Source organism: Luteibacter sp. UNCMF331Sha3.1 (genome assembly GCF_900109915.1).
Lineage (GTDB): Bacteria > Pseudomonadota > Gammaproteobacteria > Xanthomonadales > Rhodanobacteraceae > Luteibacter.
The window spans coordinates 403601-450954 of the sequence record NZ_FOBU01000002.1; the positions used below are offsets into that span (position 1 = coordinate 403601).

Here is a 47354-nt window from a genome sequence, read left to right on the forward strand (position 1 = left end):
CACCCATCGCGGCCGAGGCCGCTCCCACAGACAGGCGGCCGAAGGCATCGCGCCTCGTGGCGAGCGCCCATCGCCAGCAGGCTGGCTCCCACCCGAAGGTCGAGGCCTTATCGCGAGCACCTTCGCCCGTTAGCGGGCGTTCCTCACGGGCAGGCTTGCTGTCCGGCGACGCTCAAAACACGGTGCCGCGGAAGTCGGCAGAGCCGACGGCCCTTCGCGGCACGCGCAAGCAAACGCGATGGCGAAGCCGAGCCGGAGGAGAACCGCGCGCCCCGCAAGACAATTGCCACCACGCAGCCAGGCCCGAAAGATTTGCTACCCTCGAATCCGTATAGCCGTACGGACGTCCACAGGGGAATCATGAAGGCCGGATCTGCGAACACCACCGCGCCGCGTCGCTTCGGCGGCGGGGACCTCAACGGCGTGCTCGGCCTCGTCGTCGACAATCTCTCCCTGCTCGCCTTCATGGCGACCGCGCTGATCGGCATCTTCGGCATGCCGGCTGACCTCGTGTTCCGCCGTATGTTCCCGGGCACCGCGCTCGGCGTGCTGCTGGGTAACCTCGCGTATACGTGGATGGCGCGCCGGCTCGCCGCGCGCAGCGGCCGCACGGACGTCACCGCGATGCCGCTCGGCATCGATGCGCCCACCAGCATCGGCATGGCGCTGCTCGTCCTCGGTCCCGCGTTCGCCGGCTATCGCCAGGCCGGCCTCGACGACATCGCGGCGGGGGAGGCCACGTGGCGCCTCGGCATGGCTTCGCTCGTGGTCATGGGCCTGCTCAAGTTCGTGCTGTCGTTCTTCGGCGCGTGGGTGCAACGTTCGGTGCCGCGCGCGGGTCTTCTTGGGTCGATCGCCGGTATCGCCCTGGTGCTGATGGGGTTCCTGCCGCTGGTCGAGATCATGCGCGTGCCGGTGGTCGGTTTCGCGGGGCTGGGTATCGTCCTCTACGGCCTGATCGCGAAGCGGCGGCTGCCTTTCGGGATCCCCGGGGTGCTCGCTGCCTTCATCGTGGGCGTGGCGCTCTACTACGGCCTGGGGCCGATGGGGCTGCTGGGTACCGGCTACCACGCGCCCGGCACCTGGCAATGGCGTCTCGGCTTCCCGTGGCCGAACCTCGGCTTCGTCGACGGTCTGCCCGCGACCGTGCCGTATCTCCCGCTGATCCTGCCGTTCGGGCTGCTCATGGTCGTCGGCGGCATCAACGTAACGGAGAGCGCACGGGCGGCGGGCGACGACTACGCCACACGCGACATCCTGCTCGTGGAAGCGCTCGCGACGCTCGTCGCGGGCGTCTGTGGCGGCGTGGCGCAGACCACGCCATACATCGGGCAGCCGGCGTACAAGGCGATGGGCGCGCGCACCGGTTACACGCTCGCGACGGGGTTGATCATCGGTCTCGGTGGCGTGTTCGGTTATCTGTCGAACCTGGTCGAGCTGCTGCCCGTCGCCGTGCTGGCACCCATCCTCGTGTTCGTTTCGATCGGCATCACGACGCAGGCCTTCGAAGCGACGCCGCTGCGCTATGCGGGCGCGGTGGTGTTCAGCTTCTTTCCCGCGATCGCCCGCATGCTGGCGATCAAGCTCGGCGATCCGGGTATCGTGGACCCGGCGCATTTCGCGGCGCTCTACGGCGACACCAGCCACGGCCTGTCCGCCATGGCGGTGATCGTGATCCTCGGCAACGGCTTCATCATCACGTCGATGGTCTGGGCGAGCTTCGTCGTGGCCATGATCGACGGCCATGTGCGCAAGGCGGCGGGCATCGTGGCCCTCGGCGGCGTCCTGACCGCCTTCGGGCTCATTCATTCGGTGCAGCCCATCGGCTCGGTGTACCTGCCATGGCTGCTCGACGCCCCGGCGCAGTCGCTGGTGTGGTCCTTCGTGTCGGCCTATGGCGCGCTCGCGGCCGTATTGCTGGCGCTGTCGTTTTCCCCGTCGCGCCCCGCGGCTTGAATTGGGAGCGGGGCGCAGCCACCCTTGGAGACTGACCCCAGGAATCGCCCCCATGCCCCTTTCCGACCTGACGTCGTTGCCCGGCGTCACCGCGACGCCCGACGCAGCGACCCATGGCTTCGTCTTCAACCACACGATGATCCGCGTGCGCGATCTCGACGTGTCGCTCGACTTCTACACGCGCGTGCTGGGCTTCACCCCGGTGTACCGCCACGTGTTCGCGGAGGCCGCGTTCACCATCGTCTACCTCGTGCTGCTGACGGATCGCAGCGCGATCCCCGATGACGACGAGGCGCGCAAGGCTTGGGTGCTGCGTCAGCCGGGCGTGCTCGAGCTGACGCACAACCACGGCACCGAAAAAGAGGCCGCCACGCCGTATCACAACGGCAACAGCGAGCCGCGCGGGTTCGGCCACCTCTGCGTCAGCGTTCCGGATGTGGTCGCCGCGTGCGAGCGCTTCGAGGCGCTTGGCGTCAAGTTTCAGAAAAAACTGAGTGACGGACGGATGCGCCACATCGCCTTCATCCGCGATCCGGACGACTACTGGATCGAAATCCTGCAGCCGACGTCGCTGTTCACCTGACCCATGCCGACGAACCTGCCGCCGGTCACCCGGAACCTGCTGATCGCGAACGTGCTCGTGTTCGCGTTGCAGTACCTCCTGCATGACGAAACGACGCTGGCGCTCACGCGCTGGTTCGCCCTCTGGCCGTTCGGCCACGATCTCGCCGTGGACCTGGGGGGCGGCGACATCGCCGGCATCGGTTTCCGTCCGTGGCAGCTCGTGACTTACGGCTTCATGCATGGCGGCATCATGCACATCCTGCTGAACATGTACGCGCTGTACATGTTCGGCGGTCTGATCGAGCGCGTGATGGGCACGCGCCGCTTCGTCATCTACTACTTCGTCTGCCTGATCGCCGCGGCCGTGGCGCAGCTGGCAGTGCAGCACTTCTTCGAGCCGGATCGCATGTATCCGACGGTGGGCGCATCGGGCGCGGTCTTCGGGCTGCTCGGCGCGTTCGCGATGCTGTTCCCCCGCGAGAAGCTGATGATGATCCCGATTCCCGTCGGGATCCCCGCGTGGCTGTTCGTCACGCTGTACGGTGCCGCCGAGCTCTTCTTCGGCGTCACCGGCACACTGTCCGGCGTGGCGCATTTCGCCCACCTGGGTGGGCTCGCGGCAGGGCTGGCGTTGCTCTGGGCGTGGGGCGTCAGGCTGCCGCCACGCCACGGGTTCTGATCAGCGCAGCGCGAGGAAATCCGGGCTGACGACGAAGCGCACGGCGTCGAGGCGCAGGCGCGCCTCGGGAATCGCCGCAAGCAGGGCGTCGCGCTCGGCGGCGATGGCGTCCACTTCGTCGTCGGAGATCGACGGATTGACGGCGTGCAGCGCCACCAGTCGAGCGTGCTCGGCGTCGAGTTCGCGGCGCGCGGCGTCGAGTGCCTCCAGCTTCAGCACCTCGGCACGGGCTTCGATGAGGTCCTGCGCGCGCTCGAGCATCGGGGGCACGAGCTTGGACAGGAACTTGCGATAGCGCGGCACTTCGATGTTGCGATCGGCGGCCCGACGCAGGGCCACGTCGCTCGGGCGGAACGCGGCCCGCTCGGTCAGCTTCGTGTCCACGGTGAGCGTGAGCGGCGTGGCGGGCAGGAAGCGACCGGCGTCGAGCTTGCGATCCGCGACGACCTCCAGCACGAACACCGTCTGCAGCAGCGCGGTGCGCACCGGTAGCGCATCGTCGACGAGGAAGGCGGCATTGCCGTCTTCACCCGACACGAGCAGGTCGACCGCGGCACCGACCATGGGATGGTCGAGGCGCAGCAGCGGGAGATCTTCTCGGGCGAGGGCGATGTCGCGCGAGAACGTGACCGACGTCGGGCCATCGGCGAAACCGGGCAGCCCATCCGTCGAGAGGTATTGCGGATCCAGCAGCACGATGCCGCGCGCCAGTTCCTCGGCGTGCACGCCGTAGGTCTCGAACAGGCGCTGGATGAAGAGGTCGCGTGCCGGGTCGTCGTCTTCGGCGGCGAAGCTTCCGGCGAGATCGTCGGCGTGCGGGTCGCGGCTCGCCGCCAGCTCCAGCAGGTGGTCGCGACCGGCGTGGATCAGTGCGGAGAGTTCTTCGTGCGCGCCGCGCGTTTCGGCGATGAGCGCGTCGAGCTCCTGATCGCGGTCGTCGTCCTCGCGGGCGTGCTCGTCGGCGAGCGTCGAGAGCAGCGTGCCGAAGCGACGGAGCAGCTCGCGGCCGTCGGCCGGGCTGCTGCGGAACGCGTCGAGACCCTCGTCGTACCAGCGGGCGAGCACGTGTTGCGCGCTCTGTCCGACGACGGGCACGTGGATGACGATGTCCTTCTTCTGGCCGATGCGGTCGAGGCGGCCGATGCGCTGTTCCAGCAGGTCCGGATCCAGCGGCAGGTCCCACATCACCAGGCGGTGTGCGAACTGGAAGTTACGGCCTTCCGAGCCGATCTCGGAGCACAGCAGCAGGCGCGCACCGTCGGGCTGCGCGAAGAACGCCGCGTTACGGTCGCGCTGCACGATGCCGAGGCCTTCGTGGAAACGCGCGACGCCGACGCCGCTCTTCGTGCGCAGCGCATCTTCGATCGCCATGACCTTCGCCTGGCTGCGGCACAGCAGCAGGAACTTGTCGTCCGGGTGCGCGTCGAGCAGGGCGATCAGCGCGGCGAGGCGCGGATCGTTGGCATAGTCGAATTCGAGGGCGGCGGGCGGCTGCTGGATGTCGGAGCGGAACTCCGCCAGCAAGGCATCGCGCCGGCCCGGCTCGAGCGTATCGGCATCGATGGCGATCACGTCGGGCACGCGGTGAGGGAAGCCGCCGATACCGGCACGGCGATTGCGGAACATGGCACGCCCGGTGCCGTGGCGGTCGATCAGCGCGGCGAGCAGCTCGGCACTGGTGTCGTCGCGGGCGAGCAGGGCGGCCAGTTCGCGATCGCCCTTGAACCGTCCGGCGAGCGTGGCCTTCTGCGTGGCGTCCAGCGGCGTGCCGGCGGCCAGCGTGTTGGCGATGTCGGATAGTTCGGCATAGCCGGACGATTCCGCGAGATAGGCGTCGAGGCTGGCGTAGCGCTGCGGATCGAGCAGGCGCAGTCGCGCGAAGTGGCCCGCGCGGCCGAGCTGCTCCGGCGTGGCCGTGAGCAGGATCACGCCCGGCGTCGCCGCGGCGAGTTCCTCGACCAGACGATAGCGCGGGCTGGCGCCCTCGGGCGTCCACTCGAGATGGTGCGCTTCGTCGACGACGATCAGGTCCCAGCCGGCCTCGGCCAGCTGCGCGGCGCGTTTGGGCGAGGATTCGAGAAACGCGAAATCCGCGATGACGAGTTGTTCGTCTTCGAACGGATTACGGCCATCGCTGGCCTGCTCGATGGCCTCGCAGCGTTCCTCGTCGAAAATGGAGAACGAGAGGTTGAAGCGGCGCAGCAGTTCCACGAACCACTGGTAGACGAGCGTCTCCGGCAGCAGCACGAGCACGCGTCCCGCACGGCCGGTGGCCAGCTGGCGGGCCAGGATCATGCCGGCCTCGATGGTCTTGCCCAGGCCGACCTCGTCGGCGAGCAGCACGCGTGGCGGACGGCGGGCGGCGGCGATACCGGCGACACGCAGCTGGTGCGGGACCAGGCCGATGCGGGCCGATTCCAGGCCCCACGCCGCGGAACGGCGCGCGTCGGCGCGGCGGCGCAGGGCGTCCACGCGCAGGTCGAAGCGGTCGTTCGAATCGGTGCGGCCGCCGATCAGGCGATCGTCGGCCTGCGAGAGCGCCTGCTCGTCGTCGAGCTGGCCTTCTTCCAGTTCACGGCCCTCGCCACGGTAGACGAACAGGCCTTCGCGTTCTTCGATGCGCTCGACGAGGAACGCGATGCCCTTGCCGGAGACGCGCTGCCCAGCGCGGAACTCCGCGCGGATCAGGGGCGCGCTGTCGCTGGCATAGGGGCGCAGGACGCCCGCCTTCGCGAACAGGACCTGCACGCTGCGCCCTTCGACGCGGAGAATGGTGCCGAGACCGAGCTCGGGCTCGGCGGTGGAGATCCAGCGTTGACCGGGTTGGAACATGCTTGGGGAAGCCAGACATCAGGGGGCGCCAATTATCCGCTCACAAGGGCGCCCGTGCCTACCTCGGGATGGGGCCGCGTGCCTCAGGTCTCCGCCCAGCGCCTCAGCAGGTTGTGGTAAACGCCCGTCAGCTGGAGGATCGAACCCTGATCGGCGCCGCTGGCGGAAAGGTTGCGGATGGCCGTGTCCATCTCGAGCAGCAGGCGCCGCTCGCCGTCGTCGCGGACGAGGCTCTGGATCCAGAAGAACGAGGCGACCCGCGCGCCGCGGGTGACCGGCGTCACCCGGTGCAGGCTGGAGGACGGGTAGACGATGGCGTCGCCGGCCGGCAGCTTCACCTCGTGCTCGCCGTAGGTGTCGCTGACGATCAGTTCGCCGCCGTCGTATTCGTCGGGCTCGCTGAGGAAGAGGGTGCACGACACGTCGCTGCGGACGTGCGTATCGCCGGTGCCCGAATGCATCACCGCACCGTCGATGTGGAACCCGTACTCGCCGCCGCCTTCGTAGCGGTTGAACCGCGGCGACAGCGTGCGCAGGGGCAGCACGGCCGAATGAAACAGCGGATGCCGCTGCAACGCTGCCACCACCCTGTCGCCCAACTCCTTGCGCAGGGGTGAGGCGTCGGGCAGCTGCAGGTTGCGCTTTACCTTCGCACCTTGCGGACCGACGGTCTCGCGACCGTCGGTCCAGTCGGCGCCATCCAGCGCCGCGCGCATCCCGATCACCTGATCTTTGCTCAGGACGTCTGGGATGTGCATCAGCATGGCGGCGGTTCCTCGATGGATCAGAAGCGGATGTTGGCCTGGAGCATCGCCGATCGCGGTGTGGCCGGGGTGTAACGGTAACCGCTCTTGTTGATGGCCGCGACGTATTCCTTGTCGAACAGGTTGTATACGTTGAGCTGGATGTCGACGTGACGGTTGACCGGGTAGCTGGCGATCGCGTCGAAGACCCAGTAGCTCTGCGTGTACGCCGGCGTGCCGACCGCGCCGTCGGTGCCGCGCTGCAGGCCGCCCTGGTAGCGGGCACCGCCGCCGACCGTGAGGTTGAACGGCAGGTGGTAGGTGGTCCAGGCGGTGAAGGAGCGCTTCGGCGTATAGGCGAGGTCGCCGGACCCGTTGGCCGTCACACCCGCACCCTTTTCGACCGTCGCGTCCTGCGTGGAGAAGCCGGCGGTGATGGCCCAGTTCTCCGTGATCTTGCCGATCGCGGTCAGCTCGAAGCCCTGCACGCGCTTCTTGCCGATCTGGTAGTAGAGCAGGTCGGTCGGATCCTGCACGAGTTCGTTGGTCACGGTGGTGCGATAGACCGCCGCGGTCACCAGCAGCTTCGACTCCATCAGGTCCCACTTCGTGCCGACTTCCGCCGTGCGGGCCTTCTGGGCGTCGAAGTTCGGGTTGTCGGCGCTGTTCGCCGACGACGACAGGGTCAGCGTGTTGCCGCCCGGGGGCTGCTGCGACTGCGCGAAGTTGACGTAGATGCTGCCGTTGGCCGCCGGCTTGTAGAGCACGCCGACCTTGTAGTTGAAGAGGTTGTCGCTCTTCTTCGCGTCCACGCCCGGCACGATGCTGCCGGCGCGCAACGGGCCACACACCGGGCCGCCACGCGCTCCGCAGACCACGAGGCTGCTGAAGTCGGTCTTGTAGTGGTCGATGCGCACGCCGCCGTTGACCTGCCAGCTGTCGCCGAACTTCAGCGTGTCGAAGAAGTACGCCGCGGCGGTGTTCGTCTTGCCGTCGCTGTGCGCACCGGTTTCGCCGTAACGCAGGCCGCCGACGTGCGAGTACGGCTTGTAGAGGTTGGCCGCCGGCCAGGTGCTGCCGGTGAGCGGTGCGATGCCGATCGTGCGCGCCTTTTCCTGCGTCAGCTCGATGCCCGCGCTGATGTCCTGCGTCACCGCGCCGGATTCGATCGTGGCCGTGAGGTTGGTCTGGTTGGTGGCGATGCGGTTCGACTGGTGCTTGAACGTGGGCGAACTGCGCGCGATGGTCCAGGTCGACGGATCGGCCGGCTTCGGCGTGAGCAGGTTCGCGGTCGAACCCATGAACGAGGTCAGCAGGTAATCCTGCGTCGTGCGGCCGATACGCGAGAGGTTGTGCAGCGCGACGTTCTCGTCGAAGTCGTGTTCGACGATGACCGTGAACAGGTCCTGCGTGACGTGGTCCTTGTCCTGGGTCGTGCCGTAATAGTTGTCCTGATCGACCTTCGGCGCATCGTTGAGGAACGCGCGGCCGTCCGGGCTGCTGTACCCGGGCAAGCCGATGGTGGGGATGCCGCCGTCGGGCACGTTGTTCTGCTTCACGTGCAGGTAGTCGAGGTACACGCGCGTCGGCGTGCCGAGGCCGAAGGCCAGCGACGGGGCGATACCCCACCGGTTGTTCTCGATCTGGTCGCGGCCGTAGACACCGCTCTCCTGGCCGAGCACGTTGAGGCGGAACGCGCCGGTCTCGCCCATCTGGCGGTTGAGGTCGGCGGTCGCGCGGCGGCGCTGGCCACTGCCGACCTGCACCGTGCCCGATATGCCGTTGCCGAGCACCGGCTGTTTGGTCACGAGGTTGATCGCGCCGGTCGGCGCGGTACGGCCATACTCGGTGCCGTCCGGCCCCTTGGTGACTTCGACCTGCTCGATGTTGAACATGTCGCGCGAGACGGTGCCGAGGTCGCGCGCGCCGTCGACGAAGATGCTGCCCGACGTGTCGAAGCCGCGCATGTAGATCGCGTCGCCGGTGTTCGTCTGGCCGTTCTCGCCCACGTAAAACGTGCCCACGCCGGGGCTGTTGCGCAGCGCCTCGGTCAGCGTGGTGGCGCCCTGCTGCTGGATCAGTTCCTTGTTGATGACCTGGATCGACTGCGTCGTGTCGAGCAGCGACTGCGTGAACTTCGGCGACGAGACCTTCTCGACGCGGTAATCGCTGGAGCGATCCGCTTCCACCTGCATGCCCGGCAGCGCCTGCGCGTCGTTGACCTTCGCCTGCTGCGGCGGCGCGACGACATCGCCGGCGACGGCGCCGTGGGCGAGAGAGAGCAGGACGGCGGCACCGACGGTGCGCACGGCCGGAGCGGCATGCTTGCGGCTCTTGATGAAGGCCATTGGTGGATTCCCTTTTTGCGGCTGGACGAAAGATGAAACGGCCTTCGTGCGCACGCGCATCCGTCGCGGGTCGCCTTCCGACGAGCCGCGGGGCAGGGGTGGATGGGTCCCTGAAATGCACGTACGGGCCACGGGACCCGTCTGACGCTTATCGTAATCTTAATGAGAACGAGTTGCAATTAGGTCGGGGCATGCTTGACGGAAGGATGCGGGCCCCTCAAGTCCGCAAAGCGAACGAGTGCTTCACCCATCGGGCATCGCGTCAAAGTTCCCGTTGCAAATGCTCCGCACGGCGGTTGGACGAGCACGTCGTCCTATCATTCCGCAGCACTAAGGCAAACAGGCCATGCCCTTGCCGAGTGCGCCTGAGGATCTACACATAGGCGGGAAAGCGCTGGAGCGGTGCATGGCCAGTGCTGCGAAATTACCGGGATTCTAAAGTTCACTATTACTTTGCCGACCTACTTAGGCTGCTCGCCAAAAATTGCCTAGGAGAGGCGCTGTGCCGTACGCCATCGAAGATCTGCTTCTTGCTTATCGCAAAGCCAAGGTCGACATATATTACTCATCTAATGCACCGCTGTTGGACATCGCAGCTTACGAAGAAAGTCTAGAAAACCGGCTTGAGAATCTCGCAGCTAAGTTAGCTGACGCAGACGAGAGCTGGTGTGCAACATCCGAGTTCCTTGGCGACTGGACACTAGCGCCGAAGTCCCTTGACATGACAAGTACCGACGATCCGGCCACCACAGTATTTGCGGCACCTGCGGATCGCTGGAAGCAACTCACGAAACTGCGCGAATCGCACCAAGAAGCACACGCAATTCCGTATGCGTCGCGTCCGAAGGCTGAGTTGCGACTGATGGCGGACTGCTCGATGGACTTCCATGTGGTGTCCACGCTTTGGATGATGAAGGTTGGAAGCAAGTATGACGAACGCTTATCTGACAGCTCGTACGGCAACAGGCTTCGACGCGACAAAAATGGGGAAATCAATCCACTGTCTGTCGGTACGTTCAAACAGTACTTAAGGCCATTCAGAGCTTGGCGAGACGGGGGTATTCGCGCGATGCGCGGTGCCCTTTCGGAGGGGAAGAAGGTCGCGGCGCTCACTGCCGACGTGAGTAGCTTCTATCATGAACTCCAGCCAGACTTCTTGCTCGATAAGTCGTTCAATGAACTACTTGGTGTGTCGCTCGATGCCGCCGAGTCAAAACTGCATCGTATATTCGTAAGTGCGTTGCGGCAGTGGGGAGCCAAGACGCCGTTGAAGCGAGGACTTCCAGTCGGTTTGCCCGCATCCGCCCTGGTAGCAAACACAGCGTTGATTGAATTCGATCGCATCATCGAGAAAGAGGTTGTGCCTCTATATTATGGCCGATACGTCGACGACATCATCTTGGTCTTGGAGAACGGCGGGAGTTTAACCAGCACGTCAAGTCTGTGGTCCTGGCTGTTCGAGCGATTCAATGGGCGACTGGGGTGGGTGGGCGACGCAACCCGAGCGGTGCAATTTACGCCCGCCTACTTGCAAAGTAGTCGAATAGTCTTCGAGAGCAACAAGAATAAAGCATTCATTCTCCAGGGTGCTACCGGGGAGACATTTCTCGATTCATTAGTGCATCACATCAACAAACGAGCAAGCGAGTGGCGGGCGCTGCCAAACCTTCCAACGTCGGCGAAGCATGTAGGAACCGATCTGATAGCTGCTACGCAGCGCGACGGGGAAGTTGCAGACAATCTTCGAAAGACAGATTCGGTTGCAATGAGGCGAGCCGGATTCGCAATAAAACTCCGTGACTTCGAGGCGTATGAGCGTGACCTCGAGCCGAGCGCTTGGGTGGCGCATCGCCACGCATTTTTTGATGCGTTCATCAGTCACGTCCTGGTGCTGCCAGAGTTCTTCGATTTGGCCATATACATGCCTCGCGTGGTTCGCCTTGCGACGGCGTGCGCCGACTTTTCTCATCTGAAGCGGATAATCAATGGTGTTCTGAAGGTATGTAATGAGGTTGAAGTTCATTGTGAAACGGTGATCAAGTCGTGTTCTCCGGACTCGCATCCGCCGAAATACGAGATGGACTTCTTTCTTAAACGGTATCTGCTGAGACAGGTATCTGACGCGGTCATCGCATCATTTCCGACAGTTACGAGCGAGCAAAGAGCCGCATGGGTCGCTGATGTTGACGCGCTTTGGCGCGAGCTGCGCGAACTCATAGGAGATGACGCCGGGAGCTACGACACCATAGCCTCTATACGAATGGGGCACCGAACGCTCTTTGTGCATGATCTAGCGCACATGCCATTTCGCTTTGTTGGCTTGTCTAAACAGCTTATTTCCCAGCGAGGCTTGCGTCGTGGAGCGCTCGAAGGGCTTGACGAGGACCGGATCGCGTTGTCGCTGCCGGCACCTTTACTTGTGGGTGCCAAAACGCTCGCTAAGTGGATCGGTAAGGGCTCTAAGCTGCCATCTGCTTTCGTTTTTCCAACGCGTCCGTTTCAGATTCCTGAACTTTACCTCTTGGTATCGGACCCATTTGATCCAGCTAGGCAAGCGCAACTGCGGAACATCGTATTGGCAATCCGTGGCTTCTCGCTCGGGGATGATCTTCCTAGGTTCCAAGGTCGAGCCCTGCACGTCTCGGATGCTGGTGAGCGAAGTAAGCCTGTCGTATCCGTTTCGAGCTGGCGCACAGATATTGCGAGCTGGACCGCGTCAGTTATGCAGATGATGGATCCGGATATTGGTCGGTATGGACGTCTGACGCACCTAATAAACAGTGTGATGTCGTCGTTCGCGGATACCAGATATTTAGTGCTTCCCGAACTTGCAATGCCTGCTCACTGGTTCTTGCGCTTCTCGCAGAAGTTGCAGGCTCGGGGGATTTCGCTGATCACGGGCATTCAGTACCTTCACACGGGGCACCGCGTTGTCCATAACCAAGTTTGGGCCGGGCTGACAAACAACTCGCTGGGATTTCCCTCCCTTCTTGTTTACCGCCAAGACAAGCAGCGGCCAGCGCTCCGCGAAGAACAGGAGCTGTTTGCACATGCAGGCCTTCGCGTCGAGCCCAGTAGGCCTTGGAAGCTTCCCCCCATTATTGATCATGCCGGCTTCCGCTTTTCACTTCTTGTGTGTAGCGAGCTAACAAATATCAAGTACCGGGCGTCGCTCAGAGGAAGGGTCGACGCAGTATTCGTTCCGGAATGGAATCAGGACACGGAGACGTTCCATTCGCTCGTCGAGTCAGCAGCCCAAGATGTTCACGCATTTGTTGTCCAATGCAATGATCGCGAGTACGGAGATAGCCGAATCAGGTCGCCGTACAAAGATTCATGGCGTAGAGACGTCCTAAGGGTGAAAGGGGGGCTTGATGACTACTTTGTATCAGGTGTAATTGATGTGGCCGGCCTTCGTGCGTTTCAGTCAACTCATCGCTCCGGCAGTAAACCGTTCAAGCCAGTTCCCGATGGATTTGTATTAGACCCTGCACGGCGAGTTCTGCCAGGGTCGAGCTAATTTCACGCTCTCAGCCCCCGCGAGGAGCGGAGCGGCATCGGCTGAGCAAGCCGACAGGATAGGCGTCGGATACGTTGCGAGCTACTTGGAGATGGGCGTGTACTAGCATTCGGAAGCGTGGCCAAGTCGCGGTACCGGCTACGTTTTTCCTGCGCGCGGTGACGTCATGCTTGGGCGACGAGGACGACAGAAAAAAGGCGCCGCACTCGCGTGCGGCGCCTCGTCGTCATCGACGATGACGTACAGCGATTACCAGATCTTCACCTGCTTGTCGCCGGCGCGGACCATCTTCGCGTCGGGCTTGCACTGGAACGCCGTGGCGAACGATTCCATGTTCGACGGGGCGCCGATCGCGCGGAGCGAGGCCGGTGCGTGCGGGTCGGTGTTGAGGTACAGCATCGCCTGCTTCTCGCGCACGCTGCCACGCCACACGCGGGCCCAGTTGAGGAAGAAGCGCTGGTCCTGGGTGTAGCCGTCGATCTTCTCGGCGGCTTCTTTCGGGTTCTTCTTCAGGGCTTCCTGCAGGGCGTCGTAGGCGACGTTCAGGCCGCCGAGATCGGCGATGTTCTCGCCGAGGGTCAGCTTGCCGTTGACGTGCAGGTCCGGCTTGTCCTTGATCGGCGTGTAGTCGTTGAACTGCGAGACCAGGCGGCCGGCGCGTTCGTCGAACTTGGCGCGGTCTTCCTTGGTCCACCAGTTCTTGTTGTTGCCGTCGCCGTCGAACTGGCTGCCTTCGTCGTCGAAGCCATGGCTGGCTTCGTGACCGATCACGGCACCGATGCCGCCGTAGTTGATCGCGTCGTCGCCGTTGGCGTCGAAGAACGGGGGCTGCAGGATCGCGGCCGGGAAGTTGATCGTGTTGTCGGTCGGGTTGTAGTAAGCGTTGACCGTCTGCGGCGTCATGCCCCACTCGAGGCGGTCGGTCGGCTTGCCGATCTTGGCGATGTCGTAGTGGTAGTTGAACTTGCTCGCGGCTTCCACGTTGCCGAAGTAGTTCTCACCGTTGACGTCGAGGCCCGACCAGTCGCGCCACTTGTCCGGATAGCCGATCTTCGGCAGGAAGGTGTTCCACTTCTGGATCGCCTTTTCCTTGGTCTCGGCGCTCATCCAGTCGAGGTTCTCGATGCGCGTCTTGAGCGCGTTGCGCACGTTGTCGACGAGCTCGTTGGCGCGCTGCTTCGCTTCCGGCTTGAACACCTTCGCGACGTAGAGCTGGCCGAGGGCTTCGCCCATCGAGCTGTTGACCGTGGCAAGCACGCGCTTCCAGCGCGGCTTCTGCTGCGGCTGGCCGGCGAGGGTCTTGCCGTAGAAATCGAACTTGTTGTCCTGGAAGGTCTTCGACAGGTACGGCGACGCGCTGTCGATGGCGTGGAAGCGCAGGTAGGCCTGCCACGTCGACACCGGCGTGGACGCCAGCATCTTGTCGAACTCCTTGAAGAACTTCGGCTGCGACAGCGAGAAGCCCTTGTCGACCGTCACGCCCTGGGCGGCGAAGAACTTCTCCCAATTGAAGTGCGGCGTGATCTTGTCGGCTTCGGCGACCGACACGAAGTGGTACTGGTTCTCCGGTGCGCGCAGCTCGACCGGAGCGAGCGACGCGGCGGCCAGCTGCGTCTCGAACTTCATGACGTCGTCGGCCTGCTTCTTCGCGTCGGCGTCGGACACGCCGGCGAGGGTCAGCGTCTTCACGATGTAGTCGACGTACGCTTTGCGGTTCTCGGCCTGCTTCGGATCGGTGTAGTAATCCTTGGTCGGCAGACCGAGGCCATCCTGCTGGGCGTAGCCGATCTGCGTCTTCGCATTCTGGAAGTCGGCGCCCGCGCCGAAGCCGAACACGTAGCTGTTGCCGTCGTTGAAGCTGGCGTCGAGGAAGTCGACGATGTCCTGCGGGGTCTTCAGCGCGTCGATCTTCGCCAGTTCCGGCTTGAGCGGTTCGACGCCGGCCTTTTCGATGGCGGCTTCGTCCATGCCCGAGCGATAGAGCAGGCCGATCTTCTGTTCGATCGTGCCGGCCTTGGCGTTGGCGGCGCCCTTGTCCATCGCGTCGACGATGTCGTGCTGCGTGTTCAGGCTGTTTTCGGCGAGCTGGTCGAACGCGCCCCAGCGGGTGCGGTCTTCGGGAATCGGGTTGGCGGCCACCCACTTCGCATTGACGAAGCCGTTGAAGTCGCCGCACGCGTCGATGGTGCTGTCCAGCTCGGCGACGTTGAACGACGGGCCGGCCGGGGCCGCGGCGGTGGTGCCGGCGGCGGCGGGTGCCGTGGTCGACGGGGCCGGCGTGGCCGCGGGCGCGCTGTCGGCATCCTCGTGCTTGCTGCAGGCGGTGCCGGCGAGTGCGACGCCGAGCGCCAGCGCGAGCGGCTTCAGGTACTGCTTGGTCATGGGTGTCCCTCGTGACTTGGTGGAAACGGTGCCCCCGGCACCGGTGGGGTCCGAGCATAGCCCCTGGGGCCACCGTCGCGGGCCAACTGTGACGAAAGTCATGGTTGCCGCAACTCCGCAAGAACTCGCGACGAATGTCCCCGAAGCGTCATATGGGCTTCCTACGCTGACCCGACCGCATGACAGGGGATGCGGGCTTCCCGACAGCCAGCCAGCCACTCCAAGGAGCTTTCGTCATGCGCAAACTACTGGCCGCAGGCATCGCCTGCGTGCTCACCCTTTCCGCCGTGTCCATCGCGGCACAGCAGGCGTCCGGCGACGCGCCGGCCGGCACGACTCGCCTGCTCGGGTTCGGTCACGGCGGCCACGGCGCGGGTCCGCGCACGGCGACGCCGATCCGCCACCTCGTGGTGATCTTCCAGGAAAACGTCTCCTTCGATCATTACTTCGGTACCTACCCGTACGCCGCCAATCCGCATGGCGAACCGGCCTTCTACGCACGTCCGTTCACGCCGCCGGTCAACGGTCTCGACCATCGCCTGCTGACGAAGAACCCCAACGCGAAGAACGCGGCCAACGGCGACGGTGCGATCAATCCGTTCCGCCTCGCCCGTGCGCAGGCGGCCACGGCCGACCAGGACCACGGCTACACCTCGGAACAGCGCGCCTTCAACGGCGGCCGCATGGATCTCTTTCCGCTCTACACCGGTCGCGGCGAGACCTTGCCCGGCGGCGACGCGTCGGAAGAAGGCCAGGGGCAGGTGATGGGTTACTACGACGGCAACACCGTCACGGCGCTGTGGAACTACGCGCAGCACTATGCGATGAGCGACGCGAGCTACGGCACCACGTTCGGCCCGTCGACGCCGGGTGCGGTCAACATGATCGCCGGACAGACCGCGGGCGTCATCGACACGCTCAACGGCACCGGCGGCACCACGGACGACGGCAACGGCGGCCTGACGATGATCGGCGATCCCGATCCCATCGGTGACGTGTGCTCGTCGCCCACGGCCACGCAGGTGACGATGGGTGGGCGCAACATCGGCGACCTGCTCAACGATCGCGGCGTGACCTGGGGCTGGTTCCAGGGCGGTTTCGACCTCGGCCGCACCAACGCGGACGGTAGCAGCGGCTGCTCGCGCCGCACGCTGTCGAAGGTGACCAACGCCACGTCGAACGATTACAGCCCGCACCACCAGCCGTTCCAGTACTACCCGTCGACGGCCAATCCCACGCACGCGCGCCCGGCCTCGGTCGCGGCCATCGGGCACAGCGGCGACGCCGCGAACCACCAGTACGACATCGAGGACTTCTACGACGCGCTCGACGCGGGCAACCTGCCGGCGGTGAGCTTCGTGAAGGCGCCTTCGTACCAGGACGGCCACGCGGGCTATTCCGATCCGCTCGACGAGCAGGCGTTCGTGGTGCACGTGATGAACGCGTTGCAGCAGAGCGACGAATGGCGCGACACGGCAGTGATCGTCGCCTACGACGATTCCGATGGCTGGTACGACCACCAGGAACCGCCGCGCATGAACGCGTCGGTGGGCAGCACGGATGCGCTCGACGGTCCGGGCAGCTGCAAGGGCCACGGCACGTTGCCGGGCCTCGACGGTCGCACACCGGCGCAGGGACGTTGCGGCTTCGGTCCGCGCCTGCCGTTGCTCGTCGTCTCACCGTGGGCCCGCGAGAACATGGTCGACCACGCCGTGACGGACCAGAGCTCGATCACGCGCTTCATCGAAGACAACTGGCTCGATGGCAAGCGCATCGGTGGCGGCTCCAGCGACGCGCATGCGGGCAGCATCGACAACATGTTCGACTTCTTCCTGCCGCGCCTCTTCGATCGCCGTCTGATCCTCGACGAATCGACCGGGCAGCCGAAGCGCACGGGTGGCTGGCCGGGCTGGCCGCTCGGGAACGGTGGGCATGGTTGATCGCCGTCGTTTCCTGAAGACGGCAGGGTGGGCGGCCGCGGCGGGATGGATCCCGTCGCGGCTGTTCGCGCACGACATGCACGCGATGCAGGCCGCCGCGGGGGGCAAGGTCGGCAACCACCTGTGCATGCATGCGATGGGCGACGTCACGCGCCTGCCGGGGCTGCTCGATCCGGCACACCTGACGCCGTTCGTCGATCGCCTGCCGATACCCACCGTCCTCACGCCGGATACCGGCAAGCCGTTGCACATCCGCATGGCGCAGACCACGCAGAAACTGCATCGCGACGTGCCGGAAACCACGCTCTGGACGTACGGCGGCGCCTGGCCGGGACCGACGATCGAGGCGCGGCAGGGCCACGCCGTCGACGTGGTCTGGGAAAACGCGCTGCCGAAGAAGCACTTCCTGCCGGTCGATCATGCGATCTGCGGCGCGGAGGCCGACAAGCCGGAAGTGCGTGCCATCGTGCACCTCCACGGTGCGCGCGTGCCGCGCGCGGACGACGGCTACCCGGAAGACTGGTACGTGCCCGGCACTTCGCGGCGTCACCGCTACCCCAATACGCAGGATGCCGCGACGCTCTGGTATCACGACCACGCGATGGGCATCAACCGGCTGAACATGTATGCCGGGCTGATGGGCCTGTATCTGTTGCGCGACGAGCACGAGTCGTCGCTCGGCCTCCCGTCGGGCGAGCACGAAGTGCCCCTGGTGATCGCCGATCGCCTGCTGCGCACGGATGGCAGCCTCTATTACCCGGATTCGGGCGACGCGGCGGCACCGTGGGTGCCGGAGGTGTTCGGCAACCTCACGCTGGTGAACGGTGCGATCCTGCCGCGCGCGGACGTGGAGCCGCGCCGTTATCGGCTGCGCGTGCTCAATGCGTCGAACGGTCGTTTCTATCATCTTCGATTCCGCGATGGCCGGCCGTTCCAGGCGATCGGTTCGGACCAGGGGCTGCTCGCCGCACCCGTCACCCTGCGGTCGATCTTTCTCGCTCCCGGCGAACGTGCCGACCTCGTCGTCGATTTCGCCGCGTCGCGCGGCGGTGCGATCGAGCTGATGAACGACGCGCTGCCGCTGATGCGGTTCGCGGTGGGGCAGGGCAGCGTGCGCGACGACAGCCGCGTGCCCGACGTGCTGCGCGACATCCCGCGATTCACCGACGCCAGCGTGTCGCGCACCCGCGAACTGACGCTCGACGAGTACAGCGACTGCGTCGCGACACCGATGCTCATGCTGCTCGGCGGCAAGCGCTGGCACGATCCGGTGACGGAAACGGTGAAGCTGGGCAGCACCGAGGCGTGGAGCCTGGTGAACCTCACCGAGGACACGCATCCGATCCACCTGCACCTCGTGCGGTTCCAGATCCTCGACCGGCGGCCTTACGACGTGGACGAGTACACGTCGTCGAAGACGCTGCGCTTCACCGGGCCGGCACAGGAGCCGCCGCCGCACGAACGGGGCTGGAAGGACGTGGTGCAGGCGTACCCGGGCATGGTGACGCGCATCGCCGCCACGTTCGACGGTTACAAGGGGCGATATGCCTGGCACTGCCACCTCGCCGAACACGAGGCGAACGAGATGATGCGGCCGTTCGAAGTGGTATGACCGGTGGGAGCCAGCAGGCTGGCTCCCACCGGTGGCGACCTCACCGCGTGCTCACGGATCGCAGGGCCGCCGCATCCAGCCGCAGCACCGGATACGCGCCGACCTCCTGCGCCGTGTACCAGGGGCTGCGCTCGAAGAAGAACGACAGTCGGGCGCGGGCGTTCGACGCGAACGCGGGATCGCTGCGGAGCTTCTCGTCGAACGCGGTCTTCAGCGCGGGATCCTTCGCGATCATGTCGCGTGCGAGCGCTTCCTGCACGCGGGGCTCGCCGTATTCCTTCGGCTCGAAGATCGCGTCGAGGTAGCCCCAGCGCAGCAGCGAATCGGGGGCGCGCGGGTCGAGCAGGTTCAGCGCGAGCACCGCGTCGGTGGTGTCCGCGCGCACGATCACCGTGCCCGCCGGCAGCTCGACGGTCTCGGGTGTCGGGGCGATCGTCACGTCGCGCAGCAGGTGATGGCCTTCGAAGGGTTTTTCCGCCCACTTCGGCTGAGTCAGACGATCGCGCGACGCCGGCACGCGGACGCTGGTCGTCGTGCGCGTGTACGGGATGCCATGCGCATCGAGCCGATCGATCAGCACCGTCCACTGTGCCGGGATGGTCCAGGCGGCCGGCAGCGGCGCGGACACGTCGGGGAGCAGGCCGTTCCAGCTCTGGATGGCGTATGTCTTCTTCTTCGTCGGATCGTAACGAACCCACGTGTCGCCGGAAATGTCGCTTGGCGTCTGCGAGAACGCGAAGCCCTTCAGCGTGAACGGCTTCGGTATCGGATCCTGCTTGAACGTGACCGGCACGGTCGCATCGGGCGCGGCGGCGAGCGACGCGGCCCAGGCATCGGCCTGCTTCGATGCCGCGACGAGCGCGGCGGGGTTCGCGTCGATCGTTTCGAAGACGCTGCGCACCACGTCGTACGTCGCGCGCACGCGAACCTCGTACGACTTCAGCATGTGGGTTTCGATCAGCAGGCCGGCACGGTTGCGGATGGCCGCGTAGCCCGTCGAAAAACGCGGTCCGGAGCCGAAGTTTTCGATGCCCTTCGTGATGTCGCGCCCGTCGCGGAACTCCAGGTAGGGCGAAGCGAGGTGGCCGCGCTTTTCGTAACGGGGCATCACCTGGCCGGCGTAGGTCGTGTCCTGCCACGCCGCGATCGAGGGTGGCAGCTTGTGCGCGTCTTCGGCATACCACGTGAGGTCGTACTGGTAGTCCGCGCCATCGGTGGTATGGATGTCGATGAGCAGATCCGGACGCCACGTGTTCCACAATGCCAGCCACGCGCGTGTTTCGGGCGCCTCGGCCTTCACGTAATCCCGGTTGAGGTTCAGGTATTGCGACTGTCCACGGAATCCCATTTCCTCCGGGCCGTTCTGGTTGATCCGGAAGTACGGGCCGGAGTGTTCATGGCCGTCCACGCTGTAGACGGGGATGAACACGAGCACGGCGTGGTCGAGCAGGTGCGGCAGGCGACCGGTCACCGCGATGTCGCGGAGGAGCATCAGCCCCGCGTCCTTGCCTTCGATCTCGCCGGGATGGATACCGGCCTGCACCAGCACGATGGGCTTGCCGGCGGCACGGGCGCGCTCCGGAGTGAGGTCGCCGTCCTTCGCGGCGACGACGACCGTCATCGGTCGTCCTTCGGGCGAGGTGCCGAACGTGGCGAGGCGGAGGGTGCCGGGCGCGGCGTCGGCAAGGCGACGCAGATAGTCGAGGGTCTGCGCGTACGACGGCGTCGTGCGGAAGGCCGATGCCTCGGCAGGCGTGATCCACGGGTCCTTCGCGAGCGCGGCAAGCGGCGCGGCGGCGATCAGGGCGAGGAAGAGGCGTGCGGTGAGCGTCGCAGGCATGGAACCATCCGTCCGGAGAATCCTCCATTGTGCCGGAGGCCGCGGCGACGCGGCATGCCGTGCGACGATGGGTGGAAATCGGGGGTGCCGGGCGCTCATGATGTCGTCGTAAGCGGGAGCTAAGCGACGTGCTCCGATAATCCGCCCTATCCCCGACACCAGGACGCCTCGGTGCACATCATCCTCATCGAAGACGACTTGCAGCTCGGCGACGCGATCCGCCGGGCGCTGGAGCGGCTGACGTATACGATCAGCTGGTTCCGCGATGGCCGGGAGGCACTGATCGCGCTGCGCGAGCACGATGCCGATCTCGTCCTGCTGGACCTCGGCCTGCCGGGCAAGGACGGGCTCGACGTGCTGACCGAAGCCCGCCGCGTGAGCGTCACCACCCCGGTGATCGTCATGTCGGCGCGCGACGCCATCGATTCGCGTATCCGGGTGCTGGATGCCGGCGCCGACGATTACCTCGTCAAGCCGTTCCACCTCGACGAGCTGGCGGCGCGCATCCGCTCGCTGACCCGGCGCGTCCGCGGCGCGGCGGTGAACCGCCTGGAAGCCGGCGCGCTCAGCCTCGACCTCGGCACGTACGACTGCCTCTGGCACGGCCAGCGCGTGGAGCTGACGCGACGCGAGTTCTCGCTGCTGCAGGTGCTGATGGAGCGCGCGGGCCGCATCGTGCGTCGCGAGTCGCTCGAGACGTCGCTCTACGGCCCCGACAGCGCCATGAGCACGAGCGCCCTGGAGGTGCTCGTGCATTCGCTGCGTCGCAAGCTCAGCCACGGCGCCATCCAGACGGTGCGCGGTTTCGGTTACATGGTGCCGCGGGAACCCCAGTGAACCTGCCGAGCCTTCGCGCACGCCTGCTCGTCTTGATCGTCATCGTCCTGGCCGCGGTGCTTCTGCCGCTGGGATTCCTCAGCGCGAAGCACACGCTCGAGGAAGTACAGGAATTGTCCGACGGCCGGCTCGCGCAGGCGGCGCGCACGCTGGAGGTGCTGGTGGGCCGCATCGGCGTGGACCAGCTGCGCGGGCAGCGGTCTGCACGGTTGCTGGTGCCGAGCGTCTCCAACCATCCGCAGGAACTGACGGTGCAGGGCCGCACGTTCGAGTCGGAGGTCGGGTTCCAGGTCTTCGACCGCGATGGCACGTTGCTCCTCGCCACCGAGAACCTCGCCGCCGTGCCGGATGTGCCATCGGCGGACGGCGCGTTCCGCGACATCCAGAACGGCCGGTATCAGTGGCGGGTGTTCACGCTGATCATGGAGGACGAGGGCATCGTCATCCGCGCCGGCGAGCGTTACGACAGCCGCAACGAGATCACCCGCGCACTGTGGATCGAACACGGCACGCCCATGCTGCTCGGCCTGCCGCTCATGGCGTTCCTCGTCGGGTGGGCCATCCGGCGCGGCCTCGCGCCGCTCGATACGCTGGCGCGCGCGCTCAGCCTGCGCGAGCCGGGCAGCCGCGCGCCCGTTCACCTCGACGATGCCCCGGCGGAACTGCGGCCGGTGCTCAACGCGTTGAACGACCAGATCGACCGCCTGGAAGGCGCCCTCGATCGCGAGCGTCGCTTCAGTGCCGACGTCGCGCACGAACTGCGCACGCCACTGGCGTCGACCATGATCAACCTCGAAGACGCGATGGCGTCCGCGCAGCCCGACGAGGCCGAGGCGGCGCTCGCGGCCGCCCGCGAGTGCCTCGTATCGCTGGCCCGCCGTACCGAGCAACTGCTGGCGCTGGCGCGGCTGGAATCCGGCGCCGCCTCCGGGCCGCGCAGCCGGGTGGACCTCGGCGAGCTGGCGCTGGAAGTGATCGACGAGATGTCGCCGCTGATCGGCACGGGCGACATCGAACTCGCGGTCGACGTGCCCGCCGACCTCGTCGTCGAAGGCTACCCGGCCGCGCTGGGCGCCCTGATGCGGAACCTGCTGGAGAACGCGTTCCGGCATGCGCCGTCCGGCGGCCACGTCGAGCTGTCGATTCAGCGCCGCGAGGGCCTCGCCGTGATCGACGTGGCGGACGATGGCCCCGGCATTCCGGCGTCGCAGCGCAGCGCGATGTTCACCCGCTTCCAGCGCGGGTCCGACAGCCATCAGGGAGGCTACGGACTGGGGCTCTCCATCGTCCAGCGCGCCGTGGAGTTGCACGGGGCGTCGATCCGGCTGTCCGACGCGGGAGAGGGCGGTGGCCTCAGGGTGGTCGTGGAGCTGCCGCTGGCCTGAGCGTGAGCGATTCATTCAAGCATCCCCGCGTCCGTGGGCGCATCCTCGTGGCCCCGATCCCATGGAGCGCTTCACGATGAAAAACCCCGCAGCGACCAAGACTCTGCGCAAGGCCGACCTGAAGACCCCGAGCGGTCTCGGTGCCGATGCGACCCGCGACATCTCGGCCGGGTTGACCGCGCTGCTCGCCGACACGTTCGCGCTCTACCTGAAGACCAAGAATTTCCACTGGCACATGTCCGGTCCGCGCTTCCGCGACCTGCACCTGCTGCTGGACGACCAGTCCGAACAGATCTTCAAGATCACCGACGACATCGCCGAGCGCGCGCGCAAGATCGGCGGCACGACGATCCGTTCGGTCGGCGACGTCGCCCGCAAGAAGCGCCTCTCGGACAACGACGCCGATTTCGTCACCCCGCAGGACATGATCGCCGAGCTGCGCGACGACAACGAGCGCTTCGTCGGTTTCATGCGCGAGCTGCACGGCGTGTGCGACGAATACGGCGACGTCGCCACGGCGAGCTTCCTCGAGAACTGGATCGACGAAGGCGAACGCCGCGTGTGGTTCCTGTTCGAGATCGCCCGCGAGCATTAAGGCCGGAGCGGCTCGCTGTTCGGGTGGGAGCCAGCAGGCTGGCTCCCACCGTCCATTCACTTCTTTGGCATCGCGATCGCGCCGATCAGATCCTTGCCCTCGCCACGCACGAGGTGCGGGTACTTCAGCCCGCCGTGGTAGTCGACCTTCATGGTCTGGTAGTCGTCGATGTTCTTCACGAGGAACTCGATCGGCGTCGTGGTCGACTTCGCGGCCGTGACCGCATCCTTCAGCACCTGCGCCGAATAGTCCTTGCCGTTGACGGCGACGATCGTGACGCCCGGCACCAGTCCCGCCTTCGCGGCGATGCCTTCCCACTGCGAATCGGTGACCACGCCCTTGTCGTCGACCTGGATACCGAGGGAATAGGCGAAGTTGACGGTCTTCCGGATCTTCTCCGCCGTCTTCGCGAACGGCGTCGGCGTTTCGTCGTACACCAGCTTCCAGCCGCCACCCTCGATACCGTGCTCCGGCAGCGTGTCGCCCGTGTACTCGAGGCGCGTGCGGAGGAAGGTCGCCCAGTCGTAGGGCTGCACCGCGTTCAGCGTGGCGATGACGTCGTCGAACGTATAGGTCTTCGGCACGTAGCTGCCGTTGTCCGTGCCGAAGAACGCACGGGCGAATTCATCCAGCGAGTGCTTGCCGCCGGAGAGGTCGCGGATCTTCGTATCCACGTCCAGCCACAGCAGCTGGCCTTCGGGGTAGTAGTCGGCGCCGCGGCGCAGGTTCGCCCAGCCCGTCGATCCGCGCGACGAGAGTGGAATGCCGTCGGCGGTGTCCTGCAACGAACGCCACTCGCGTCCCGTGCGCGCCGACATGTCCGCCGCGATGGCGGCCAGCGAATCGCGCCACTGGGCGGTGGTCCAGATGCCCGACCGCGCGGTCAGCACGCCGGCCCAGTAATCGGTCATGCCCTCGTAGACCCAGAGCAGGTCGTCCTGCATCGGTTCGGCGAAGCTCGGCGTCCACAGGTCGGCCGGCCGGCGGAACTTGCCGTTCCACGAGTGGATGTACTCGTGCGGCAACAGGGTGCCCGCCGCGGCGTTGGCGTCCGGGTCGGTGAGGAAGTTCGCGAAGAGACGGTCGTCGCTCGACTGGTGATGCTCGAGGCCGAAGTGCCCGGTATGGTCGGAGGTGACGAGCAGGAAGTCGTAATGGTCGTAATGATGCGCGCCGAACAGTTTGTTCGCCTGTACGACGAGCGCGCGCTGCTTCGCGATCTGCTCCTCGGTGGCCTTGACGCCCGCGGCGGTGTCGCCGGTGATGTTGAGGTGCACCTGCGTGGATTGGCCCGGCGCGAGATCGATGCGCGTGAAATGCTTGCCGGTCATCACGGGTGAATCGACGAGGTTCTCGAAGCTCACCGGCCTGAAGCTGACTTCGTCGCCTGACTGCGACGCGGTTTCGAGTGCGGACGCGAATTTCCATCCGGTGGGCAGCTTGAGCGTGGGTTCGATCGTGATGCGGCTGGTGTAGTGGCCCGCCGGATAGAACGCCACCTCGTTGAACGAGAGCGGGATGTAGTCCGGCGTGGCGGGGGCGAGGTAGTCGAACGACAGATCGAGCTTGTCGACGCCCTCGGGCACGTCCACGTGGAATGCGTACATTTCCTTGAGGTCGCGGCGCCACGGGATGCGTTTGCCGTTGCCCGTCACGATGAATCCGGCGACGTTGGACAACGGACCGGAAGGCGCGTGCACGCCGGGGATCCACTTCGGGTAGTACAGGATCGCGTGCCCGGCCTTGACCGGAATCGATTCGCGCACGTGGTACAGGTGTCGCGACGCGTCGGAGAGGTCGACGTGCAGCGTGAGGTTGCCGGGGTAGGGCTGGTCGACCGCGACCGGGAGGTCGGCGGCGCGGGCCTGTGGCGCGGAGAAGGCCATCGCGGATGCGACGGCGGCGGCGAGGGTGGCGCGGCGGAGCGGATGACGCATGGCTCGTATCCCCTGGCGATTGGTCCGACCTTCGATGGTCGGCGCGGGTGCCAGGGGTGGCGTGTGCCATTGGTCATGGTGAATCAGGCCCTCATGACACCCGCGCCGCTCCGTCGCATCGGCATGCGGCGTCCATAGGTCAGTGATCGCCAGACCCATTCCAGTGGCCCCATGAGGAACGCGCGCATCCACAGGTTAGCGGCGATAAGCAGACATCCACAGACGCCGAGTGCGATGAGGCTGAGTGCGGCCCAACCGTAGCGGCCCCAGAGATCCAGCCCGATGTTCGAGAAAAGCAGCCAGTTGCCAATGATCGCTTCGGCGAAGTAGAGGGAGAAGGCCATGCGGCCGGCTGCCTCGAACACGCGCATGACGCGTTGCGCTCGCGCGAAGCGCCAGATCAGGTTGAGCAATGCGATGTGGCCCAACGTGATGGCGAGGCGCGCGATGTCGCCGAGTACCCAGGCCATGCGCGGGATGGGCGATGCGCCCGTGACGAGTTCGCCGTCGAGCAGCCTCGTGGTCAGGCCGAATGCATAGCCGGCGATCAGCATCGCCACATAGAAGCGCCGACTGCGGCCGCCCTGCAGAACAGCCCAGCGGAACAGCGCCATGCCGATGAGGACGAGCGCGAGCGTTTCCTTGATGTAATCGAGGGAGAAACCGGTCGCCTGGAGCTGGAACCACGCGTTGCGGTACCAGTGCCATGTCGCGATCGCTCCGGCGGCATGGGCGTCGCGCTCGGCGGTGAGCAGCTCCGGCGGAAGCATGGCGGCGGATTCGAGCTCGCTCCATTGCGCCATCGCGATCTTCTCCGGCGTCGTCGGCGCGAGCGAGACGCGGGCCTCGGCCACGATGGACTGGAGCCTCGCGCGCTCGTCATATCTCGCCAGGCCCAGTAACGCGCCCGCGGCAAGCAGCGCCGTGCCCAGCAGAAGGAGCCAGCGGGGTGACACCGAGCGCAACGGGTACACCGCCATCGCGACCAGGGCGTAGGGATGCAGGATGTCGCCGTCCCAGCCGACGACAAATACGTCGATCAATCCGGAGGCGAAGAGCAGGACGTATCGACGGTGGTAAAGCCACTCCGGTGCGCGCTGTCCCTTCGAGGTCAACAGCACGATCGATGCGCCGAGCAGGAGCTGGAACATGCCGCGCTGGGTGCCGTCGACGAAGAGGGCAAGCCACCCGAAAACCCGAAGATCGGCGCCGGCGTCACCGAGTAGCTCCGGGTGATCCGGCCACCAGAAGATGCTGTTCCCCATGAAAGGTATGTTCATGAAGAAGATGCCGAGAATGGCGACGCCACGCAGCACATCGATCAGCGCAATACGGGCGCTGAGCGGATCGGGTCGGTTGGTCATGGTTTTCCGGAACGCGGGCGGGGGTGCCGGTGGCTCGCGGGCGGCCATGGCAGCGATAATGATTCTGGAATCATTGGTCAAGAACGTGGCGAGGTCTTGACCATTCCTGCCGCCGGTCCGTGGAACGACGCTGCGTTTGAAACGGGGGCCTTCGCGACCGTCATGGGGGTCGCTAGCATGGGCCGCATGAAAGCACGCACGCTCCGGCGCGTCCTCAACGCATGGCCGCCTTTCCTGTTCGCGGGTATCCGCGTCGTCGAGTTCGATACGTACCGCTACGCGAAGGTGCGGCTGAAGCTGGCTTGGTACAACCGGAACTACGTCCGTACCCAGTTCGGCGGCAACCTGTTCTCCATGACCGATCCGTTCTGGATGATCATGACGCTGAAGAGCCTCGGCAACGACTACATCGTGTGGGACCAGGCGGGCGAGATCCGCTTCGTCGCACCGGGACGGGAAGACGTGTTCGCGGAGTTCCGGGTGGACGACGCGATGCTCGATGAAGTGCGCGCGGCGACCGCCCATGGGGAGAAGTACCTGCGCTGGTTCGAAACCGACATCCGCACGGCCTCGGGCGAACTGGTGGCGACGGTGCGGAAGCAGCTGTACGTCCGGCGTAAGCGGGACCGCGGTGCTTCCGGGGGCCCGGCTGAAGAGCGCAGCGGCAGGCAGGAGTCGCTGTAGCGGCGAGCTTTGGTGGGAGCCAGCCCGCTGGTGATGGGGCTTGCGGCAAGCACCCATCGCGGCCTGCTGGCGAAGGGGTTGCGGCAGGCACCCATCGCGGCCGAGGCCGCTCCCACACGAGCGGGTGTCGCGAGCTTCGGTGGGAGCCAGCCTGCTGGCGAAGGGGTTGCGGCAGGCACCCATCGCGGCCAAGGCCGCTCCCACATGAGCGGGTGTCGCGAGCTTTGGTGGGAGCCAGCCTGCTGGCGAAGGGGTTGCGGCAGGCACCCATCGCGGCCGAGGCCGCTCCCACACGAGCGGGTGTCGCGAGCTTTGGGAGCCAGCCTACTGGCGAAGGGGTTGCGGCAGGCACCCATCGCGGCCAAGGCCACTCCCACACGAGCGGGTGTCGCGAGCTTCGGTGGGAGCCAGCCTGCTGGCGATGGGGTTGCGGCAGGCACCCATCGCGGCCAAGGCCACTCCCACACGAGCTCTTCTATGTAGGAGCCGCTATAGCGGCGAGCTCTTCGCCCGGCGACGCGGCTCCCGGGGGGTCAGAAAACCAGCGAAGCCATCTTCCGGCGGTACGTTCCGACCAGCTGCGCATCGTCGAGCGTGGCGAACGCGGCGAGCAGGCGCTTCTTCGCCTGGCCGTCCTGCCAGTCGCGCTGACGCTTCAGGATGTCGAGGAACTGGTCGAGGCCGGCAGCGACGTCGCCTTCGATCAGCAGACGGACGCCGAGCAGGTCACGCGCCTCCCAGTCGCTGTCGTTCGTCTCGACGCGCTGGCGCAGCACGTCGATGGACGGGGCGCCAGCGAGGGCGCGCGCGAGGTCGAGCTGGCTGCGCAGGCGCACGGCGCGCGCGTCGGTCGCGAGGTTCGCGGGGAGGGCGTCGAGCTCGGCCTGTGCCGATTCGACATTGCCCGCGCGCATGAGCGCCAGCGCGAGGTCGAGTTTCAGTTCGGGCCGGTCCGGCTCGGCGGCGATCGCCTGCTGGATGCGGTTGATCGCTTCCTCGGCGGTTTCCGGCGTCGCGGTCTCGGCAACCGGCGCGTCGCCGGCCTCGAGGGGAACCACGCCATTGCGGGCGAGGAATTCGCGGATCTGGCCCTCGGGCTGGGCACCCGCGAAGCCGTCGGCCATCTGACCCTCCTTGATCAGGATCACGGTCGGGATGCTGCGGACGCCGAACATCGCGGCGAGCTGCTGCTCGGCATCCACGTCGATCTTGGCCAGCCGGAAACCGCCATTGAACTCGCCGGCGAGCTTTTCGAGGATCGGGCCGAGCGACTTGCAGGGGCCGCACCATTCGGCCCAGAGATCGACCAGGATCGGCGTTTCCATCGACGCCTGGATGACATCGGTCTCGAAACCGGCCGTGGTCGCGTCGAAGACATGGTCGCTGCGGGTCTGGGCGCTGCTCACGGGGAAGCTCCTGGGGGCGAAAGACGATGCCCGGTAAGTCGGGGAAGAGCCCGAGGATATCAAGGGAGCACAGGCTTTTAGGAGCAGTCCTACGTCTCCCGTCATGCGCCGTTTACGGGGATTTGCGATCATAGGGTGCGGGCCATGGCGGCCGCGTCGCGCTTGGAAGGCATGCAAACGGCCCAGGACCTGATCATCTGCGAGCATTGCGACTCCGTTTACCGGAGGCGCACGCTCGCCCGTGGCGATGTCGCCGACTGCGTCGTGTGCGGGGCCGTGCTCGAACGCCACCAGTGGATCGGTGTCGAAGGCCAGTTCGCGCTGGTGGTCACCTCGGCCATTGTGTTCCTCATCGCCAATCTCTCGCCGATCGTCACGCTGGGTCTTTCGGGCATGTCCTCGGCGACCACGCTGTGGGGCGCGGTGATCGCGATGTGGAGGGACGGCGCGCAGCTCGTCGCCTTCCTGACCGCGATGACACTCTTCTTTTTCCCGCTGAGCCAGATCGCGATCTTCGGCTGGGTCTTGTGGTTCGCCCGATCGGGTCGCCGCGCGCCGGGATTCGCCCGGGCGATGTGGGCGCTGGTCAGCATCAAGCCGTGGAGCATGATCGAGGTGTTCATGCTCGGCACGCTCGTCGCCGTGGTGAAGGCCCACACGTACTTCGACGTGGTGCCGGGCGCGGGTATCTGGGCGTTCGGCGTCCTGACCCTGCTGATCACCGTGTTTTCCAGCCTCGACTCCCGCGAGCTGTGGACGGTGACCCGTGAGGACCCCGCATGAACGCGCCGCCGCGGGGTCGCGACCTGGGGTTGATGTCCTGTCACGTCTGCCGCCTGGTCACCGCATGGACGGAAGAGCCGCACGCCGTCTGCCCGCGCTGCGGCAGCCCGCTGCATGCCCGCAAGACGGGCAGCATCACCCGCGCCTGGGCGCTGCTGCTGGCCGCGGCGTTGTTCTACATCCCGGCCAACGTGTTTCCCATCATGCGCACTCAGAGCCTCTCGTCGAAGGACGACAACACGATCCTCAGCGGCATCGTGGAACTCTGGCGCGCCGGCTCGCCGGGTCTCGCCGTCATCGTCTTCACGGCCAGCATCATCGTGCCCATGCTGAAGTTCATCATCCTGGGCTACCTGCTGGTCTCGGTGCAGCGGTCCAGCGGCTTCGTCTCGCGGCAGCGGACGAAGCTCTACCGTTTCGTGGAGCTGGTGGGCTACTGGTCGATGCTCGACGTCTTCGTCGTGGCGATCCTGTCGGCCCTGGTGCACTTCAAGATCCTGAGCCGCGTCGAGCCGTTGCCCGGTGTGGTGTATTTCGGCGTCGTCGTGGTGCTGACGATGCTTTCGGCCATGAGTTTCGATCCCCGCCTCATCTGGGATAACAGGAAGACCTCGCAATGAGCGACACCAACGTAGGAAACACGCCCCCTCAGGACGACCTGCCGCAGCCCGTGGTGCGGAAGTCCAAGCTGGGTTTTTCCCTCATCTGGCTGGTGCCCATCATCGCGGCGCTCGTCGGCATATCGCTTCTGGTCAGCCATTTCATGTCGGCGGGGCCGCAGATCTCGGTCACGTTCCTGACGGCGGAAGGCATCGAGGCCAACAAAACGCAGGTGAAGTACAAGAACGTGGTGATCGGCAAGGTCACCACCATGCGCCTGTCGCGCGACCGCAGCCACATCACCGTCGCGATCGATCTCGACAAGAGCGCCAGCGCCTTCGCGACCAAGGGCACCCGATACTGGGTGGTGCGTCCGCGCATCGGCGCCGGCGGCGTGTCGGGCATCGATACCCTTCTGTCGGGTGCCTTCATCGGCGCCGATGCCGGCGATTCCGATGAGGACCAGTCGGATTTCACCGGCCTGGAAACCCCGCCCGCGGTGACGCATGGCGCCCCGGGCCGCCGCTTCGTGCTGCACGCGAGCGACCTGGGTTCGCTCGATATCGGGTCGCCGGTCTATTACCGGCGCATCCAGGTGGGCCGCATCGTGTCCTATCAGCTCGACAAGGATGGCAAGGGCGTATCGCTGCAGCTTTTCATCGATGGCCCCAACGACCGCTTCGTGACCAGCGACACCCGCTTCTGGAACGCCAGCGGTGTGGACGTCTCGCTCGGGGCGGACGGCCTGAAGCTCAATACGCAGTCGCTGGCGACCGTGGTGGCCGGCGGCGTCGCGTTCCAGGACCCGCCCGGACCGCACAACGAGGCGCCCGCCGCCGAGATGGCGGAGTACACGCTGTTCGACGATCAGGCCACGGCCATCGCGCCGCCGGACGGCAAGCCGCGCTACATCCGCATGCGCTTCGCGCACTCGCTGCGTGGCCTCACCGTCGACGCGCCGGTGGAACTGCTCGGCATGAAGGTAGGCCGCGTGGTTTCCGTGAATCTCGACTACGACCCGACGACGAAGACGTTCCCGGTGATCGTCGGTGCGCTCGTCTATCCGCAGCGTCTCGGCCAGGCGCACGAGAAACTGGCGAAGGCCGTGGGCGGTCCGGACGACGATACGATGTTTCCCCGCATCATGAGCGGGCTGGTGGGTCACGGGCTGCGGGCGCAGGCGCGGTCGGGCAATCTGCTGACCGGCCAGCTCTACATCGCGCTCGACTTCGACCCGAAGGCGCCGAAGGTGGCGTTCGACGCCAGCGCGAAGCCGGTGGAGATCCCGACCACGCCGGGCGACTTCGACCATCTGCAGGAACAGATCTCCAGCATCGTCGACAAGGTCGAGAAGATCCCGTTCGATTCCATTGGCAGAAACCTCGACGGCTCGCTGAAGGAACTGCACGGCACGTTGAAGCAGGTGAACACCGATCTGTTGCCGGAGGCGAAGAAGACGCTGCAGGGCGTGAACCAGACCGTCGGCACGGCCAACGACGCGCTGTCGGAGGACTCGCCGCTGCAACGGAACATCGCCGGCACGCTGGAGGAACTGCAGCGCACGGTCCGCTCCGTCCGCGCGTTCACCGACTACCTCGGTCGCCACCCGGAAGCGCTGCTGCGCGGCCGGGGCAGCGACGCGCCGCCGAAGATCAGCACCCCGTCCCCGAAGCAGGGCAAGGAAGAACAGCCATGATCCGTACCCTTCGCCTCGCCGGCGCCGCCTTCCTGCTTTCGGGCCTCGCCGCCTGCGCCTCGGCGCCGATGCACTTCCACACGCTGATCCCGCCGTCGGCTCCGCTGGCGGCACAGGACGCGCCCTTCGTGATCGACGTGCTCCCGGTGAACGTGCCGCCGCAGGTCGACCAGCCGTCGCTCGTGCTGCGCCAGGGTGTGAGCGGCATCGACGTGGTCGACGGCGAGCGCTGGGCCTCGCCGCTCGGCGACGAAATCCGCGGCGCGCTCTCGACCGACCTCGCCACGCGCCTCGGCACGCACGACGTGCATGGGCTCCCGCGCGGCAAGGATGCGAAGGTCGTTCGCGTCCAGCTCGATGTCCGTCGCTTCGATTCCGAGGTGGGCGGCAACGCGACGCTCGAGGCTTCGTGGTCGGTCCGTGGCGCCGATCAGGCGGGCACCTGCGCTTCGCGGGTGTCGGAGCCGGCCGGTTCCGGTTATGCCGGCCTCGTGGACGCCCACCAGCGCGCACTGGGCAAGGTGGCCGATCAGGTCGCCGCGGCCGTGCGGTCGGTGGCGGCCGGGCAGGCGGTGAGCTGCCGGTAACCTTCTTTGGTAGGAGCCAGTCTGCTGGCGATGGGTGCTCGCCGCAAGCACCCATCGCCAGCAGGCTGGCTCCCACCAGGTCGCCACAAGGCTTGGCCCGAAGCCCCCCGTGGGATAGTCTCCCGCGATTGAGCGCCGCGTTTTCCCGCGCGGCCACCCAGGCATTCCACCGGTACCGAACACCATGCAGGACACCCACGATCAGGGCACGCGCGAGCAGGGCGGTTACGCCCCGGACGTCGTCGAGACGGCCGCCCAGCGCTTCTGGAACGAAACCCGCGCCTTCGAGGTGACGGAAGACGCCAGCAAGCCGAAGTTCTACTGCCTCTCGATGCTGCCTTACCCGTCGGGTGCACTGCACATGGGTCACGTGCGCAACTACACGATCGGCGACGTGATCAGCCGCTTCCAGCGCCAGCAGGGAAAGAACGTGTTGCAGCCGATGGGCTGGGACGCCTTCGGCCTGCCCGCCGAGAACGCCGCGATCAAGAATCGCACCGCGCCGGCGAAGTGGACCTACAAGAACATCGAGCACATGCGCGACCAGCTGAAGCGCATGGGTTTCGCGTACGACTGGACCCGCGAGGTCACCACCTGCAAGCCCGACTACTACCGTTGGGAACAGCAGATGTTCACCCGCCTGATGAAGAAAGGCCTGGTCTACCGCAAGAACAGCGTCGTCAACTGGGATCCGGTCGACCAGACCGTGCTGGCCAACGAGCAGGTGATCGACGGCAAGGGCTGGCGCTCCGGCGCGGACGTCGAGAAGCGCGAGATCCCGCAGTGGTTCCTCAAGATCACCGCCTACGCGCAGGAGCTGCTGGACGGCCTCGACGCGCTGCCGGGCTGGCCCGACGCGGTCAAGACGATGCAGCGCAACTGGCTCGGCCGGTCGGAAGGCCTCGAGATCACGTTCGACGTCGAGGGGGGCCACGAACCCGTCACCGTGTTCACCACGCGGCCCGACACGCTCATGGGTGTGTCGTATGTCGCCGTGGCGGCCGAACATCCGATCGCGACGCGTGCCGCGCAGGATAACCCCGGCCTCGCCGACTTCATCGAGAGTTGCCGGGCGGGCGGCGTGTCCGAGGCCGAGCTCGAAACCCAGGAAAAGCGCGGGTACTACACCGGCGTGGATGCCACGCACCCGATCACCGGCGAGAAGGTGCCCGTGTGGGTCGCCAACTTCGTGCTGATGGGCTACGGCACCGGTGCCGTCATGGCCGTGCCGGGCCACGACGAGCGCGACTGGGAGTTCGCCCAGAAGTACTCGCTGCCGATCCGCATGGTCGTGGTCGATCAGGGCGTCGTCGACGCCGTGGCCGAACTGCGCCGCGATCTTGCCGCCGAGGGCACGGATACGGTGCAGAACGCGCTGGATGGCGGTTCGTCCGACGCGTACCAGTCGTCCGCCGCCGTGGAAACGATCAAGTCGTTCGAAAGCGGCATCCAGACGGTGGGCGCGTATACCGATTACGGCACGCTGACCAACTCCGGCGAGTTCGACGGGCTGGATTTCCGCAGCGCCTTCGACGCCATCGCGGCGAAGCTCGAAGCCATGGGTCGCGGCGAGCGTCGCGTGAACTGGCGCATCCGCGACTGGGGCGTGAGCCGCCAGCGTTACTGGGGCTGTCCCATTCCGGTGATCTACTGCCCGCAGTGCGACGCCGTGCCGGTGCCCGAAGACCAGTTGCCGGTGGTGCTCCCCGAAGACGTGGAATTCTCGGGCGTGCAGTCGCCGATCAAGGCCGACCCCGAATGGCGCAAGACCACCTGCCCGAACTGCGGCGGCGCGGCCGAGCGCGAAACGGACACCTTCGACACGTTCATGGAGTCGAGCTGGTACTACGCGCGCTACACGAGCCCGGGTGCGATGGGGCAGGTCGACGATCGCGCGAAGTACTGGACGCCGGTCGACCAGTACATCGGTGGCATCGAGCACGCGATCCTGCATCTGCTGTATTTCCGCTTCTATCACAAGCTCATGCGCGACGAAGGGCTGGTGGACAGCGACGAGCCGGCGACGAACCTGCTGTGCCAGGGCATGGTGATCGCCGAGACGTATTTCCGTAAGGAAGCCGACGGTTCGACGACGTGGTTCAACCCGGCGGACGTCGATGTGCAGCGCGACGAGCGCGCTCGCATCGTCGGCGCGGTGCTGCGCGCGGACGGCAAGCCGGTGGAGATCGGCGGCGTCGAGAAGATGGCCAAGTCGAAGAACAACGGGGTCGATCCGCAGTCGATGGTGTCGAAGTACGGCGCCGACACCGTGCGCCTCTTCTCGATGTTCGCCGCGCCCCCCGACCAGTCGCTGGAATGGAACGAGGCGGGCGTCGAAGGCATGGCCCGTTTCCTCCGCCGTCTTTGGCGCGACGTGGTCGCGCACGCCGAATCGACGGCCGGTGCCGCGAACCCGGCCGGCGACGCGGCGCGCAAGACGATGCGCCGCCAGCTGCACGAAACCATCCAGAAGGTGGGCGACGACATCGGTCGCCGCCAGTCCTTCAACACGGCCATCGCCGCCCTGATGGAGCTGCTCAACGCGCTGGGTCGCTTCGACGACGCCAGCACCGAGGGCGTGGCGCTCCGCCAGGAAGCCTTCACGGCCATGGTGCAGCTCATCAACCCGTTCACCCCGCACGTGGCGCACGCGCTGTGGCAGGTGCTCGGCCACGGCGAGACGCTGGTCGAAGATGCCGGCTGGCCTCAGGTCGACCCGGCCGCGCTGGTTCGCGACTCCCTGACCTACGCCGTGCAGGTCAACGGCAAACTTCGCGCTACCATCGAGGTGCCGGCGACGGCCTCGAAGGACGAGGCGGAAGCGATGGCGCGGGCCGAGCCGAACGTGGCCCGTCTGCTGGAAGGCCAGACCGTGCGCAAGGTGATCGTCGTGCCCGGCAAGATCGTCAACATCGTCGCAGGATAACCATGAGCCCGACTCTCCTTCGTTCGCTTCGCGTCGCCGCCGTCGTCTCGGTCGTGGCGCTGGTCAGTGCCTGCGGCTTCCATCTCCGCCAGAGCGCGGCGCTGCCCCCGGGCATGAAGAAGATCCACCTCACCGTGTCCGGCGGCGGCAGGCTCGAGCGCGAACTCACGCGCGCGCTCGAGAACTCCGAGGCCACCGTGGTCGACAGGCCCGAGCCCGACGCGGCCGAGCTCGCGATCACCACCAACACGTTCCGCACCGACTCGCTCACCGTGAGCGGCACCGCCCGCGTCACGGAATACGCGGTCCGCTACCACGTCGACTTCAACGTGAAGGCGGCCGACGGCACGGTCATCGTTCCCTCGCAGGCGGTCGACATGTCGCGCGAGTTCAGCTACGACGCGACGAACACGATCGGCACGGCCAGCCAGACCGAAGAGCTGCAGCGCAGCCTCATCGGCGACATGGTCCAGTCGATCCTGTTCCGCCTGCAGGCCGCCGGAAAGCACCCGGTTCCTGCGGCGTCGAACTGAGGCGCCGGCCGCGTGCCCTTCAATCCGGTCCAGTGGCAGAAGCACCTCGCGGGCGACCGCATGGCGCCCGTCTACCTGCTGGTCGGCGAGGAACTGCTGGTGCTGGAAGCGGCGGACGCCGTGCGCGCGATGGCGCGCCGCCTCGGCTACAGCGAGCGTGTCGTCCTGGAGGCCGACAGCCGGTTCGACTGGGACGACCTCGCGCGGGCATCCGCCGGCCTTTCCCTGTTCGCGACGCAGCGGTTGCTCGACCTCCGTCTGGCCGGCGGCCGCGCCGGCAAGGACGGCGGCGCGGCGATCACCGCGTTCGTCGCCGATCCGCCGCCGGACACCACGCTGCTGATCACCGCCACGGAGTGGAGCAGCAAGCACGAAGCCACCTGGACGAAACACGTCGATCAGGGCGGCATCCAGGTCGTGTTCAACGCGCCGCGTCCGCACGAATGGAGTCAGTGGGTCGGCGCCAGGCTCGCCTCGCGCGGCCTGAAGGCCACGCCCGACGCCGTCGCCATGCTGGCGGAGCGGGTGGAAGGCAACCTGCTCGCCGCCGCGCAGGAAATCGACAAGCTCGTCGTGCTGGCGGGCGATCAGCGCCTCGACGCGGCGACGCTTGAGGAGCTCGTGGCCGACAGCGCCCGCTACGACGCCTTCAAGCTGACCGACGCGGCGTTCGCGGGTGAGGGCGGCCGTGCGCTGCGCATCCTCGCCGGCCTGCGCGCGGAGGGCGACGAACTCATTGCGCTGATGGGCTGGCTGGTCAATCAGCTTCAACTGGCCCTCCGCCTCGCCAATGCACGCGATTTTGGCGCGCAGGCGAAGGCGGAACGGCTCTGGCCCGCCCGCGAGCAGCTCTTCCGCAAGGCGTTGCGCCGCGCGCCGCGCGAACACTGGATGGCCTGCCTCGCCCGCGCCGCGCGGATCGATCGCATGGCCAAGGGTCGCGAGCAGGGCGATGCCTGGCTCGAAGCCGAGCGGCTGGTCGCCGCCATCGCCGAGCCCCGCGCCGCGGCGGCCTTCGCATGAGCGGGGCGCGCCCGCTCGCGATCCTCGGCGGCACCTTCGATCCGATTCATCACGGTCACCTGCGCGCCGCGTGGGAAGCCGCGGAAACCCTCGATGCCGAGGTCCGGCTCGTGCCGGCCCGCACGCCGCCCCACCGTCCGCCCCCCGTGGCGGACGCCGCGGGCCGGGTCGCCCTCCTGCGCGCCGCGCTGTCGGGCCAGGACCGGCTGGGCATCGATACGCGCGAGCTCGATCGCGACGGCCCGTCCTACACGGTGGATACCCTGGCCTCGCTGCGCGCCGACATCGGCCCCGACCGCCCGCTGGTGCTGCTGGTCGGCTCGGACGCCTTCGCGGGCCTGGCCTCGTGGCACCTGTGGCAGGAACTCTTCACGTTCGCCCATATCGGCGTGCTGACGCGTCCGGGCGCGGCGTACGAGCCCTCGGGCGCGCTGGCCGGTTTCGTGGCAGACCGCTGGGCGGAGCGTGTCCACGGGCCGGCCGGCAGCGTGATCGACATCGCGATCACTCCGTTGGACATCGCGGCGACGGCGATCCGCGAAAGCTTCGCAGCAGGCAACGAGCCGCGATTCCTCCTGCCGACGGCCTGTTTCGACGACGAGGCCCTGCTGGCGCCCTACCGCGCCCTCGGACGCTGATCGCCAGCAGGCTGGCTCCCACCGGTCATCGAGCCCGGTGGGAGCCAGCCTGCCGGCGATGCTCTTACCTGCCGCGGCATTTGACGCGGTCGGGTCGGCCGGGCGCTATACTGCCTCCCACGCCGGCATCCCGCCGTACGAGGTTTTCGTATCTTGAGTTCGACCGCATCCCGCAAGGCCAAATCCGACGTCAGCAACGAGCACCTTCGCAAGCGCGTCGTGGCAGCCCTTGAAGATCTCAAGGCCAAGGACGTCCGCGAAATCGACGTTCGCGGCAAAACCTCCATCGCCGATATCCTGTTCATCGCGTCGGGCACGTCCGCCCGCCACGTGAAGTCCATCGCGGACGAAGTGATCAAGTTCGCCAAGGAAGCGGGCGTGATGCCGCTGGGTGTCGAAGGCCAGACCGAAGCCGAATGGGTGCTGGTCGACCTCGGCGACATCATCGTCCACGTGATGATGCCGCGCATCCGCGAGTTCTACGGCCTCGAGCGCCTGTGGACCGTGGGCGACGACGGCGTCGAAGCCGCCAACGACTGAGCCCGCCGTGCGGGCTCGCCTCATTGCCGTCGGCGAGCGCATGCCGGCCTGGGTGGCCGAGGGTTTTGCGGAATATCGCAAACGGCTCTCGCATGAACTGCCGCTCGATCTGATCGAAATCAAACCCGGCGTTCGCGGCAAAGGCCGCGACGACGCTCGGGCGATCGTGGACGAGGGCGTCGCCATCCTCGCGGCGCTGCCGCGCGACATCCATGTGATCGCCCTCGACGGCCGCGGCAAGACCTGGTCCAGCGAAGATCTCGGCCGGCAGCTCGAGCAGTGGCGCATGGGCGGCCGCGATCTCGCGTTCCTCATCGGCGGTCCGGATGGCCACGCGCCGGATGTCCTCGCGCGGGCAGACCAGCGCTGGTCGCTGGGGCCGCTGACGTTGCCGCACATGCTGGTGCGCCTCGTGCTCGCCGAGCAGCTCTATCGCGCCACGACGCTCGTCGCCGGCCATCCCTATCATCGCGCCTGAAGGAATCGCCGTGCTTTATCTGGCTTCGCAGTCCCCGCGCCGTCGCGAGCTCCTCGATCAGCTGGGCGAGCCCCACACGGTCCTCCGCGTCGACGTCGCCGAAGTCCGCGAACACGGCGAGGCGCCCGACGACTACGTCGCGCGCGTGGCGCTGGACAAGGCCCGCGCGGGATACGGCAGCGTGATCGGCGAGCAGGGCGCGCGCGTGCTCGGTGCCGATACCGAGGTGATCCTCGGCAACGAGGTCTTCGGCAAACCCCGCGATGCGGACGACGCCGTCGCGATGCTGGAACGCCTCTCGGGCCGCGAGCACCGCGTGGTGTCGTCCGTGTGGCTCGTGGACGCCGACGGCCCGCGGGGCGCCACCTCCGTGTCCGTCGTCCGGTTCGCGCCCCTCGACCGGGCCTGGATCGACGCCTACGTCGCTTCCGGCGAGTGTTTCGGCAAGGCCGGCGCGTATGCGATCCAGGGTCGCGCCGGTGCCGTCGTCGAGCACCTTTCCGGCAGCTACACGGGTGTCATGGGCCTGCCGCTCTATGAAACGTCCCGGCTGCTCCGCGGTCAGTGACAGGTCGTCGGCACACCGCTATAAAGCATGATGACCGAAGGAAAAGGGGCTGCAGTGAGCGAGGAAATCCTGATCAATGTCACGCCGCGTGAGACACGCGTCGCGATCGTCGAGAACGGCATGCTCCAGGAAGTCCACGTCGAGCGCGCCCAGAAGCGCGGCTATGTGGGCAACGTCTACAAGGGTCGCGTGCAGCGGGTGATGCCCGGCATGCAGGCCGTCTTCGTCGAAATCGGGCTCGAGCGCGCGGCGTTCCTGCACGCGTCCGACATCGTGCGCCCGTCGCTGCCGCCGACCGACGCGACCGGCGAGGGCAAGTCGAACGGCCACGGTCCCGTGCCGCCGATTTCCGAGCTGGTGCACGAGGGACAGGAAATCGTGGTGCAGGTGGTGAAGGATCCGATCGGCAGCAAGGGCGCCCGGCTTTCCACGCACCTGTCGATCCCGTCGCGTTATCTCGTGCTGCTGCCGCACTCGCGCACGCTCGGCGTCTCCGTGCGCATCGAGGAGGAAGCCGAACGTCAGCGCCTGAAGGACATCATCAATCCCCTGATCGGCGAGAACCACCTCGGGTACATCGTTCGTACGAACGCCGAGGGGCAGTCCGAGGAATCCCTCGCGTTCGACGTGACGTACCTGAGCAAGGTGTGGCGCGTCGTGCAGGAGAACATCCAGAAGGCGAAGCTCGGCGAGCGCGTGTACGAAGAACTCTCGCTGCCGTTGCGCTCGCTGCGCGATTCGCTCAACGACGGTATCGAAAAGGTCCGCGTGGATTCGCGCGAGACTTACGAGAAAACCGTCAAGTTCGTGCAGAAGTTCATGCCGGTGCTCTCCGACCGCATCGAGCACTACGCCGGCGAACGTCCGATCTTCGATCTCTACGGCGTGGAAGACGAGATCCAGCGCGCGTTGCGCAAGGAGGTACCGCTGAAGTCCGGCGGTTACCTGATCGTCGACCAGACCGAAGCGATGACCACCGTCGACGTCAATACGGGTGGCTATCTCGGCAGCCGCAATCTCGAGGAAACCGTCTACCGCACGAACCTCGAAGCCGCCCAGGCGGCGGCGCGCCAGCTGCGGCTGCGCAACCTCGGCGGCATCATCATCATCGACTTCATCGACATGACCGACGACGAGCACAAGCGGCAGGTGCTGCGCATGCTCGAGAAAGGCCTGACGAAGGACCACGCGAAGACCACGGTGTACCCGATGTCCGCGCTCGGTCTCGTCGAGATGACACGCAAGCGCACCACCGAGAGCCTCGAGCGCCAGCTCTGCGAGCCGTGCCCCGCGTGCAGCGGTCGCGGCACGCTGAAGACCGCGGAGACCGTGATCTACGAGATCTTCCGCGAGATCACGCGCGCCGTCCGGCAGTTCAACGCGCAGAAATTGCTGGTGATGGCGAGTCCGAAGGTCGTCGGCAGGATCCTCGAGGAAGAGTCCGCCGCCGTGGCGGAGCTGGAAGAATTCATCGCCAAGAGCATCCGCTTCCAGGCGGAAGAGCATTATTCGCAGGAACAGTTCGATGTCGTTCTCCTCTGAATCCGGCGCGCGACGCGGAATCCCGGGCCGGTGAGTCCGGACTGGCGCCATCGCGCGAGACGCCTGCGATTCCTTGCCCTCGGCCTGGTCGCGAGCATCCTGGTGATGCTCGCGCTCGTGATGGCCGTCGGCCAGCTGCTGTTGCCGCTCGCGGCGCGCTACCCGGAGCGCGTCGCCGCGATGCTCAGCGAGCGGCTCCATCGCCCCGTGCACTTCGCGTCCATGGAAGGGTTCTGGCGGCCGTCGGGCCCCTTGTTCGTGATGCGCGACGTCACCATCGGCGCCACCGAAGGCGGTGGCGAGGCGCTGCGCCTGCCGCAGGCCGCGGTGAAGCTCGATTTCGGCGCCTTCGTGTTGCCGTCGCGCCATCTGATCAACCTGCGCCTGTCGGACCTGCGCCTCGGCCTGCGCCGTGCCGCCGACGGTCGCTGGAGCATCGATGGCTTCGGCGCCGGGTCGAGCACGCAGAAGTTTTCGCTGGGTAACGTGTCGGCCGACCTGTGGCTCGGCAATCTGCACCTCGACATCGTCGACGACACCACGCAACGGCACTACGGGCTGATCGCCGACCAGCTGCGCCTCAGCCTGCAGGGCCACGCGATCCGTTTCGGCGCGATGCTCCGCCGCGAAAACGTCGGGGGCCTGCTCACCGCCGCCGGTCGGTTCGCTGAAGACGGGTCCAGCGGGCGTATCTATGTCGACGGCACGGACGTCGACTTCAAGGCGCTGACCGGCGACTTCGACGTCGGTGGGTACGCGCTCGCCGGTGGCAAGGGCAGTTTCGAGTCGTGGCTCGACTGGCGCGATGCGAAGGTAGTGCGCGCGACGTGGCGGCTGAATCTCGACAACCTCATCGTTCGCGGTCCCGCGCGCACGGTGAAAACGGCGGGCCTGCACGGCATCGTCGACCTGCACCGCACGGCCGAAGGCCAGCGGATCGACTGGGCCGGCACCGACGGCAGCGACCTCGCGCTCGTGCTGGGGCAGTCCGGCGGACGCAGCAGCGGCACGCTCGTCGCGCGGAACCTCGATCTCTCGCCCCTGCTTCCGTGGGCGGGCGTCGCGCCGTCGGTGTCGCCGTCGCTGGCGCGCTGGCTCGGCGAAGGCCGTCCCCGCGGGCGCATCGACCAGGTACGCGCCGACTGGACGGGCGATGAAGGCGTCACCTTCGCGCACGCGGCGTTCTCGGGCCTCGGCATCGATGCGAGCGGCACCTTGCCGGGCATCTCGTCGCTCCGGGGCGAGGTCTTCGGCGATGCCGGCGCGCTGGCGCTGAGCCTGCCGACGCAGGCCACGACCATCGACGCGACGGGTATCTTCCGCAAGCCGTTCGCTATGTCGGCGCTGGGCGGCAACATCGCCGTGCACAAGGAAGACGGCGACTGGCACATCGGCGTGGATGCGCTCGACTTCCAGGGCGAAGGTTACGGCGGTCAGGCGCGCGGCGAGTTCGTGGTGCCCGCGGCGGATACGGGCCCCTTCATGGACATGTACGTCGCACTCGGCCCGGGCGACGTGCAGGCGGCGAAGCTGTTCTGGCCGATCCATTCGATGTCGGAAGGCGCGCAGAACTGGCTCAATCGCGGTCTCGTCGCGGGCCGCATCGAAAGCGGCGCGGCGGTGCTCCGCGGCAACCTGCGCGAATTCCCGTTCCGCAACCAGGAAGGCCGCTTCGAAGCGCGCGCGGTGATCGACGACCTCACGCTCGATTACGGCGCCGGATGGCCGCGCGCGGAAGGCGTGTCCGCCATCGCCAACTTCATCGGCAACGGCATGTACGTCGAAGCCAGCGAAGGCCATTCGTTGGGCAACGCCGTGAGCGCCACCACGGCAGCCATCCCCGATTTCGCCGACGGCGTGCTCGACCTCAAGGTCAGCGGCGCGGGCACGGGCGGCAGCTTCCTCGAGTTCATCAAGAACAGTCCCGTCGCCAGCCGCAGTCGCGAGGCGCTCGACAAGATGAAGCTCGGCGGCACCGGCGAATTCGGCTTCAACCTGCTCCTGCCGCTGAAGGACGCGAAGGCGTTCACCCTGCAGGGGCGCGCCTCGATCAAGGATGCCGACCTCGTCGCGGACGAATGGAAGCTGCGCCTCGACCGCATCACGGGCCCGATGGCGTTCGATGGCGCGGGCTTCACCGCGAAAGGCCTGAAGACGTCGTTTCACGGACAGCCGGCCGAGCTCGACCTGCTGATCGCGGCCGCAAACCCCGACCCGATGACCGTGCTCAGCGCGGGCGTCTCGGGCGCGTTCACCGTCGGCGAGATGACGAGCGATTTCGACACCCTGAAGTGGCTCGGCGACGTCGCGAAGGGGCGCGGCACGTTCCGCGTCGGCTTCGACCTGCGCAAGACGGGCAAGGGCGACGAAACCGCCCAGACGCTACGCGTGGACTCCGACCTTCGCGGCGTGGAGCTCACCATGCCGACGCCGGTGAAGAAACCGGCGAACGTCGCCACGCCGTTGTCGGTCTCGGTCGGCATTCCCGTGGACGGCGCGCGCCTCGACCTCGCACTCGGCGACGTCGTGCGCGGCCGGCTGCGTCTGCCCACCGAGAAGGCGCCGATCGCCGCCGCGTTCAATCTCGGCAGCACCGCGCCGGCGACGTTGCCCGCGCAGGGTTACCTGATCGGCGGGCACGCCGCGAAGCTCGACGTGTCGGGCTGGGTCCAGTACGTCGTGGGTCTCTCCACCGGCGGCACGGGTCCGGGCCTTTCCGCGCTCGACGTCGCGGCGGACGACGGCGAGGTGTTCGGCCAGCACTTCGCGAACATGCACATCGTCGCGCGCCCGGGTCCGCAGGACCTGTCGCTGCGCGTCGACAGCGACGGCATGGCGGGGCAGCTGACGGTTCCCAACGACGAGCTTCGCCGGCGCGGCATCACGGCGCGCATGGACCGCCTGTGGTGGCCCGCCGCCGACGATCCCGTCGAGGCCGCGAAGAAGGGCAAGGCCGCCGCGGGTGCCGCCACCGGCACCGCCGCCGCCGTCGCGAAAGCCGACGACGCGAAGGACGATCCGAACGCGCCGAAGAAACCCGTCGACACCAACGAGGCGGGCGTCGCGCCGTCCAGCCTGCCGCCGATGCACCTTCAGGTGACCGACATGCGTCTCGGCAAGGCGCGCCTGGGCGAGGCGCGTCTCGAAACGTGGCCGACCGACGAAGGCATGCACATCGACCAGCTGCGCACGCAGTCGAAGAACGTGCAGATCACCGCGACGGGCGACTGGAACGGCGATGCGAAGCGCAGCAGCACGCACCTGGCCATCGGGTTCGTCTCGGAAGACGTCGCGCGCATGATGGACGCCCTCGGCTTCGCGGGCATCCTGCAGGGCGGACGTACGGAAGCGCACCTCGACGCCACGTGGCCCGGTGGACCGTCGGCGCTCGCGCTGGCGAACATGGACGGCACGCTGAAGGTCGACGTCGCCAACGGGCGCATCCTCGAAGTCCAGCCCGGCGTGGGCCGCCTGTTCGGACTGATCTCGGTCACCGAACTCCCGCGCCGCCTGTCGCTCGACTTCGGCGACGTGCTCGGCAAGGGGTTCGGCTTCGACGCCATCACCGGCGATTTCCGCTTCGCGAACGGCAACGCCACGACGCAGAACCTCAAGATCCGCGCGCCGGCCGCCGAAATCACGATCACGGGTCGCGCGGGTCTGAAGGCACGCGATTACGACCAGCAGGTGCTCATCGTGCCGCACGTGGGCAACAGCCTCCCGGTGGTCGGTGCGCTGGCCGGCGGCCCGGTGGGCGCGGCGGCGGGTCTGGCGGTGCAGGGCATACTCGGTCGCGGCCTCAACCAGGCCGCGCGCAAGCGCTACTCGGTGACGGGCACGTGGGACAAGCCGATCTTCACGCCGATCGACAAGGGAGAGCCGTCGGCGACGCCGCCTCTCCGGTGATCGTCAGGGCTTCTGCCGGCGGAACGGGAACAGCTGCTGGCGGATGAACCCGTCGGGCATGTAATCGCCGACCACGCCGTATTTTTCCGGAAAGCGCTTCGTCGACGTCACGGCGGTGCCGAACAGGTAATCGATGAAGGCGTAGTGCGCCGCGTAGTTCCTGTCGATCGCTTCGTCGTCGGACGCGTGGTGCCAGTGGTGGAAGTCGGGCGTGACGATCACGTACTTCAGCGGGCCCCAGGGCAGGTGCACGTTGGCGTGATTGAACACGGCCTGGAAGCCGACGACGATGATGTAGGCGTTCATCACCGCCTCGCTGAAGCCCAGCACATATAGCGGTGCGAGCACGCACACGCGGGTGAAGATCAGTTCGAGCATGTGCTGGCGCGATCCCGCCAGCCAGTCCATCGTCTTCACGCTGTGGTGCACGGCGTGGAAGCGCCAGAGGAACGGCACCTCGTGATACGCGCGATGCGTCCAGTACTGCGCGAGGTCGGCCACCAGGATGCACAGCAGCAGCTGCGGCACGAAGTGGATGCCGGCGACCATGCGCTGGAAGTCGCCGTTCACCATCCAGCCGAACGCGTGGTGGATCAGGAAATTCACGATCAGCAGCGAAAGACCCACGATGAAGTGGTTCACGGCGAAGTGCTTCATGTCGGTCTGCCACTCGAAGCGGAAGACGCTCTGCCCGCGATAGAGCGGGAACAGTTTCTCGATGACCACGAACAGCATCGTGGAGCCGAGCAGATCGAGGATGAACCAGTCGAGGCCGATGTACGGCACATGGTCGGGGAATTCGCCGACCGGCACGCGCGACCCACCCAGCGCCACGGCGGCGATCACCATGACGAACGCCGCGATGTTGAGGTTGCGCCTGCGGCCGAGGATCACGTTCGCCAGCGACAGACCGCCCGCGACGAGCAATCCGCCGAGCAGCACCTGGCGCAGCACGTCGACGGAGTACTTGTGCCGGAGGTCGGGCGTGGTCAGGTACTGGGGAAAATGGAAGGCGACGACGGCGAGCAGGCAGAGGAAGCCCAGCGAGAACGCGATCGCCGTGCTCACCATGGCCTTGCGCGGCGACAGCTCGCCACTGCGATGGAGCAGGTCGACGGTCTCGTCCACGACCGCTCCGGCGCGCCGCACCGGCGCCGTCGCGACACGCCGCGCGAACGCCCGCTTCGTTCCCTTGCTCATATCCTGTTCCTTCCTCGTGGCTGCCGACCGCATCGTACGACAGCCGCGGGGGCCGGTGGCCGGGCCGGCGCCCGTTTGGGGCCTGCGAGGGTTTAAGCTGACGCCTTTCGGCCCCACATCCGGGGTTCTTACCAATCTTTGCCGGCAGACCTGATGGATTCCCTGATCTCCCTCGCCGAACGTCGCCTCCTCACCCCCGGCGGTCTTGCCGCCACGGACCTGGACCGCGTGTTCTCCCAGCTGATGGGCCCCTCGATCGACGCCGCCGACCTTTACTTCCAGCATTCGCGCAGCGAGTCCTGGGTGCTCGAGGAAGGCATCGTCAAGGACGGCAGCCATTCCATCGAACAGGGCGTGGGCGTGCGGGCGATCTCCGGCGAGAAGACCGGTTTTTCGTATTCCGACGAGATCGTGCTGCCCCAGCTGCTCGAGGCCTCGCGCGCTGCGCGGGCCATCGCGCAGGGCGGCGCCGGTGCCGGCAAGCCGCTCGCGATCGCCACGGGCCGCGGGCTCTATCCCGCCATCGACCCCGTCGAGAGCCTGCCGAACGAGGAGAAGATCGCGCTCCTGCGCGAAGTCGACGCCTATGCCCGGTCGCGGGACCCGCGGGTGAAGCAGGTCGTCGTGAGCCTCGCGGCCACGATGGACACGATACTCGTCGCCGGTTCCGACGGCACGCTGGCCGCCGATGTGCGTCCGCTCGTCCGGCTGAACGTGCAGGTCATCGCCGAGCAGAACGGGCGCCGCGAGCAGGGTCATTCGGGCGGCGGCGGCCGTTACGGTTATCGCGAGCTCATCGCCAACGGCCGCGCGCACGCCTTCGCCGAGGAGGCCGTGCGCCAGGCGCTGGTCAACCTCGACGCCGTGGACGCTCCGGCGGGCAGCATGACCGTGGTCCTCGGTCCGGGCTGGCCCGGCGTGCTGCTGCACGAGGCGATCGGGCATGGCCTCGAGGGCGACTTCAACCGTAAGGGCAGCTCGGCCTTCGCCGGGCGGATCGGTCAGCGCGTGGCCGCCGAAGGCGTCACGGTCGTCGACGACGGCACGCTGCCGGGGCGTCGCGGTTCGCTCAGCATCGACGACGAAGGCACGCCGACGGAGTGCACCACGCTCATCGAGAACGGCATCCTCAAGGGCTACATGCAGGACAAGCTCAACGCCCGCCTGATGGGCGTGAAGTCCACGGGCAACGGTCGCCGCGAATCCTTCGCGCAACTGCCGATGCCCCGCATGACCAACACCTACATGCTCGCGGGCGACCGCGAGCCGGAAGAGATCATCCGCTCGGTGAAGCGGGGCTTGTACGCCGTGAATTTCGGTGGCGGCCAGGTCGACATCACGAACGGCAAGTTCGTGTTCTCGGCGAGCGAGGCCTACCTGATCGAGGACGGCAAGGTCACGCGTCCGGTCAAGGGCGCGACGCTCGTGGGCTCGGGCCCCGAGGTGCTGACGCGCGTGTCGATGATCGGCAATGACCTCGCGCTGGACGAGGGCGTCGGTGTCTGCGGCAAGGACGGGCAGAGCGTCCCCGTCGGTGTCGGCCAGCCCACGCTGCGGGTCGACGGCATGACGGTCGGCGGCACCGCCGCCTGAGGTCCCGTGCGGGAGCCCCATCGCCAGCAGCCTGGCTCCTCGCTCGTGTGGGAGCGGCCTCGGCCGCGATGGGTGCTCGCCGCAAGCCCCATCGCCAGCAGGCTGGCTCCCACCAAA

At 66.8% G+C, this 47354-nt stretch carries 33 protein-coding genes; 24 read left to right on the top strand and 9 right to left on the bottom strand.

Going from position 1 to position 47354, the window contains the following annotated elements; all coding sequences use genetic code 11:
• Positions 1 to 360 precede the first annotated feature (360 nt).
• The 3 genes from BMX32_RS10185 to BMX32_RS10195 are packed head-to-tail and all read left to right on the top strand — an operon-like array spanning position 361 to position 3199.
• On the top strand, positions 361 to 1956 hold the full coding sequence (locus tag BMX32_RS10185) for a SulP family inorganic anion transporter (RefSeq protein ID WP_089978257.1): 1596 nt from the start codon (positions 361 to 363) through the stop codon (positions 1954 to 1956).
• Between the two features lie 52 nt (positions 1957 to 2008).
• Positions 2009 to 2539 carry a lactoylglutathione lyase gene (gloA, locus tag BMX32_RS10190; protein WP_089978260.1) on the top strand — a complete coding sequence of 177 codons (531 nt, stop codon included), beginning with the start codon at positions 2009 to 2011 and terminating at the stop codon, positions 2537 to 2539.
• Between the two features lie 3 nt (positions 2540 to 2542).
• Positions 2543 to 3199, top strand: coding sequence for a rhomboid family intramembrane serine protease (locus BMX32_RS10195; protein ID WP_089978263.1), 657 nt, complete (start codon positions 2543 to 2545; stop codon positions 3197 to 3199).
• On the opposite strand, the gene rapA is transcribed toward BMX32_RS10195, so the two are convergent.
• From rapA to BMX32_RS10210, 3 genes are all read right to left on the bottom strand, one after another.
• Positions 3200 to 6031, bottom strand: coding sequence for an RNA polymerase-associated protein RapA (gene rapA / locus BMX32_RS10200; protein ID WP_089978265.1), 2832 nt, complete (start codon positions 6029 to 6031; stop codon positions 3200 to 3202).
• Between the two features lie 83 nt (positions 6032 to 6114).
• On the bottom strand, positions 6115 to 6795 hold the full coding sequence (locus BMX32_RS10205; protein ID WP_089978268.1) for a Fe2+-dependent dioxygenase: 681 nt from the start codon (positions 6793 to 6795) through the stop codon (positions 6115 to 6117).
• Positions 6796 to 6815: 20 nt separating this feature from the next.
• A complete protein-coding gene (locus BMX32_RS10210) occupies positions 6816 to 9122 on the bottom strand; it encodes a catecholate siderophore receptor Fiu (RefSeq protein ID WP_089978271.1) in 2307 nt (768 codons plus the stop codon).
• Positions 9123 to 9624: 502 nt separating this feature from the next.
• On the opposite strand from BMX32_RS10210, the gene BMX32_RS10215 reads away from it, so the two are divergent.
• On the top strand, positions 9625 to 12642 hold the full coding sequence (locus BMX32_RS10215; protein ID WP_089978274.1) for an RNA-directed DNA polymerase: 3018 nt from the start codon (positions 9625 to 9627) through the stop codon (positions 12640 to 12642).
• Between the two features lie 249 nt (positions 12643 to 12891).
• On the opposite strand, the gene BMX32_RS10220 is transcribed toward BMX32_RS10215, so the two are convergent.
• Positions 12892 to 15024: a M13 family metallopeptidase gene (locus tag BMX32_RS10220; protein WP_089978277.1), complete on the bottom strand. Its 2133-nt coding sequence runs from the start codon at positions 15022 to 15024 to the stop codon at positions 12892 to 12894.
• A gap of 236 nt (positions 15025 to 15260) precedes the next feature.
• Here BMX32_RS10220 and BMX32_RS10225 point away from each other — a divergent pair, with 236 nt between their 5' ends.
• Positions 15261 to 16964 carry a phospholipase C gene (locus BMX32_RS10225; protein WP_089978281.1) on the top strand — a complete coding sequence of 568 codons (1704 nt, stop codon included), beginning with the start codon at positions 15261 to 15263 and terminating at the stop codon, positions 16962 to 16964.
• Positions 16957 to 18576: a multicopper oxidase family protein gene (locus tag BMX32_RS10230; protein WP_244511494.1), complete on the top strand. Its 1620-nt coding sequence runs from the start codon at positions 16957 to 16959 to the stop codon at positions 18574 to 18576. Before BMX32_RS10225 ends, BMX32_RS10230 begins: the two co-directional genes overlap by 8 nt.
• A gap of 40 nt (positions 18577 to 18616) precedes the next feature.
• On the opposite strand, the gene BMX32_RS10235 is transcribed toward BMX32_RS10230, so the two are convergent.
• Entirely contained in the window at positions 18617 to 20416 is a 1800-nt protein-coding gene (locus BMX32_RS10235; RefSeq protein WP_089978283.1) for a M14 family metallopeptidase, read from the bottom strand.
• 171 nt (positions 20417 to 20587) lie between these two features.
• On the opposite strand from BMX32_RS10235, the gene BMX32_RS10240 reads away from it, so the two are divergent.
• From BMX32_RS10240 to BMX32_RS10250, 3 genes are all read left to right on the top strand, one after another.
• Positions 20588 to 21253 carry a response regulator gene (locus tag BMX32_RS10240; RefSeq protein WP_089978286.1) on the top strand — a complete coding sequence of 222 codons (666 nt, stop codon included), beginning with the start codon at positions 20588 to 20590 and terminating at the stop codon, positions 21251 to 21253.
• Complete coding sequence (locus BMX32_RS10245; RefSeq protein ID WP_089978289.1) at positions 21250 to 22638, top strand: ATP-binding protein; 1389 nt, start codon at positions 21250 to 21252, stop codon at positions 22636 to 22638. Before BMX32_RS10240 ends, BMX32_RS10245 begins: the two co-directional genes overlap by 4 nt.
• A 76-nt stretch (positions 22639 to 22714) precedes the next feature.
• Positions 22715 to 23233: a Dps family protein gene (locus BMX32_RS10250; RefSeq protein WP_089980188.1), complete on the top strand. Its 519-nt coding sequence runs from the start codon at positions 22715 to 22717 to the stop codon at positions 23231 to 23233.
• A 56-nt stretch (positions 23234 to 23289) separates the two neighbouring features.
• Here the strand turns inward: BMX32_RS10250 and BMX32_RS10255 are convergent, their stop codons facing one another.
• Both BMX32_RS10255 and BMX32_RS10260 read right to left on the bottom strand, forming a co-directional pair.
• Positions 23290 to 25170 (bottom strand): M61 family metallopeptidase, encoded by a 1881-nt coding sequence (locus BMX32_RS10255; RefSeq protein ID WP_089978292.1) that lies wholly within the window; start codon positions 25168 to 25170, stop codon positions 23290 to 23292.
• An 83-nt stretch (positions 25171 to 25253) separates the two neighbouring features.
• Entirely contained in the window at positions 25254 to 26534 is a 1281-nt protein-coding gene (locus BMX32_RS10260) for a DUF418 domain-containing protein (RefSeq protein ID WP_170843626.1), read from the bottom strand.
• Between the two features lie 186 nt (positions 26535 to 26720).
• Here BMX32_RS10260 and BMX32_RS10265 point away from each other — a divergent pair, with 186 nt between their 5' ends.
• The gene (locus tag BMX32_RS10265) at positions 26721 to 27218 is read left to right on the top strand and encodes a DUF4442 domain-containing protein (RefSeq protein WP_089980191.1); all 498 of its coding nucleotides are present in this window, start codon (positions 26721 to 26723) and stop codon (positions 27216 to 27218) included.
• Between the two features lie 533 nt (positions 27219 to 27751).
• Here BMX32_RS10265 and trxA read toward each other — a convergent pair.
• Positions 27752 to 28624 carry a thioredoxin gene (gene trxA / locus BMX32_RS10270; protein WP_244511495.1) on the bottom strand — a complete coding sequence of 291 codons (873 nt, stop codon included), beginning with the start codon at positions 28622 to 28624 and terminating at the stop codon, positions 27752 to 27754.
• Positions 28625 to 28795: 171 nt separating this feature from the next.
• Here trxA and BMX32_RS10275 point away from each other — a divergent pair, with 171 nt between their 5' ends.
• The 13 genes from BMX32_RS10275 to BMX32_RS10335 all read left to right on the top strand — a co-directional run bounded on the left by BMX32_RS10275 (position 28796) and on the right by BMX32_RS10335 (position 44444).
• On the top strand, positions 28796 to 29407 hold the full coding sequence (locus BMX32_RS10275) for a paraquat-inducible protein A (RefSeq protein ID WP_244511496.1): 612 nt from the start codon (positions 28796 to 28798) through the stop codon (positions 29405 to 29407).
• Entirely contained in the window at positions 29404 to 30027 is a 624-nt protein-coding gene (locus BMX32_RS10280) for a paraquat-inducible protein A (protein ID WP_089978304.1), read from the top strand. The genes BMX32_RS10275 and BMX32_RS10280 overlap by 4 nt, the downstream gene beginning before the upstream one ends.
• Positions 30024 to 31703: a PqiB family protein gene (locus BMX32_RS10285; protein WP_089978307.1), complete on the top strand. Its 1680-nt coding sequence runs from the start codon at positions 30024 to 30026 to the stop codon at positions 31701 to 31703. The genes BMX32_RS10280 and BMX32_RS10285 overlap by 4 nt, the downstream gene beginning before the upstream one ends.
• Complete coding sequence (locus BMX32_RS10290) at positions 31700 to 32290, top strand: PqiC family protein (RefSeq protein WP_089978309.1); 591 nt, start codon at positions 31700 to 31702, stop codon at positions 32288 to 32290. The genes BMX32_RS10285 and BMX32_RS10290 overlap by 4 nt, the downstream gene beginning before the upstream one ends.
• Positions 32291 to 32474: 184 nt before the next feature.
• Positions 32475 to 35216, top strand: a complete 2742-nt coding sequence (gene leuS / locus BMX32_RS10295) for a leucine--tRNA ligase (protein WP_089978312.1) — start codon at positions 32475 to 32477, stop codon at positions 35214 to 35216.
• Positions 35217 to 35218: 2 nt separating this feature from the next.
• The gene (lptE, locus tag BMX32_RS10300) at positions 35219 to 35749 is read left to right on the top strand and encodes an LPS-assembly lipoprotein LptE (RefSeq protein WP_089978315.1); all 531 of its coding nucleotides are present in this window, start codon (positions 35219 to 35221) and stop codon (positions 35747 to 35749) included.
• 60 nt (positions 35750 to 35809) lie between these two features.
• Positions 35810 to 36772 (top strand): DNA polymerase III subunit delta, encoded by a 963-nt coding sequence (gene holA, locus BMX32_RS10305; RefSeq protein ID WP_170843697.1) that lies wholly within the window; start codon positions 35810 to 35812, stop codon positions 36770 to 36772.
• Positions 36769 to 37410, top strand: a complete 642-nt coding sequence (gene nadD, locus BMX32_RS10310) for a nicotinate-nucleotide adenylyltransferase (protein WP_089978319.1) — start codon at positions 36769 to 36771, stop codon at positions 37408 to 37410. The genes holA and nadD overlap by 4 nt, the downstream gene beginning before the upstream one ends.
• A gap of 219 nt (positions 37411 to 37629) precedes the next feature.
• Positions 37630 to 37950, top strand: a complete 321-nt coding sequence (gene rsfS / locus BMX32_RS10315) for a ribosome silencing factor (protein WP_244511553.1) — start codon at positions 37630 to 37632, stop codon at positions 37948 to 37950.
• A gap of 7 nt (positions 37951 to 37957) precedes the next feature.
• Positions 37958 to 38428 carry a 23S rRNA (pseudouridine(1915)-N(3))-methyltransferase RlmH gene (gene rlmH / locus BMX32_RS10320; RefSeq protein WP_089978324.1) on the top strand — a complete coding sequence of 157 codons (471 nt, stop codon included), beginning with the start codon at positions 37958 to 37960 and terminating at the stop codon, positions 38426 to 38428.
• Between the two features lie 10 nt (positions 38429 to 38438).
• The gene (locus BMX32_RS10325; RefSeq protein WP_089978328.1) at positions 38439 to 38996 is read left to right on the top strand and encodes a Maf family protein; all 558 of its coding nucleotides are present in this window, start codon (positions 38439 to 38441) and stop codon (positions 38994 to 38996) included.
• A gap of 54 nt (positions 38997 to 39050) precedes the next feature.
• Positions 39051 to 40538 carry a ribonuclease G gene (gene rng, locus BMX32_RS10330; RefSeq protein ID WP_089978330.1) on the top strand — a complete coding sequence of 496 codons (1488 nt, stop codon included), beginning with the start codon at positions 39051 to 39053 and terminating at the stop codon, positions 40536 to 40538.
• Between the two features lie 30 nt (positions 40539 to 40568).
• Entirely contained in the window at positions 40569 to 44444 is a 3876-nt protein-coding gene (locus BMX32_RS10335) for a YhdP family protein (RefSeq protein WP_170843627.1), read from the top strand.
• Between the two features lie 3 nt (positions 44445 to 44447).
• On the opposite strand, the gene BMX32_RS10340 is transcribed toward BMX32_RS10335, so the two are convergent.
• Positions 44448 to 45644: a sterol desaturase family protein gene (locus BMX32_RS10340; RefSeq protein ID WP_089978334.1), complete on the bottom strand. Its 1197-nt coding sequence runs from the start codon at positions 45642 to 45644 to the stop codon at positions 44448 to 44450.
• 150 nt (positions 45645 to 45794) lie between these two features.
• Between BMX32_RS10340 and tldD the strand changes: the two genes are divergently transcribed.
• Entirely contained in the window at positions 45795 to 47237 is a 1443-nt protein-coding gene (gene tldD, locus BMX32_RS10345) for a metalloprotease TldD (RefSeq protein WP_170843698.1), read from the top strand.
• Positions 47238 to 47354 lie beyond the last annotated feature (117 nt).

Bases quoted from the DNA above. Each gene is read 5' to 3' on its own strand.
- BMX32_RS10185 (WP_089978257.1), top strand. From the start codon at position 361: ATGAAGGCCGGATCTGCGAACACCACCGCGCCGCGTCGCTTCGGCGGC.
- gloA (WP_089978260.1), top strand. From the start codon at position 2,009: ATGCCCCTTTCCGACCTGACGTCGTTGCCCGGCGTCACCGCGACGCCC.
- BMX32_RS10195 (WP_089978263.1), top strand. From the start codon at position 2,543: ATGCCGACGAACCTGCCGCCGGTCACCCGGAACCTGCTGATCGCGAAC.
- rapA (WP_089978265.1), bottom strand. From the start codon at position 6,031: ATGTTCCAACCCGGTCAACGCTGGATCTCCACCGCCGAGCCCGAGCTC.
- BMX32_RS10205 (WP_089978268.1), bottom strand. From the start codon at position 6,795: ATGCTGATGCACATCCCAGACGTCCTGAGCAAAGATCAGGTGATCGGG.
- BMX32_RS10210 (WP_089978271.1), bottom strand. From the start codon at position 9,122: ATGGCCTTCATCAAGAGCCGCAAGCATGCCGCTCCGGCCGTGCGCACC.
- BMX32_RS10220 (WP_089978277.1), bottom strand. From the start codon at position 15,024: ATGACCAAGCAGTACCTGAAGCCGCTCGCGCTGGCGCTCGGCGTCGCA.
- BMX32_RS10225 (WP_089978281.1), top strand. From the start codon at position 15,261: ATGCGCAAACTACTGGCCGCAGGCATCGCCTGCGTGCTCACCCTTTCC.
- BMX32_RS10230 (WP_244511494.1), top strand. From the start codon at position 16,957: ATGGTTGATCGCCGTCGTTTCCTGAAGACGGCAGGGTGGGCGGCCGCG.
- BMX32_RS10235 (WP_089978283.1), bottom strand. From the start codon at position 20,416: ATGCCTGCGACGCTCACCGCACGCCTCTTCCTCGCCCTGATCGCCGCC.
- BMX32_RS10250 (WP_089980188.1), top strand. From the start codon at position 22,715: ATGAAAAACCCCGCAGCGACCAAGACTCTGCGCAAGGCCGACCTGAAG.
- BMX32_RS10255 (WP_089978292.1), bottom strand. From the start codon at position 25,170: ATGCGTCATCCGCTCCGCCGCGCCACCCTCGCCGCCGCCGTCGCATCC.
- BMX32_RS10260 (WP_170843626.1), bottom strand. From the start codon at position 26,534: ATGACCAACCGACCCGATCCGCTCAGCGCCCGTATTGCGCTGATCGAT.
- BMX32_RS10265 (WP_089980191.1), top strand. From the start codon at position 26,721: ATGAAAGCACGCACGCTCCGGCGCGTCCTCAACGCATGGCCGCCTTTC.
- BMX32_RS10275 (WP_244511496.1), top strand. From the start codon at position 28,796: ATGCAAACGGCCCAGGACCTGATCATCTGCGAGCATTGCGACTCCGTT.
- BMX32_RS10280 (WP_089978304.1), top strand. From the start codon at position 29,404: ATGAACGCGCCGCCGCGGGGTCGCGACCTGGGGTTGATGTCCTGTCAC.
- BMX32_RS10285 (WP_089978307.1), top strand. From the start codon at position 30,024: ATGAGCGACACCAACGTAGGAAACACGCCCCCTCAGGACGACCTGCCG.
- BMX32_RS10290 (WP_089978309.1), top strand. From the start codon at position 31,700: ATGATCCGTACCCTTCGCCTCGCCGGCGCCGCCTTCCTGCTTTCGGGC.
- leuS (WP_089978312.1), top strand. From the start codon at position 32,475: ATGCAGGACACCCACGATCAGGGCACGCGCGAGCAGGGCGGTTACGCC.
- lptE (WP_089978315.1), top strand. From the start codon at position 35,219: ATGAGCCCGACTCTCCTTCGTTCGCTTCGCGTCGCCGCCGTCGTCTCG.
- holA (WP_170843697.1), top strand. From the start codon at position 35,810: ATGGCGCCCGTCTACCTGCTGGTCGGCGAGGAACTGCTGGTGCTGGAA.
- nadD (WP_089978319.1), top strand. From the start codon at position 36,769: ATGAGCGGGGCGCGCCCGCTCGCGATCCTCGGCGGCACCTTCGATCCG.
- BMX32_RS10340 (WP_089978334.1), bottom strand. From the start codon at position 45,644: ATGAGCAAGGGAACGAAGCGGGCGTTCGCGCGGCGTGTCGCGACGGCG.